The following is a 47,591-nucleotide window of genomic DNA, read 5'->3' as shown; positions in this document are numbered from 1 at the left end:
GAGAGTGTAAAATAAACTCTGTCTGAATTGAATTATTTATTAATTTCATTCATACAGAATTATGGCAACAAAAGAACAACAAGAATTCGAGAAAAAGGTGCTTGACCAGTTCATGTCAGGCAAAAGCCTTTTTGGTGCAGACGGTGCTTTTGCACCGATGCTCAAGAACGTTATTGAGAAGGCCCTTCAGGCAGAGATGGACTCTCATCTAAGTAGTGATGAACGCTCCAAAGGGAATAAACGCAATGGCAAGGGAAAGAAAAAGCTTAAAAGTGGCTTTGGCTCTTTTGACATTGAAACCCCTGAAGACCGTCAAAGTAGCTTCCAACCGGAACTGGTTAAAAAGCGACAGACGATTCTGGCTGATAATCTTTCAGAAAAAATTATCGGTCTTTATGGACTTGGAATGAGCTACCGTGACATCTCGGGTCATATCAAAGAAATGTACGATACCGATATTTCCCATACGGTTTTAAGCCAGATCACCGATCAGATCATTCCTGATATCAAAGCCTGGCAAAGTCGTCCTTTAGAACCCCTTTACTGTATTGTTTGGCTTGATGCCATGCATTATAAAGTTAAAGTGGATGGAAAGATTGCCCACAAAGCACTTTATAACATCCTGGGTATTACCAAAGAAGGGAAAAAGGAAATCCTGGGGATGTATATCTCTGAGAGCGAAGGTGCTAATTTCTGGCTACAGGTTTTAACCGACCTTCATAACCGTGGATTACAGGATATCTTAATAGCCTGTACAGATAATCTCAAAGGCTTTACACAAGCCATCTTAAGCGTTTATCCAAAGGCTCAGGTTCAGCTTTGTATTGTACACCAAATCCGTAATTCATTGAAGTATATTGCCTCTAAAGATCAAAAAGAGTTTATGAAAGACCTGAAAAAGGTCTATAGGGCTGTCACTAAAGATGTAGCCGAAGATGAGCTATTGAACCTGGAAGGGAAATGGGGTAATAAATATCCTGTAGTTATTGAAAGTTGGCAGCGTAACTGGGAACAGCTATCCCAGTATTTTGAGTATACAGAACCCATTAGGAAGATTATTTACACCACTAATGCCGTAGAGGGCTTCCATCGGCAAATCCGGAAAGTTACCAAAACCAAGGGTGCTTTCACCACTGATATGTCGCTGCTAAAGCTAGTCTACCTGGCCACACGAAACATTGAGAAGAAATGGACCGCTCCTTTGCATAATTGGAGCCTTACGATTCAGCAATTTTATATTAAATTTGGAGACCGGATACCGCTGGACATAAACGCCAATTCCTCTGGGGCTAGCCCCAGAGGAATTGAAACATCAGACAGAGTTTAATTTACAGACCCTTATTTGGCTAGGATCAGTAGCTTTTTTGTTTCTATAGTTGGTATTCTGAAGCTTTTCCACTAGTTAAATTGCTAGTAGATGTGGCAATGCAGGTAGATGTACTATTGCGATAAAACCTAAAATCCTTCTTGTTGTATGAGGGGCTTTTATATGGAGAAACCGTAAAAAAGTCTCTTTTAGATCTACAAATACTCTTCTTTCTTATTAAAACAACAAAAGGAGCCTCTGAAGAAAGCTCCTTTTGTTGTTATAAATTAAATGCGAAAAGAAAAAGTGATTATTTCTCGTCGTCATCATCATCGCTTTTTTCCGGAATTTCCACAATTGGTTCATTGTAATCTGAATCGTCATAATCGTCTTCATCAAACTTGGCCATCGTATTTTCCAGGCGTGTACTTACTTTCACCAGGTAAATAGAGTCTTCGGTTTTCACTTCAACCGCTTCAATAGTTTCATTTTTTGCATTTTTAAATGAAATTATATGGTCGTCGTCATAACCATCGGGGTACTTTTCCACCAGGAGTCCAAGTATTTCTGGAGTTAGTTTTTTGTAATCAACAATAATTCGTTTCATAAATAAGTGTTTATGAGGATGTAGTTAGTATATTAAAAATAACATTTTTAAGTAATAAATCAAGCTTTTTGGTAATATTCAAAAGCATTCCAAATTAACTCGTTGGGCACTTTACAGTCTATCACTGTGTTTCCAATATCTTTTAGAAGGACAAAATTTATATTTCCATGAGAATTCTTCTTGTCATATTTCATTAAATCTATGATCTTTTGAATGTCTTCTTTAGAAAATTCAACTCTATCATAAATGTCTAGAATCTTAAGGCTAATTTCTTTTAATTTATCTTCCGGGAACTCCTGAAGTTCTTTAGATAGGTAGGTGGCCAAAATCATTCCAATGGCAATGGCTTCACCATGAAGCAATGTTGTTTTTTCAGGATGGGTTAAAAAGTAAGACTCTATAGCGTGCCCCAGGGTATGCCCGTAATTTAATGTTTTACGCAGGCCATTCTCTTCGGGGTCTTCAGTAACTACTTTTGCTTTAATTTCTACCGATTCTTTAATTATGCCATCGAGATCCTCTAGCGTAAGCCCACTTAGATTAGTCACTTTATTCCAATAATCTTCGCTACTAATTAAAGCGTGTTTTAAAATTTCTGCCAGTCCGCTTCGCATTTCCGTTTGTGGTAGGGTACCTAGAAATGTAGGATCAATTAGTACCATTTCAGCATGATTAATTACGCCAATTTGATTTTTAAGATTACCCAAATCAACCCCGGTTTTACCCCCTACAGAAGCGTCTACCATAGCCAGTAGGCTGGTGGGAACATTTATATAGCTTATGCCTCTTTTAAAGGTAGAAGCCACAAAACCACCTAAATCGGTTACCACGCCACCGCCAAGGTTAATCATAAGGCTTTTACGATCGGCATCTAAATCAGACAATGCATTCCATAGTCCCGTACAGGTTTCCAGATTTTTATTTATTTCTCCCGCTTCAATTTCTAAAATTTCAATAGCTTCCTGAAATTCTATTTTTTCTGAAAAAACGGCCAGGCAATCCCGGTGTGTATTATTATCTACCAAAAGAAAAATTTTTGAAAGGTTTTCTTCTTTTAAAAAAGTATTTAATTTAATAAAACCATCTTCCTGGAAGTATACCGGACCTTTATTTGCTGCACTATGGGACATAGTTTTTAACGTTTTTAGTATTTAAAATATGGCTTCGAAAATAAGCAGAAATATTCATAATAAAATCAAACTTCAATAATTATATTTGCTACCATTAAGATACGCCCATGATCAAGAGAAAAATCTTTAACGATACAAAAACAGCTTTTAAGTTGAAATCTGATTTAGAGCTGGACCGTGCTATATTTTTGTTTAGCATGATGAATAGGAAAACGTTGGTAGATGCGGGTTCCTGGTTAACTAAGTTTTCATTGAAACTACATTTACCGGTAGAAGGTATAATTAAAAAAACCATTTTTGAACAGTTTTGTGGGGGAATTACCGAAGAAGATTGTAAGCCACTTACCAAAGAGATGTATTCTAAAAAGTTGCATAGCATTCTGGATTATTCGGTAGAGGGAAAAGAAACCGATGAACAGTTTGATGCCGCGTTAAACAAAAAGATGAAACTAATAAAGTTTGCGGCTAAAAGTGAAGAATTGCCTTTTTCTTTATTTAAACCAACCGGGATTGGAAGGTTTGCTATCTGGGAGAAAATTACCGAGCGCGTTAATTTAAGCGAAGATGAAAAGCAAGAATGGGAACGGGTGAAGGAAAGAGTGGATACATTATGCAAATGTGCTTACGAAAACAATGTACGATTATACGCTGATGCCGAGGAAAGTTGGATGCAACTTGCTGCCGACGAACTGATGGAAGACATGATGAGGAAATATAATAAGGATAAGATTCTTATTTATAACACCTTCCAGTGTTACCGTTGGGACAGATTAGAGTATGTGAAAAACCTACATGAAAAGGCCAAAAAAGAGGGCTTTAAAATTGGGGCAAAAATTGTGCGGGGAGCTTATATGGAAAAAGAGAATGCACGCGCGAAGAAATATGGATATACTTCGCCAATTTGCGAAAATAAAGAGGCTACCGATGTTAACTTTAACAGTGTCATGTCTTATTGTTTAGCTAATCTTGATGATATCCACCTGTTTATTGGAACCCATAACGAGGTTAGTAACTATTTGGCTTTGCAGAGTATGGAAGATAAAGGCCTGCCCTTTAACGATAAGCGTATTTGGTTTAGTCAGTTGTATGGTATGAGTGATCATATTAGTTATAACCTGGCTAAAAAGGGCTATAATTCTGCAAAACTATTACCTTTTGGTCCTGTAAGGGATGTAGTGCCTTATTTATTAAGAAGAGCGCAGGAAAACACTTCGGTTAAAGGCCAAACGGGTCGTGAGCTTTCACTTTTACAAGAAGAAAAGAAACGGAGAAAAGGCGAACCTACCAAACACGATAGGGGAGAGCATTAAAATAAAAAGCTGTTTAGAAGTTTTAATTATTATACTCGTCACCCTGAACTTGTTTCAGGGTTTAACATATTTTAATTATCCACATATTAGATTCTGAAATAAATTCAGAATGATGGTTTTAGAAATTTATTGGCACCGCCAAAGGGTGTAATACCCCGAGGCTTGCCTCGAAATTAAAAAAATGTTTCCAACGAATGCCTCGTGGGCTTGCCCCGAGGTAGTTTACTTCCAAACAGCTTTTTTATATCTATTGGTTGAAGCGATTAAGCTTCGGTTTCTTCCATGGTGTGATATACGTTTTGTACATCATCATCTTCTTCCAGTTTTTCCAATAGTTTCTCTACATCGGCAGCTTCTTCCGGGGAAAGCGGTTTTGTAACCTGTGGAATTCTTTCAAATCCTGAAGAAAGAATTTCTATATCCCGGTTTTCCAATTCTTTCTGAATGGCCCCAAAATATTCGAAAGGGGCATAAATATGTATGCCGTCTTCATCTTTAAAAACTTCTTCGGCCCCAAAATCTATAAATTCCAGCTCCAGTTCTTCCACATCCAAACCTTCTGGGTTTAATCTGAAATTGCAGGTGTGATCAAACATAAATTCAACCGATCCTGAAGTTCCCAGGTTTCCGTCACATTTATTAAAATGCGATCTAACATTGGCTACGGTACGATTGTTATTATCTGTGGCAGTTTCCACCAATACAGCGATTCCGTGCGGTGCATAACCTTCAAAAAGTACTATTTTATAATCCCCCTGGTTTTTATCACTTGCCCTTTTAATGGCACGTTCAATATTATCCTTGGGCATATTTACACTTTTCGCGTTTTGGATAACTGCCCTTAGTTTAGCATTGGTATCAGGATCAGGGCCGCCTTCTTTAACGGCCATCACAATATCTTTTCCAATGCGGGTAAAGGCTTTGGCCATTGCAGACCAACGTTTCATTTTACGTGCCTTTCTAAATTCAAATGCTCTTCCCATTTATTCTGAATAAAAAATTGAGACAAAAATAAAAAAAAAGCTTCCAATTCAATTTAAAAATTGAAAGCTTTAAATTTTAATGTACTTTTTTTGTGTTTAGGCTGATGCTTCTACGATTTCTTCAATAGCTTTTGCCAGTTTAAAATCTTTCTCGGTAACACCGTTGGCATCATGGGATGTGAGTGAAATTTCTAATTCGTTATACACATTGCCCCAATTAGGGTGGTGTTGTTGTGCTTCAGCTTCAAAGGCTATTCGCGTCATTACCGTAAATGCCTCTTTAAAATTTGCAAACTGAAAAGAGGTATGAATTGCGTTATTATTGTAAACCCAACCCTCAAGATTTTTCAGTTTTTTGTTGATTTCTTCTTCACTTAGTTTAGTCATGAGAGTTATTTTTATGATTCATCTTTAAATTTAAGCAACTAAAGCCTGAATTTTTAATCTAAATTATTTTTAGTACAAGATTAACACACCTATTGCTTTACAGAAGCTTTAGCAACTTGATGTACCGAAACCTGTAAATTTTCAGGAAGTAAATTCTCTTTAGGTAAAACGGCTAAAAACCTATCGAAATTAGAGTTGTAAATGTTTTTGAAAACTAAATTTTTATACCCCAATACTTCGCAAACCTCTTCAATAAAATCTTTTTGATGTACTAAATCTGAACTGCCCAAATGAAAAACACCCTGTCTTTTTCTATTGATGATATAGTGTATTTGCTGGGTTAGTTTTTCAATTTCGGTAACATTAATAACAACATTGGGAAAAACCTCCAGGGCCTGCCCAAATTCAATTTGCGACTTAATTAATTTTAAACGTGGGGAATTATGCCCAAACACCATAGGGAGGCGTAAAATATTGTATTTATGGTTAGGCAATCTTAATAAGGCATTTTCAATCTTAATTTTAAACCTACCATAGATACTTTGAGAAAGGGTTTTATCATATTCGTAAGATGGGAAGTTGGTAAATGCATCAAATACGTTTGCCGACGAGATAAATAAGAGTTTACAATGATGGGTTAAGATGTAATTTATAATCTCGAAATGTGTATTAATTTGAGCATCGAAACTCCCCCGAACGGCAGAAATTATCACCGTAGGTTTTAAGTTTTGCAAAAGGATTTCAATGTTTTCAGTTTCCATATCGTATTGATGAAACTGATGGTTTTCTTCAAATCCTGCGTTGGGTGTATGGTAGGTGCCGTGTGTATCAAAAAAGGAGCATAGCTCTTTATATAAGGCATTGCCTATAAAGCCGCTTGCTCCTAAAATTAATATTCGTTCCAAAAAAATTAGCCTTTATAAAAGGGTAATTTCACCTGTACGGCAGGAATGGATTTTTTTCTGACTTTTATAAAAATCTTGTTGCCAAATTTAGCAAGTTCGGTAGTTACATAACCTAAACCAATTCCTTTTTCCAGTGAAGGTGACATTGTCCCAGATGTTACTTTGCCAATAACCTTGCCATTTTCATCTTCAATTTCGTAACCCTGGCGTGGTATTCCGCGTTCTTCCAATTCAAAAGCTATTAGCTTGCGTTTTGGCCCTTCTTCCTTTTCTTTTTTTAAGATTTCAGCACTAATAAAGTCTTTGGTAAATTTAGTGACCCATCCTAATTTTGCCTCAATAGGGGAGGTAGTTTCATCTATATCGTTTCCATAAAGACAAAAGCCCATCTCTAACCTTAAAGTATCACGCGCGGCAAGTCCAATTGGTTTTATTCCAAAATCTTTTCCGGCTTCCATTACGCGATCCCAAATTTGCTCGGCATCTTCGTTTTTAAAATAAATTTCAAATCCGCCGCTACCGGTATAGCCCGTAGCCGAAATAATTACCTTGTCAATTCCGGCAAACTCGGCAACTTCAAAAGTGTAGAACTTCATATTGCTAAGATCTACATCAGTGAGTTTTTGCATGGCTTCGGCGGCTTTTGGGCCCTGGATAGCCAGTAGGGAAAACTCGTCTGAAATATCACGCATAGTAGCATCCATCGTGTTATGTTGCGCAATCCAGTTCCAGTCTTTATCTATATTTGAAGCGTTTACTACCAGTAAATACTTTTCGGCATTAATTCTATAAATAATTAAATCGTCTACAATACCGCCTTTTTCGTTGGGCATTACAGTGTATTGTGCTTTCCCATCTACCAATTTTGATGCATCATTAGTAGTTACTTTTTGAATAAGCTCTAAAGCGTGCTCCCCGGTAATGAGAAATTCTCCCATGTGTGACACATCAAAAACACCTAAATTTTCTCGAACATTTTGATGTTCAATATTCACACCTTCATAAGAAACCGGCATATTGTAACCGGCAAAAGGTATCATCTTGGCATTAAGTTCTTTATGCCTTGCGGCTAGGGCAATCTCTTTCATTTTCTTTAAAATTTGCGCTAATTTATTGATTTCGGTTTGAATATAATATTAAAATGGGGTTTTTGTGAAGAATCATTAAATACACTTTAACTAACGCTTGTGTTATAAATTAGTAGCTTTTATAAGCATCTATTGCAACTAAAAATAAATGCTGATATACTTACAATGAATGGTAAAAAATTAGTTTCTAATTGCTTAAAATTAAATGTGTTAGTTTATAGTGGCTGAAGTTTGGTCTTTTAAAAAGTAGCTTTCTGTGTTTAATTTGTAATTTTATAATAGTAAGTAAGCTCGTGGCAAGCCCAAAAAATCATTAAGTCGAAAGATTCTTTATCCCCAGGCAGTCCTGATAACTAACTGTTGAAATAAATCTAAAGTAAAATTCAAGTAATATAATTATGAAAATATTATCTGCCGCACAATTAAATGAAGCCGATAAGATTACTATGGAAACCGAAGGGATTTCCAGTACGCGTTTAATGGAGCGAGCGGCAAGTATGGTTTTTGGTGAAATTCATGAGAGGCTGGAGGGTGCGGATATTGCTATTAAAATTTTCTGCGGAATAGGAAACAATGGTGGCGACGGACTTGTAGTTGCGCGTTTGCTGCATAAATATGGCTATAAAGTGAGCGTGTATGTGGTGAATTATAGCGATAAGCGTTCTGATGATTTTCTGGTGAATTATGATAGATATAAAAAAGAAAGCAATACCTGGCCGGATCTTATAAAAAGAGCCGAAGATTTCCCTGAAGTTGCCCCGGGCGATTTTGTAGTGGATGCCATTTTTGGAATTGGCTTAAACCGCCCTGCCGAAGGTTGGCTTGCAGAATTACTGAGACATATTAATCAGTCTGGTGCTTTTTGTTTGGCGATTGATATGCCTTCGGGCTTGTTTCCGGATAAAGCTCCCGCTAAAGATGCTGCAGTTATTAAAGCGAATTATACGCTTACTTTTCAAACTCCGAAGCTTGTTTTTTATTTACCGCAAACAATGCATTTTGCAGACGAAGTGCAGGTTTTGGATATTGGATTGGACCGCACTTTTTTAAAAGCTGTTAAACCTCTTGCCCAGTTAATAGGTAAACGTGAAGCAAGACAACTTTATAAAGCACGCCCTAAAAATACCCATAAAGGAGACTATGGGCATTGTCTTGTGGTAGGTGGAAGTTATGGTAAAATAGGTAGCATTTCACTTTCGGCCAGAGCAAGCTTAAGAGCCGGAGCAGGCTTGTGCAGTATTTTTTCACCTAAATGCGGCTATACCATTTTGCAAACCACGCTGCCGGAAGCGATGGTAATTACCGATAAAAGTGAGCACGAACTCACCAATATTGAAACAGATTTTGAGCCAGATGTTATTTGTTTTGGAATGGGGGCAGGAAAATCGGCCAATACGGTGAAAGCTTTTAAAACTTTGTTGGGGCAAACCAAAAGCGCTATGCTAATTGACGCTGACGGTTTAAATATGCTTTCTGAAAATAAAGAATTACTAGCATTGCTTCCTAAAAACTCGGTTTTAACGCCGCATCCAAAAGAATTGAAGCACTTAATAGGTGAGTGGGAAGACGATTTTGATAAGATGAAAAAGATCGAAACTTTTACAAAAAAGTATAAATTGATCCTGGTTTTAAAAGGCGCCCATAGCTTTGTTTTTAGCGGAAAGCATATTTATATCAATAACTCAGGAAACCCTGGTATGGCTACCGCCGGAAGTGGCGATGTACTGTCGGGAATTATTGCGGGTTTAATGTCACAAAAATATGAGCCACTTGTGGCGGCTATTTTAGGCGTTTATTTACACGGGCTTTCAGGGGATATTTGTGCTGAAAAACTTGGCTACGAAGCTATGCTTTCCGGTGATATTAGTAACAATTTGGGAAAGGCTTTTTTGGCTTTAATGAAAGATGAAAAAAGAGGCTAGTTATACTTATAAATGTTTAGGTCTTTTATTTTTAAAAATTCTTAAATATTCTGCTTTAAATTTGGATTACATTAGTAGAAATAAGAATTTTGGCAGAGATTTTAGAGAATTGTAAGAAGTTAAAAACTTTTATACACTTTCTATTTTTATAATTAAATAAGCAATCCTTATAAAACCGGGTTTAGCCAGCTATTATTGCTACTGTAATGGCCTCAGGTTAAGTCATGGTGTTTAAAACCATAATTTATGCAATCTCATCATTATATCAGTTCGGCCATTTTAGACTTAGAAATAATTGAAGATATTTTGGTGAATAGAAAAAAATTGGCACTTAGTGAAGAAGCCGAATCTAATATTAAGAAGTCTCGAACGTACTTAAACAAAAAAATTACCGAGAGCGACACTCCTGTGTATGGAATAAATACCGGTTTTGGTGCTTTGTGTAACGTAAAAATAAGTTCGGGTAAATTAACCGAGCTCCAGGAAAATTTGGTTAAATCTCACGCTTGCGGTACAGGTGATAAAGTGAATAAAGATATTGTGAGATTAATGCTTTTGCTTAAAATTCAATCTTTAAGTTATGGGAATTCGGGTGTTGCATTAGAAACCGTTTTAAGGCTAATAAATTTTTACAATCTTGATATTTTACCGGTGGTTTACGAACAGGGTTCGTTGGGAGCTTCCGGAGATCTTGCTCCGCTGGCGCATTTGGCCTTGCCTTTAATTGGAGAAGGAGAAGTTTATTTTGAAGATAAAATAATAAGCGGGTCTGAATTATTGAAAATTCAAAATTGGGAAGCTTTAAAGTTACAATCTAAGGAGGGCTTAGCTTTGCTTAACGGTACACAGTTTATGAGTGCCCATGGGGTATATGCACTGCTTAAATCTTTTAAGCTATCTTATCTGGCCGATCTAATTGGTTCTATATCTATAGATGCTTTTGATTGTAATTTATCACCATTTGATGAATTGGTGCATCTGGCCAGACCGCATAGAGGACAAATTAAAACGGCTGAACGGATTCGAAAATTTTTAGACGATAGCCAAATTGCCAAAAGCGAAAAAGATAATGTACAGGATCCTTACAGTTTTAGATGTATACCACAAGTTCACGGGGCAAGTAAGGATACCTTAAGTTTTGTAAGGAAAACTATCAAAACCGAAATTAATTCGGTTACCGATAACCCCAATATATTTATTGAAGAAGATAAGATTATATCAGGGGGGAATTTTCACGGTCAGCCATTGGCACTTACGCTAGATTACCTGGCAATTGCGATGGCAGAATTGGCTAATATTTCAGAAAGAAGAACTTACCAATTAGTTTCGGGACTTCGGGGCTTACCGGCATTTTTAGTAGAAAATCCGGGTTTGAATAGCGGATTTATGATTCCGCAGTATACCGCTGCGAGTATAGTAAGCCAAAATAAGCAACTTGCAGTTCCTGCCAGTGTAGATTCTATTGTTTCATCAAATGGGCAGGAAGATCACGTGAGTATGGGCGCTAATAGCGCCACGAAACTTCTAAAGGTAGTGGAGAATCTAAATAGTGTTTTAGCTATAGAACTTTTTAATGCTTCGCAAGCGATGCACTTTAGAGAACCGGCAAAAACCTCAGTAATTTTGAGTGAAGTTTTGGCCGGATTTAGAAAGGTGGTGCCCGTATTACATACAGATGTAACTATGGCACCCCATATACAAGCTTCCAGGCGATATCTTAACAATTTTAATTTTACCGAAAATATTTTTGATTAGATTCTAAACTGTATCCAGTTAATGGCCTGGTCTAAACTATCGAATACCGCAAAAGAATCAGGATCGTTGTAGAATTGGCGTTCTACATTGTTAGCATTCAGTTTGATAAGCTCATTTTTACTCACCACTGCAATAGCTTTTAAATTTTTGTCAAGGGCAGAGTGCCTATAGACGAGTGGGTCTACTGCATAGGAGTTCTTTCTTAATGAGATATAACCATAAGGTTTGTTTTTAAAAACTTCTTTGCCAATTTCTAATAATTTGGCGTTGTTTTCGGCATTAAAAAGAACGCCTTCTTTCAATTCAGCGATTAGAATATTTGACAGGATATGAACCTGCCCAAACTCTAATTCCAGAGTTTCTGTAATCATTAATGTAGGGATTAATAGAGTGCGAATTTAATATTTTTCAATGAATTTGATAAAAAAAGGTTATCTGAAAACAAATATTCAGATAACCTCTGTAAAAAGTATTAATCTTCAAAAAAACCTATGACTCCGGCTCTTCAATTTTTTTGTCAATTTTTATGGTCAATTCATTTTTATCTTCATCGAGATCCATAAAAATACTGTCTCCTTCTTTCAATTTAGAAGTAATTATTTCTTCGGCCAGTGCATCTTCAATATATTTTTGAATAGCTCTGTTTAATGGTCTTGCGCCGTACTGTTTGTCAAATCCTTTTTCAGCGATAAAATCTTTGGCTTTATCACTTAAGCTGAGGTTGTATCCAAGACTTCCTATCCTGCTAAATAATTTAACTAATTCAATATCAATAATTTTATGGATATCTTCTCGTTCAAGACTGTTAAAGATTACTACATCATCAATTCGGTTCAAAAATTCTGGAGCAAAAGCTTTCTTTAGCGCGTTTTCAATTACGCCTTTGGCATTTTCATCAGCTTGCGAACGCTGGGAAGCAGTACCAAATCCTACTCCCTGTCCAAAATCTTTTAATTTTCTTGCCCCAATATTAGAGGTCATGATAATAATAGTGTTTCGGAAATCTATTTTTCTTCCAAGGCTATCGGTTAAATACCCATCATCTAATACCTGAAGGAGCATGTTAAATACATCTGGGTGTGCTTTTTCAACTTCATCTAGCAAAATTACTGCGTAAGGCTTTCTGCGCACCTTTTCTGTTAGTTGCCCACCTTCTTCATAGCCAACATATCCGGGAGGTGCACCAATTAACCTGGAGATAGCAAATTTCTCCATATACTCACTCATATCTATTCGTATAAGAGAATCGTCATTATCAAATAATTCCCGTGCTAAAACCTTTGCTAATTGCGTTTTACCTACCCCTGTTTGGCCTAAAAATATGAATGAACCAATGGGTTTATTAGGATCTTTGAGTCCGGCGCGGTTTCTCTGAATAGCTTTTACAACTTTACCAACTGCATCATCCTGCCCAATAACCTTACCTTTAATTTTATGGGGAAGTTCCACCAATTTATTGCTTTCAGTTTGGGCAATACGGTTTACAGGCACTCCGGTCATCATAGAAACCACATCGGCAACGCTGTCTTCATCTACCGTTTCTTTATGCTTTTTAGATTCCTCTTCCCATTTCTCCTGTGCTACCTGAAGTTCTTTTTCGATATTTTTCTCATCGTCCCTAAGCTTGGCAGCTTCTTCATATTTCTGCTTTTTAACAACTGAGTTTTTATTAGCGCGAACCTCTTCAAGTTTCCGCTCCAGGTCTAAAATTTGCTTGGGAACATCTATATTTGTGATATGCACGCGAGATCCGGCTTCATCTAAAGCATCTATAGCTTTATCTGGTAAGAATCTATCGGTCAAATACCTGTTAGTTAGTTTAACACAGGCTTCAATAGCCTCGTCGGTATACGAAACGTTATGGTGCTCTTCGTATTTGTCTTTAATATTATTTAAAATTTCGATGGTTTCTTCTACCGAAGTAGGTTCTACAATCACCTTTTGGAATCTTCTTTCAAGCGCACCATCTTTTTCTATATACTGGCGATACTCATCTAAAGTAGTGGCACCAATGCATTGTATTTCGCCCCTGGCCAGTGCAGGTTTAAACATATTGCTCGCATCTAAGCTGCCTGTGGCACCACCGGCACCTACAATGGTATGAATTTCATCTACAAAAAGAATAATGTCATCATTTTTCTCAAGCTCGTTCATCACGGCTTTCATGCGTTCTTCAAACTGGCCACGGTACTTTGTTCCTGCTACTAAACTGGCAAGATCTAAAGTTACCACACGTTTATCGAAAAGTATTCTGGAAACTTTTCGCTGTACAATTCTAAGGGCCAGACCTTCGGCAATGGCCGATTTACCTACCCCGGGTTCACCGATTAATAACGGGTTATTTTTCTTTCTTCTGCTTAAAATTTGCGAAACCCTTTCAATCTCTTTTTCCCTTCCAACAACAGGGTCGAGCTTATCATTTTCGGCCATGGCGGTTAAATCCCTTCCGAAGTTATCTAAAACAGGAGTTTTTGATTTTTTAGAAGTTTTTCCCGGGCCACTGCCACCACCGCTAAACGGATTGTCTTTTGTTGCATCACCTGTATTGCTGTCATCATCTGAAAACGATTCGGCTGTTGGGCTGTCTTGAAAATCATTTTCATCGCTTGCGGTCATATATTTAAACTGATCTTTAACGCCATCATAATCTACTTTTAGTTTATTTAGTAGTTTAGTGGTAGGGTCGTTTTCGTTTCTTAATATGCAAAGCAATAAATGCGCTGTATTGATATTTGAGCTTTGAAAAAGCTTAGCTTCTAAAAATGTTGTTTTTAAGGCTCTCTCTGCCTGGCGGGTAAGGTGTAAATTCCTTTTCTCGTTAGAAATCACGGTAGATTCAGGATTAGCCGGGCTAAGAATTTCTACTTTACGCCTTAAATGACTTAAGTCTATGTCTAAGGCATTTAAAATATCTATTGCCTTGCCATCTCCGTCTCTAAGCAAGCCAAGCATAAGATGTTCAGTGCCAATAAAATCGTGGCCTAAACGCAATGCTTCTTCCTTGCTGTACGCGATTACATCTTTTACTCTTGGTGAAAAATTATCATCCATCTTTATCTTCCTTTCTCTCTATGATTTATTCAGTACAAATATTTCAAAAATTGTACCTAATCCAATGATATTAGCTAATTGACAAAATTACTTTCAATAATCAAAGGTTAAAATAAGGAACTTATTAACGATAGCGCACTAAATTTTTGTTAATAAAATCTGGTTAAACAATACGTCAAGCAGGGGTTTAGCTGCTATAAAATATGTAAATTGGCACGTTAGATTTGTGAACTAAATTAAATTTTACAATATGGCTGAAGGAGAAAAGCTTATTCCTATAAATATTGAAGATGAAATGAAATCGGCCTACATTGATTATTCAATGTCGGTCATTGTGTCACGTGCTTTACCAGATGTTCGTGACGGCTTAAAACCGGTGCATCGCCGGGTTTTATATGGGATGTATGAACTGGGGGTACTTTCTAATCGTTCCTATAAAAAATCTGCCAGGATAGTTGGGGAAGTTTTAGGTAAGTTTCACCCTCATGGTGATTCTTCGGTTTACGATACCATGGTACGTATGGCGCAACACTGGAGTATGCGGTATATGCTGGTAGATGGGCAGGGTAACTTTGGATCTGTAGATGGTGACAGCCCTGCAGCAATGCGTTATACCGAGGCCAGGATGCGTAAGATTAGCGAGGATATGCTGGCCGATATAGATAAAGAAACGGTAGATACGCAACTGAACTTTGATGATTCTATAAACGAACCGGTTGTACTACCAACTCGTATTCCCAATTTGCTTGTAAATGGTGCCAGTGGTATTGCCGTTGGGATGGCAACCAATATGGCTCCCCATAATATTTCGGAAGTAATAGACGGTACAGTTGCTTATATAGATAATCACGATATAGAGGTAGAGGGGCTTATGGAGCATATTAAAGCTCCCGATTTTCCTACCGGAGGAATAATTTATGGTTACGATGGGGTTCGGGAAGCTTTTAAAACAGGAAGAGGCCGTATTGTAATGCGAGCCAAGTCTAGCCTGGAGGAGATTAATGGTAAAGAATTTATTGTTGTTACCGAAATTCCTTATCAGGTAAACAAGGCAGATATGATTAAAAAGACTGCCGACCTTGTTAATGAAAAGAAAATTGAAGGAATTAGTCTTATCAGGGACGAGTCTGATAGGAATGGAATGCGAATCGTATATCAATTAAAAAGAGACGCCATTCCTAATATTGTTTTAAATACTCTTTATAAACATACTGCTTTACAAACTTCTTTTAGTGTAAATAATATTGCGCTTGTAAACGGTAGACCAGAGATGCTTAATCTTAAAGATATTATTTATCATTTTGTAGAGCATAGGCATGAAGTGGTTGTAAGAAGAACCGAGTTTGAACTTAAAAAAGCCGAAGATCGTGCCCATATCCTGGAGGGGTTAATTATTGCTTCAGATAATATAGATGAAGTTATTGCTCTAATACGTTCTTCTAACAATGCAGAAGAAGCAAGAAATAAATTAATAGAACGTTTTGAGCTTACTGAGGTACAGGCAAAAGCAATTGTTGAAATGCGTTTGCGCCAGCTTACCGGCCTGGAGCAGGATAAACTGCGTGCCGAGTATGATGAAATTATGAAAACCATTGAAGACCTTAAAGACATTCTGGCGCGAAAGGAACGCAGAATGCAAGTAATTAAGGACGAACTTCTGGAAATTAAGGAAAAATATGGGGACGAAAGACGCTCTACTATAGAATACTCAGGTGGCGATTTGAGTATTGAAGATATGATTCCAGATGAGCGTGTTGTAATTACTATTTCCCACGCCGGATATATTAAAAGGACTTCATTAAACGAATACAAAACCCAAAATAGGGGTGGAGTTGGTCAAAAAGGCTCTAATACAAGAAATGAAGACTTTCTAGAATACCTTTTCTCTGGAACAAATCATCAGTATATGCTTTTCTTTACCCAAAAAGGAAAATGTTTCTGGATGAGGGTTTATGAAATTCCTGAAGGAAGTAAAGCATCTAAGGGTAGAGCTATTCAAAATCTTATTAATATAGACCCCGATGATCGTGTAAAAGCATTTATATGTACACAAGATCTTAAAGATGAAGACTACATCAATAAGCATTATGTAATTATGGCCACTAAGAAAGGCCAGGTAAAGAAAACCTCTTTAGAACAATATTCAAGGCCTAGAACCAATGGTATTAATGCAATTACCATTAAGGAAGATGATGAATTGCTAGAAGCAAAATTAACCAATGGTGATAGCCAGGTAATGCTTGCCGTAAGGAGTGGTAAGGCTATTAGGTTTGAAGAAGGAAAAACCAGACCAATGGGAAGAAACGCTTCAGGAGTAAGAGGTATTACTCTTGCCGATGATAAGGATGAAGTGGTAGGAATGGTTTCTGTTGAAGATTTCGATTCTGATATTCTTGTAGTTTCTGAAAATGGATACGGAAAAAGATCCAGTCTGGAAGATTATAGAATAACCAACCGTGGCGGAAAAGGTGTGAAAACAATATCTATTACCGAAAAAACCGGAAACCTGGTTGCTATTAAAAATGTTTCGGATAAAGAGGATATTATGATTATCAACAAATCTGGCATTGTAATAAGAATGGAAGTTGCTAATCTTAGAGTTATGGGGCGTGCAACCCAGGGTGTTAGATTAATTAACCTTAAAGGAAATGACGCCATAGCTGCTGTTGCAAAAGTAATGCATGATGAAGATGATGTAGACTTAATGGATGATGCAGAAAAGACTGTAGATACTGAAGAAAATTCGAATGGCACAACTATTGTAAACGATAGTGAAGAATAACTAAAATAAAAACCAAAACAAGATGAAAAGTAATATTTTTACTATAGCCTTGTCACTTTTATCAGTGGCTGCGGTTGCTCAAAAAAGTGAAATTAAAGATGCTGGTGATGCCATAGATGATGGTAAATATGCCGAAGCTAAAACTCAATTAAAAACCGCTGAATCATTGCTTTCTGAAGCTAATGAGAAGTGGACAGAAAGGTTCTATCTCTATAAAGGTCAGGCTTATTTAGGAAGCGGGGAAAACGCTTCCCTTGAAGATTTGGAAATCGCCGCCGAAGCCTTTAAACAGGCTCAGGATTTAGGAAATAGTGATGAAGCTGTTCAGGGATTTGATCAGGTAAGAAATGCTTTGGTGCAAAGTGCTATTAACGATCAAAATACAGAGAACTATAAGAATGCAGCAGACAAGCTACATTATAGTTACCAGTTAAATAAGCAGGATACTCTTTATTTATATTACGCAGCAGCCAATTCTTTAAATGCGCAAGATTATACTACGGCATTAGAGTATTATGAAACATTAAAAGAGTTAGGTTTTGATGGTTCTGGTGTAGAATATCTTGCCACTAATGTAGAAACTGGTGAGGAAGAGGTAATGAATAAAGAACAGAGAGAGTTAATGCTTAAGACAGGTGAATATAAAGATCCTAGAGATCAAAAAATTCCATCTAAAAAGGGAGAGATAGCCAAGAACATTGCTCTAATTTACATTCAGGAAGGTGAAGACGAAAAAGCAATTGCTGCCATTAAGGATGCTAAAGAAGAAAATCCTGACAATGTTGCACTATTGCAAGCTGAAGCCGACGTTTATTACCGAATGGGGGATAAAGAAAAGTATAATGAGCTGATGCAGGAAATGGTTAAGAAAAACCCTAATGATCCAAATATATACTACAACCTTGGTGTAACTGCTGCTGAATTGGGAGATAACGAAAAAGCCATTGAGTATTATAAAAAAGCACTTGAGATAGATCCTGATATGACCAATGCCAGGATGAATATTGTAGTTGCTATCCTTGCTAAGGAGCGTAGTATTATTGATGAAATGAACGGTCTGGGAATGAGTAAGGAAGATAATAAACGTTATGAGGAGCTTGAAGAAGAACGAAATAAAATATATAAACAAGCCGTTCCTTACCTTGAAAAGGTGATTGAAGCCGACCCGGAAAACACTAATGTTATAAGAACAGCCATAAACATCTACAACCAATTAGGAGAAGATGAGAAGGCTAAAGCACTTAAAGCTAGATTACAATAATTAAACTTTAAATAAGCTATAAAAACCACCGGATATCCGGTGGTTTTTTTTTGTTCATTATTAAAGTCTAATGTTTAGAAACTCATCTCAAATCTCTTAAAAACTCATCAATATTTTTGGATCTTGTTTTTTATAGTCAATTATTCTTCATCTTTATTGCTTAAAAAAATTGTCTCATTACTATTTTTAGAAAAACCTTCGTTTCTTTAGGTTATTTGTTCTTTAATTTATTTTCTAAAATAAATTTGCATTATGCTGTGTTTCAGTTTGTTGTTATTTGCCCTTTATATGGTGCTTTAACTGTTGGTAAATTGTAGTTGTTTAGTTGTAGAACTTACTTTATATTCAAGCGCTAATACCCCAAACCCTACATGTTTTATGAGTACAGATATTTTGTTTAATCACGATCCCCAACGTGTTAAAGAAGTAAACCGGTATGATTTATCTACCAATATTGATGAAGAGGACTTAAAGTTTCTAAGTAACATGGCAGCTGAAATATGCAAAACCCAAAGTGCCCTTGTTTCACTAATAGCAGAAGATACACAATGGATTAAAGTTACGCATGGGATGGACTTAGATGTAAGGCAATTTCCACGAGAGTTTACTTTCTGCAATTATACCATAGCGAATTTAGAGGAAGTTACCATTGTAGAAGATGCCAGAAAAGATGAACGATTTAAAGATAATGTTTTTGTAACTGGAGAGAATCCGGTAATTTTTTACTCTGGAGTTCCGCTTATCAATGAGCGGGGTTTTGCTGTTGGGACTTTATGTGCTATAGATAGTAAACCCGGAAAACTAAGTGCTTTACAACAAGAGCGGCTTAAAAAGCTCTCTAACCAGGTGATGAAATCTTTAGAACTAAAGCGAAAAACATTAGAATTAGAACGCTTAAATGATAGCCTAATACAAGAGAGAAAGAAGTATCAGTACGTTACTAAAGGTACAGAGACAGCTACTTTTGAATGGAGCATTAAAAAAGATAAACTTGAGTTCAACAATGTTTGGCAAAAACTATCAGGCTATCAGCAAGATTATTTTAAAGGTAAGGGAATAAAATTTTGGAAGAGCCTGGTGCATCCCGACGATGTAGAAACGGTACAACAACGGCTTAACGACCATTTTAATGGAGATGAAAAGATATTTAGTTGTGAATTTCGTTTTAAGCATCAAACAGGTAAATGGATATGGATTTCCAGTCAGGGAAAGGTTTTTACCTGGGGAGCAAGAAACAGGCCTATTAAAATGTATGGCTTACATCAGGATGTTACCGCAAAAAAGGATAAAGAATTTGAGACTCTTTATCGCCAAAATTTATTAGATGCACTATACCAGCTTTCTCCTCTAGGAATTGCGCTGAACGATTATGAAACTGGAAATTTCCTGGAGGTTAATTCAAAATTAGTGGCACCTACGGGCTATACTAAAAAAGAATTTATAAATTTAAGCTATTGGGATCTCACTCCCGAGGAATATGCAAATTCTGAAAAAGAACAAATACAACAACTAGATAAAGTTGGGTTTTATGGTCCCTATGAGAAGGAATATATTAAAAAAGACGGAACCAGGTATCCTGTATTGTTAAAGGGAGTGCTTACGTATGATGCAACCGGAAAAAAGAGAATATGGAGCTTTGTAGAAGATATTTCAGAAAGAAAGCATGATGAAAAAATAAAGGAAGAGAGACTTGCTCGTATTGAAAATCTTTTTAATATTACAGAAAGTCAAAATGAAAGGCTCAAGAATTTTGCCCATATTGTTTCACACAACTTAAGATCACATTCCAGTGGTATTACTTTGTTGTTAGAATTTCTGCTTGATTCACATAAGTTTCTTGATGAAGATGAATCGTTTACCCATTTAAAAAATGCTTCTCGAAATTTAGATACTACAATACAGGATTTAAATGAGATAGTTGAGGTTAATATATCCGGACAGCAAAACTTTCAGTTTGTAAACTTAAAAACCACAGTTTCGAGAATGATTGAGAGTGTTTATGCACAATTAGAGTCAGAAAATGTAAGTATTCAGGCAAATATCCCCGAAGATATTGAGATTTATGGTTTAAGATCTTATCTTGAGAGTATTGTTATTAATTTTATAACCAACGGAATAAAATATAAATCATCTAATAGAGAAAGCTTTATTTATATAGACGCCAAGAAAGATCATATTGCGCAAACCATTAATATCACTTTTGAGGATAATGGTTTGGGTATAGATTTGAATTTACACGGGGAACGACTCTTTAAAATGTACAAAACTTTTCACGATCATAAAGACGCACGCGGAATTGGCTTATTCCTCACCAAAACTCAAGTCGAAACTATGAACGGGAAAATTGAGGTTGAAAGTAAAGTTGACGTAGGAACAAAATTTATAGTAAAACTACCTTATGAAAAAAATTAACTTAGCTTGCTTAATTGAAGACGATCCAATTCATATTTTCCTTTCTAAGAAATACCTGGAAATGACCGGAAGAATTGAAAATATAATGATTTGCCAAAACGGGAAAGAAGCTTATGATAAGCTTCAAGCTATCTTTACTTCGGGAGAGATACTTCCCGAGTTGATTCTTCTGGATTTAAATATGCCCATTTGGGATGGTTGGCAGTTTCTAGAAAAATTTAAAGACATTCCTATTCAATCTAAAATAACTATTTATATACTCACCAGCAGCATTAATGAAGCCGATAGAGAGAAAGCAAGGCATTTTAATAATGTGAACAATTATGTGGTAAAACCTATAAAACTGGAAACATTAATAGACTTGCTGGATGAAATGGATAAAGAGATAGTTAATAATCAAGACTAGTTTTAGCTTATCTATGTATAGAGTTTTAGAGACAAGGATGCTAATTTGTTAAAAATTTCTTATAAATCGCTTTTATAAGGCTTTAATAAGTAGGAGGAAAGCTTGGTAGTAGGTTTTATAATTTCTTTTTCGTATGTTACCCAATTATAAAATTATGAGATTATTTTTTTATTCTAAAAATTGATAAAAGCTTTAATAAGGAGATTTTGCCTTTCACTATAGGTTGGTTAACCTAATAAAAATTAAGAAAAATGATCTCCTGATTTATCTTATTGTTTTAGATAAAAAAGCAGTTTTAAGATTAAATACTATAGTATATTTAAACGTTAATTATGGGAAGACCTTCTACGAAACCTAAAGATTTAAGAGATGGATATTATATTGAAGTCCGCAATAAAAACCAACGAACCGGAATAAAAATTCGAAGGGACACCAGGGAACAATTGTTATTAGCAATTGAAGAGTACAAAGAAAGTAAAGAGGTTGTTGTATTGGGAAAATCTGAAAATGGGAAGATGAAAGATATCCCGGGCCTTTAACAGAAATATTTAATTAGCTTGGATTCTACGGAACCATCCAAGTTTTATCCCGATAGTATAGGATCTTCCGGGGCTTGCCTCGAAATACAAAAAAAATCCATTTAATGCCTCGTTGGTTTGCAACGAGGTATTTTAGTTTATTGTGTTTCGGATGTAATTGTTGTTTTGGATTCAATAAGGCATTGTACTAAAAAATAAACTAAGTAAAGCAACTCCAAAAAAAGAAAGCATTATTCTTTTAATTTGGCTAATGGGCTATAATTAATTTTTGGCACAAAAATCAGGTTATAGAAATGGCCAAGGTATAAAGAAGGTTTCCTCAATGATTTCACTTTAGGATTGCTGAATACTTCTTTAATAATTTTCTATTTTAGCACTTCATTAACATTCTATCTAATCTAAATTATGGCAGACGCAGTTAATTCTCCTAAAAAGGGCATGTTAAATAAGGCTCTTGACTTAGTTGAAAAGATGGGTAATAAATTACCAGATCCCGCAATTTTATTTTTTTATTTACTCATTTTTATATGGGTTTTATCGGCTTTTCTATCTCCTTTTGATTTTGGGGAAACTCATCCAATGACCGGTGATAGCCTTAATGTTCAAAATTTACTTACCGGAAATCAATTAGCCGAATTTCTTGCCAATATGGTAGATACTTTTGTGCTTTTTGCTCCTCTGGGAATAGTCTTGGTAGCTATGCTGGGTGTAGGGGTGGCAGAACATTCGGGCTGGATTGATGCTGGCCTTAAAAAGCTACTAAATTTTACACCCAAGAAATTACTAACTCCAATGCTTATTTTAATAGCCATTGTGAGTCATACCGCTGCAGATGCCGGTTATGTGTTGGTAATTCCATTGGGAGGTGTTATTTTTTACGCAGCCGGGCGCCATCCTTTAGCTGGTATTGCCGCTGCCTTTGCAGGGGTGTCTGGAGGTTTTTCTGCAAATTTTATCCCTTCGGCTATAGACCCGCTTCTTATGAGCTTTACTTTGGAAGCCGCCAGAATTATGGATCCTAATATTAATTTAAATCCATTAAATAATTGGTATTTTACCTCTGCTTCAACTTTATTAATAGTACTTGTGGGATGGTGGATAACCGATAAAATAGTAGAACCAAGGCTTGCCAAAGTGAAAATAGATGGAGATGAAGATCAAATGCCAAAAATGGAAAAGGTCTCGGCTAAAGAAAGTAAAGCTTTTTGGTTGGGATTCCTGACAATGGTTCTCGGGTTGGTTGGTTTGTTTCTATGGGCATATCCTGAAGATTCAGCTTTAAGAGGTCCCGGTATGGTTGATCCCGAGACTAAATCTCTTACTTCATTCCATGCACCTTTAATGAAAGCAATAGTTCCCTTAATATTTGTGTTACTATTAATTCCCGGATTGGTTTTTGGCTTCGTATCTGGAAAGTATAAATCTTCAGGAGATTTAATAAAGAGTATGACAAAATCTATGGAAAGCATGGGCTATTATATTGTTATGGCCTTTTTTGTGGCACTTTTTATAGATGCTTTTTCTCGTTCTAATATTGGGCTTTTAATAGCTATAAAAGGAGCTAATTTTCTTCAGGCATTAGATTTGCCGGGGCAGGTAACTATAGTTGGTATTGTAATTTTAAGTGCGTTTGTAAATTTAATGGTGGGTTCTGCATCGGCCAAATGGGCACTTATAGCACCTATTTTTGTACCTATGCTCATGCAATTGGGGATTTCGCCCGACCTTACTCAGGCGGCTTATAGAGTAGGGGATTCGGTGTCTAATATTATTACTCCTCTTTTACCTTATTTTCCATTAGTGGTTGTCTTTGGCCAGCGCTATGTCAAAGGTATGGGAATAGGAACCCTTATATCTATGATGCTACCTTTTTCGGCTATCTTTTTAGTGGCCTGGACTATTTTTCTTTTAGTTTATTGGTGGCTGGGAATTCCATTGAGTTTTGAAGCGAATTATCTTTATCCGGCATCATAAAACTGGATGAATTCTTATATACAAAAAAAGATGCTCAGCATAAGAGCATCTTTTTTCAAGTAATTAGTTAATACATGCCAAATAGAAACAGAATTCTTTGCTGATGTTTTACAGCAATTGAGAATCAAAAAGAGCTGTTGATTTTCAGAAGTTTTATAGTTCTAATTATCTTGATTTATACCTATTCTATAATATTTACCGCTATTGGCCGCTTCAAAAGCTTCATCAAGTTTTTTTAGAGGAAATTCTTTTCCAACTAATTTTTTAAAAGGGTATTTATGGTGGCAGGAAGCAAGGAAATTTATAGCTGTACCTAAGTCAGTAGGCGTATAGTTGTGTAGACCTTTAATTGATATGATTTTACGAACCACAGTCTCAGCATTAATTTGGGTCTTGGGTGCATTATAAACTGCGCCAACCCATATGGCGATACCTCCTAAACTTAGTAAATTAATCCCAGATTCCATAGCTTTTGGATTGCCCGTGGTATCAATTACTACATCAATTTTTTCATTGTTTAACTTGTTTTCAATGTCCAGATCACTTAAGGATGCTGAAAAGGTCTCTGTAGCACCAAAAGAGGTAGCATTTTTTAGTCGGTCGTTATTTATATCAATAGTGTATACATTTTTAGCACCTATTTCCCTGCTCATGGAACAGGCTGAAAGGCCAAGCATTCCAGCCCCAAAAACTAAAACGTTTTTACCATTAATATCACCAGCTAGGCGCAATGCCCCTGCTATGGTTGCGTGTGTGCAATTAAGTGGGGCAGCCTCACCAGGCACCAACTTATTAGATATTTTAAATACCGAAGATCCACCTCTTAAAAGGCAATGAGTTGCAAATCCACCACTTAGAGGAGAACCGTTTAGTATACTTTGATGCCCGTATTTAAATAAGTCAGGAGATTTTTGAGGAATTCCTATTTTGGCCATTGGGTTTTCAGGGCTAAATGCATATACAGACCAGGTGATTAAATCGCCTTCTCCAATGGGCTGGCCATTATAATCAGAGGTAATTGAATCTCCAAGTTTTGCGATCTTTCCAATAATTTCGTGTCCTAATATACTGGGGCTTGGAGAGTTTCTTCTGCCGTAATAGGTGTGTAAATCACTTGTACAAATAGTAGTATAGGTGATTTTTACAACAATTTCATCTGCTGCAGGATTGGGAATATTAGTTTCAAAATCTTCGAATGCCTGATTTGGCTTGTGGAATATTTTAGCCGTAGCTTTGGTGTTATTCATGGTGTTAAATAGTTATAAGGTAAACAACAAGCAATACAGATTCTGTGTTCAAATTATTGAGGGGAACATGGGGTTGCCTGCCATCAAAATAAAGCGAATCTCCTTCTTGGAGGTTAAAGGTTTTGTCCCCAAGCTTATAAGAGATATCACCTTTAATTAGATATATGTATTCATAACCTTCTGTGGTTACGCACTCTCGACTGGCATTTTTATCTAAGGTAAGTATCGATACTTCAAGTGAGACATTGTTAATAGAATGTGTAAGTACCGTTTCATATTTAAAACCTATAGAGTCTTCCTTAGAGGTTTCAGTACAATCTTCTCTCTTTATCATGATATATCCCGGGAATTTTTGGCCCTGGTCAACATCTTCAAAAAATTCATTAAGGTCAACTTCCAGTGTTTTGAGGATTTGTAAAAGCGTTGGAAAAGTTGGAAAAACACGGCCATTTTCAATTTTCGATAACATAGGAATACTAACCTCAGAGTAATTAGCAAGGTCACCGAGTTTCCAGTTTCTTGAAACCCGTAACTCCCTAATTTTTTTTCCAATCCATATGGTTATATGCTTATTTTCATTCATGCTGATAAATTTAAAAAAACAAATATAGTTTCTTAATAAGAAAATTTATTTACTTACATGAAAATTAACCTTTTGTTTATATTCACTTAATTTGATGTGAAGCCTTCAAGTTTACATTTGCCGTAAACAGAGAAAAATGGCTGAATTGAAAGAATTTAAGGATAAAATTATCAAATCAAGTTGGTTGAGTTCAGCTTGGATAATGATTGCTGCGTTTTTATGTTATACAGGGATGTACGCTGTTCGTAAATCATTTTTGGCAGGTCAATACGTTGATTTAGGGCTTAGTTTCGATGTAGATACAAAGGTAGTGCTAGTAATTAGTCAGGTGCTTGGATATATGTTGTCAAAATTTGCAGGCATTAAAATAATTTCAGAGATGGCTCCCGATAAAAGGGTGAAGTGGTTGGTAGGCCTTGTAGTTTTTGGGTTGTTTATGCTAGGCGCTTTTGCTGTGGTACCCCCACATTTAAAAGTGTTGGCTATTTTTCTAAACGGACTTCCCCTGGGAATGGTTTTTGGCGTAGTGTTATCCTACATAGAAGGTAGAAGGAACACAGAATTACTGGCAGCAGCATTAAGTACTACATTCATTTTTTCTACAGGTTTGGTGAAAACGGTGGGGGTTGTGTTAATTCAAGATTATGGAGTAAGTGAGTATACGATGCCTTTCGTAACAGGTTTGCTCTTTCTACCGCTGTTTTTAATAGCTGTGTGGATGCTTAAAAACTCTAAAAAAGTAGATGCGCTCGACATAAAGGAACGATCTGAACGTATACCAATGAATCGTGCCAGGAGAAGGGAATTTGTAAAAAAGCATGGAATTGGATTCGCCGGGCTGGTTATAGTATATGTACTATTGACTATTGTTAGGGATTTTAGAGATAATTTTGTGGTAGAGTTTTGGGCCGAACTGGGGTACTCCCAAAAGCCAGCGCTTATAACATTAACTGAAATTCCTGTAGCTGTTATTGTGTTGGTACTGACCGCTATGGGAATTCTTATCAGAAAAAATAAATTGGCATTTAATATAGGCATGGGGCTCACCATATTAGGAGCTTTAATTGTATTGTTGGCAACTCTTTTATTTGAAAATTCTTTGATTTCACCGGTTGCCTGGATGATTAGTACCGGTGTTGGAGTTTACTTGCCATACATCCTTTTTCATTGTCTAATTTTTGAACGCTTAATTGCATTTCTGCAATATAAAGGCAATATTGGCTTTTTATTTTATACTGCAGATGCTTTTGGTTATTTAGGGAGTGTCCTGGTATTGCTATTAAAAGAAGTGTTTAAATATAACCAAACTTGGGTGGAATTTTTTATAAACCTTAATATTAAATCTGCCATAGGAATGTTGGTGTTGATATCGCTAACCATGCTATATTTTAATATTACTAAAAGCTCCAAAAAAGTGCTTAGTGAGTTGGCTTAAAAGAATATTAATAACCATAATTAATTGTTGTAATAATGAAAATAAAAAATATATCTTATGTTTTACTGCTAATACTTTTGGTAACAGTTAGCTGTAATAGTGTAAAGTCTGTGGCGAATAGTAAGGTGCCCACTGCAAAAAGAGTAATGGTTTTAGGTTTAGATGGAATTAGTGTGGCAGGCTATAAAACAGCAAAGCACCCTAATTTGGACGAATTGTTCGGGAAAGGAATGATTTCGTTTAATACCCGAACTGTAATGCCTTCGGTTACCTTGCCCAACTGGACTAGCCACCTAACTTCTGGAGGCCCTGAGCAACATGGTGTAGATGGTAATGACTGGACCCTTGAAAAAAACAATATTCCTCCTGTTGAACAAGATGAAAACGGTTACTATCCTTCTATTTTTAAAGTGCTAAAAGAACAAATGCCTGTGGTTAAAACGGCATATTATTATAATTGGGCAAGCTTAATCAATCCCATTAACAAACGATATTTAGATGAAGTGAGGTTCCTTGAAAACGATGAATATCACCAAAATTATAAAAGTGCTGTGCAATTTGCAGAAACCTATAAAAACGATCCAAGCCTCATTTTTTTATATTCTGTACATACCGACCATGCCGGGCATAAGCATAAATGGATGTCTCAGGAATATATAAAGGCTATTGAAGAGGCCGATGAAGCTATCGGAAAATTAATAGAAGATATGAAGGCAAAGGGAATTTTTGAAGATACACATTTCATTTTATTAACCGATCATGGAGGTAGGGGACATGGGCATGGTGGAGTGAGTGAAACTGAAATGACAGTACCCTGGGCTATAGTGGGGCCACAAATTAAAAACGCTGCTTCTTTTCAGTCTCCCAATAGCAATACCAATACAGCCGCGGTTATTGCAAGACTTTTTGGCATAGATGATTTACCAGAGTCTTGGGTTGGTAAAATCCCATCTGGAATTTTTAAAAATTAAGTACCTGTTTTAGAAACTGTAGGTGTAGGAAAAAGATTGGTAGATAAATCGTCTAATAGCGTTCCCCACTCATGTAAACGAAATGTTGAATGGCACCTGTGAATAGTTTGAAATTAAAAGCTTAGGTAATGTCTACTCTTTTCTTTGTAAAGATAGTTGGCCCGTCGCGCTGAGCTATTTTTAGCAAAAGTAAATTTCAATGATAAGGGATAATGATGGTCATAACCCCTGGAAGATCGTATTAACTAACCTTATCTTGACTCAGGTTCCGTAAATTTAAATGCCTGAAGAGGTGTGATGTGTTGCAAATATTTGAATTTGCTAAAATTTTTATCTGAATTTTGAATATCTTGTCTGCAAATTAGACAGATGAAGGAATATATAATTGGTATAGGTAAGCGCATAAAGGAAATTAGAAAATCTAATAAAAAAACTATCAATGAGATAGCTTCTAAGGCAGATGTAAGTAATGGGCTCATTTCTAGAATTGAAAATGGAAGAACCATCCCCTCACTACCGGTATTATTTAATATTATTAAAGCCCTGGAAGTTGAAGTAACTTATTTTTTCTTAGGAATTCCTAATTCTAATGGATCTTCTTATATATTAACCAGGTCTTCTGAATTTTCAGTTATTGAAAAGGAAGATGATGCGCAAGGATTTCTATATAAATTTATTTTTAATAAACAGCTTTCTTCAATTGGTTTCGAAGCTGTGTTACTTGAGATTTCTCCTAATTCAAAACGCGATAAAGTTATTACTGAAGCTTTTGAATTTAAGTATATGGTAAGTGGAAGCTGTAATTATATAATTGGAGAAGACGAGGTTACTGTAAACGAAGGCGATGCCCTATTTTTTGATGGAAGAATACCGCATGTTCCGGTAAATAAATCAGATCAGAAAGCAAAAATGCTTGTAATGTATTTTTACTTATAGAAAAAGGCTTTAATCGATTTTAAGGCCTTTTTCTATAAGTACATCAAAAAAATATAAGTCTTATATTATAAGATAGCTTTTAATTCTGGAAGGGAATCTATTATATAATCTGGACTTGCCTTTTGAAGTTGGTCTCTGGTATGGGCGCCAGTAGTTACCCCAATAGAATAGATACAATTTGCATTTTTACCTTCTTCAATATCTATGATAGAATCACCCACTTTAACCACACTTTGAGAATTCGAGACTTTAAGTTTATCCATAATTAACGTAATCATATCGGCATTTGGCCTTCCGTTTTCTACATCAGATGCAGTAACCAATAAATCGATATCCTTTCCAGGCTCCCAACCCAATTTATCTATCAATAGATTAGCTGTTTTGGAATCATATCCCGTATTCAGTGCCACTTTAATCCCCTTGTTCTTTAGATAGATAAAAAGTTCTTTTGTGCCTTTATAGGTCGATAAATTTAAATCTTCATAGGCACTTTTTAGAAGCTCCTTAAAATCTTCAAAGGCCTTTTCTGCTAAATTTGTATCATAAACTTCTGCTTTGGCAAGAATATCAATAATGGCTTGTTTTTTTTCCTTTCCGGCCCCATGTTCAAGAACAAATTCAAGAGAGAAATCATAACCTGTGTTATGGATGGCTTTTCTTAAAGTTTTGTATACTACATTATTTTCATCTACGGTTGTTCCTGCCATGTCAAAAACAACAAGTTCAATTTTTTGATCGCTCATTTTTACTTATAAATTGATTTAATATTTTCTTCTGAAAAACCAGCACTGCCAGTCATCCCTTTGCCACCTATTCCAGTTATAATATGAATATTGTCATCTACATCATAGGTGAATATATCTGTATTTTTACATTGTGAGTAGTTGCCATACCATCGTTTTGCAATTTCAAAATTTGGAAGCGCTATTATTTTTTTTGCTTCGTTAAGCATAAACTCATCTAATTCCATATTTAAATCAAAGCCAAGTGCATCGGCGTTTTTTGCATCGGCATATTCATGAGAGTCTCCAATAATAACAGAACCATCGGTAGCTTGCTTAAACAGGATATGTACGCCCCATTTCTTTTGAAAAGATGTTTCAGGCTCTTTAGCTTTAATCCCTTTAAAAGATGGGCATTCAGAAAAACTTTCATATCTTCTAACGGTCCAACCTGTAAGAATAGAGCCTGGTAGCTGGTAGTTCTTTAGAGGTTTGGTTTGCATCATCTGTAGTTTGCAAACTTCAAGATTACTGGTTTCAAAAACTTCAGGGTACAGGGTTTTAAAGTCATTTCCGTTACAGATAATTACCTTAGAAGCTTTTAAAGTTTTATTCATAGAGGTGGTTATCTCAACCCGACCCTGTAACGGTTCGCAATGTAATACATTAAGATTGTTCATTACTTCAAGACCCAATTTATCAATTAGGTATTTATGTAGCCTTGTAATCATAAGCCTCGGCTCTACAGTAATTTCGTCTGGAAAAAATAATCCGGCAATTACATAATTACTTCGCAATCCTGGATATTTTCTTAAACATTCTTCCTTAGTGAGAAGTAAAGATTTATAGTTATTTCTTTTGTTAATACTGTAGAGTTCTTCTAATAGTTGGAGTTCCTCCTCATTTGAGGCTATATATACAGTACCGTTTTGTCTGGCTGAAATATCGTATTCAGATTGAATACTTTTATATATTTCAAGACTGCGTCTTCCGTATGCTTGCCATTTGCTGTCCATACCCGATGGTACTACCTGACCAAAGTTTCTGACCGTAGCACCCATTGGCTGAATATTTTTTTCAATCAAGGCAACTTTTAAACCTTTCTTGAGAGCATGATAGGCGTGAAATGTTCCTAACACTCCACCACCTATTATTATTAAATCATATTGTTTCTGCATTGGTTTTAAATAAACACCCTAAATTTATTAATTGTAAAAATAATTTACAAATATTAAAAATTTGAATTGTTTAGCAATGTTAAATCTTAACTATGTGCTTGTTTTTTTTAGGGATGAATTAGTATTAGTTTTGTTTATTTTTAAAGTAATAGATATTACCGGCGAAATCGCATATAAAGAAACCATCTTTGGTTATTGCCGCAGATGTTAAAACAGGGGAACCTAAATAAGTTTTCCAGGTTGTAGCCCCTGTTGTTGCATTTAATTTATAGAGCCATCCATCCATAGCACCAAAAATTAATTCATTACCAACTAAAATAGGGGTTGATTCAATACTACGTTGTTGGTCAGAAAAGTATTGGGGGGTATAGAATATGGCAGGTAGTACTTCGTGTTCCCATATTTTTCTTCCTGTTTTTCGTTCTATAGCTGCAATTCCCGGGTCTGATCCTGCGATATAAATATTCTTATTTGTAACAATAGGGGTCGTTGTACTTTTATTGTTCATAAGGGTATTGATGGTCTTAATAGTTTTTCCGGTATCGGGATTTAGTAAATGAATAGTTCCGTTGTCGCCATCGTTTTCTGCAACCCATAAAGTATTCTCTTTGTAAAGAACATTTCCATTTCTAAAACGTAAGCCTTTATCGCTTCTCTTCCATAAGAGTTTCCCTGTTTTTAAATCATGCCCGTAAAGGCCATTCCAGTTTGATGATGTAACAAGAATATTATCCGCAATCGTCATAGTAGGTGTAGAGCCCTGACCTCCATTCCATTCCTGATTGGTCCATATTGTTTTTCCGGTTCTGGTATCAAGAGCAGAAAGGGTATTGCCAAATCCTGTATAGACAATATTGTTTTTTGTTACAGTTCCGGAAATAAGCGCCGGTAACCTATTATAGTTGAGGTCTTTTTCCCATTTTACTTTTCCTGTTTCTATGTCGATAGCGTATACAAAACCTTGTAAATCGGTAGCGATAACTATACCTTCGGAAATAATCATTTGGTTTTTAATCCCATTTTTTGTTTGATACTTCCACCGTTTTTTACCGGTTGAAGCATTATAACATACAATATAATTATCAGTAGCGTTGTTGTCATCAAAACTGGCGGTAAGAACATTGTTTTTATATAATACAGGAGAACTCATGTAAATATTTCCATTAACGTTTTTAACCCAGGCTAAGTCGTAGTTTTTTGAATGTTGAATATTGCTTACAGCGTCGTGTTGAGGGTTTCCTCCCAGATTATACCATAATCCATTAGTTGTCTGGTTAGGTGATGTTTCTTTTATAGAAAATGTTTTTTTTCTGTATAATACTTCTCCGTTATTCAAATATGCTTCAATGGCTACCGTAAAAGATGGAGATTGTTGTTTGGGAGAATAATGAGTTGACCAGTTCCAGTCTGAATTTTTGACCATCTGGTTTAGCTTTTTGTTTCTGGCTGAACTCCAGTTTAATCCATTATCATCATAAATATTGTAAGTAACACTATCTACATCAGCCTTTGAGGAATATATATTGACCGATATATCAATGTGCCCGTCGGGATTTTTAAAAGCTTTGTCTTTATGTGGGGAAACAATCTGTATAATATTGTCTACAAATGTCCATTTTAAATTCGAGGAACTATTCCCCTGTTCATCTACATTTACGACACGAAAAGATGAGGGAGAATGATCTATACCTCCTTTAGCAGCCGTTGTAGTAGCGTAAGATTTAATTTTAGATGTGCCATGGGTTTTGGTCATGTTTATATGCCAATGGCCAAAAAGCCATGCTTTGAGATTATAGTCGTTTAAATGAATAGAACTTTTTTCATCGATCTTAAAATCAAAATTCTCACCGTTTGTAAGAAGGTCGTGGTTAAAAAAGTATTTAGGCTGTTTTTCAGGATAGGTGTTCAGTAAATTTTGTAGCCATACTCCAATTTCTTTACGGGTATAGCTTGGGGCGTAGTCCCCACTCATCATAGGAGTAATTACATACAGGGAATTTCCTTCTTCAAATGCATACCATGCAGGGCCAAAATGCTTTTCAAAAAACTCCTCTCCGTAAGCTCCCTTAACAAGATCGTGGTTTCCCAGGCTGTAGTAAACGGGCGTTCCAATGGTTTGTGTAGTAACTTCTTTTGCATGCCATTCTATTCCCGACTCATAACAGATATCTCCTGAATGAATTATAAAATCGGGTCTTGTATTGTCTGAATATCTTTTAAGATCATTTAACCATTCTTTATACTCATAGGTTTCGGTATCTGATATTTGAATAAAACTAACTTTTTTTCTCTTTTCCTTTTCTTCTATTGCAAAATCATAACTTTTAATATCATCTTCTATATGAATGTAACGTTTTTTTACTGCGTGATTAGCATTAGGATATAGGGTTACAAAGCGTGCCTTTTCCCATTTAGGTAAAAAGAATTCCCCTTCTTTATTTGTTTTTACAACATGAAGGCCGTTAGATAAAATGGCCCCTTCAATGCCTCTTTCTTTTTCGTCTTTTTTTCCATTTCCATTATCATCTTTATAAACAACTCCCTGAACCTGGGCACTTGCCGTAAGAAAAAAAATGTTTGCAAGTATAAGACTGATATAATAGGGTAATTTTTTCATAATAATTTTAAATAAAGCAAAGCCTATATAACAGGCTTTGCAATTATAATTTCAATTAATTTTTACCAGCCTGTGGGCTGCTCTAAATTAGGGTTTAAAACCAATTCATTTAAAGGTATGGGATAATAATAATATTGTGGCTCTATAAACGACTTAGGAACATTATTGTCTTGGTTAAAACCAATAAAGCCTTGATTTCCATTACTTAGATATAGGTCTGTAGGCGCACCTTCTTCATTCAAATAATAGATGGCGAGCGTACTTTTCACTGAATCTGGAACATCATTGATTGGTGAAGTTTCATCAGGTGAGTTTAGTACAGCAATATCTGGTATTCCATCGCCTGTTACGTCGTGTTCGCCAAGTTCGGAGATATAAATTCCAAATTGTGGCTTTGCCATGGTGGTACCTGCTTTCCATCGATACATATCTTGCTCCCTAAATCCTTCGCAAGCCAACTCTACGCGTCTTTCCCTTCTAAGTTCGAGTATAAGGCCCTGGTTTTCTCCTTCAATATTAGGATATTGCTTAACAAGGGCTGGGTCTAAGGATGAATTTGCTGAAGCTATGTCTAAATGAGGCATTCCAACTCTGTCTCTTAGCTTATTAATACTTTTATCAATATCTGCCTGAGCGATTATTCCAAGTTCTGCCTTTGCTTCGGCATAGTTTAGTAGCACTTCGCTATAACGGTAAATCATTAAGTCATTATAAGAACGCTGCCAGCCTAATTTATTTTCTTCTTTTGGCCAAAACTTGATCTGATTGTAACCACCGTATGATAGCCTGGTCACAAACGCAGAAGGAGATCCGGGGCGAGTATAACCTGGTGCCATTATTGTTTGAGCCATTCTTGGGTCTCTGTTTTTAAAAATTTCAGTGATGCTTTTTTGCTCGTTATTTACTGATGCAGTAAAAGATGTTCCATCAGCCATAAGATATGAATCAGCCAAAGATTTGCTCAATCCCCAATAATAATCAAACACAACCCCATTTTGGTTGGTGCGTTCACTTGAGTTATAATCTAAGTACATAATTGCTTCAGGATTGCTACTTTGGTTTTCCATGGCAAATAGGTTTCTATAATCTTCTGAAGCATTTCCGGTGCTATAAAGACTAAAATTACCACTACTAATTATCTCATTGGCCGCTGAAGCTGCTCGGTTTAGAAAGCGTTCAGAATCATCAATACTGATTTCGTCATGATATTTTCGGAAAGTCCCCTCGTATAAACAAAACCTGGATAATTCAGCCATAACAGCCCACTTGCTTAATCTTGTTTTATCTGAGCTTTCATTTATATGTTTAACTGCAAATTCAAGATCTGACATAATCGAGTCAACCACAAGTTCTCTCGAATCATTAGGTTTATATAAGAGGTTCTCATCTCCGGTTTCAATTGGTTTAGAATACCAGGGCACGCTTCCAAAACGCTTAATTTTAGCAATATAAAATCGGGCTCTGAAATATTTTGCAATCCCCACATAATGATTAATTTCGCTTTTATCGCCTTCTGCTTCCCTGTAATTTGTTAAAAGATAATTGATGTTTCTTAGTTGGGCCCAATTCCAGCCTCCATTAACTGTCTCAGGAGAAATAGTTCCTCGTAGCTTATCTTCAAGTTCACTTCCCTGAGAATACTGAGCCATATTATCTGTAGAATAATCACTGGTACTAACTCCTAAATAGTCATAGAATTCATTTGTATAAGTTTCGAGATCTTTAGGATTGTTAAAAAAGTTTTCTCCTGTAATATCAGTTTCGGGAATTCGATCCAGGAAATCATCTTCGCATCCCTGTAATAATAGTGCAAGGGCTGATATATATAATAGTATTTTTTTCATGATTTTAATATTAAAAGTTTATTGAAGCACCTACCGAGTATGTTTTCTGGAACGGATAGGCTGTTGTGGAACCTAATATTTCGGGATCTAGGTATTCGTATAGGTTTGTGATTTCGAATAAATTTTCCCCACTAAGATATATACGGACATTGCTGATAGATGTATTTTTAAATGCACCTTTAGGAACTGTATAGCCCAGGGTGATATTTTTCATTCTTATATAAGCAGCATCTTGTAGATATTTTGTTTGTGAGATCCCTAATTCTTTATTTGTTTCAGCAACATATGATTTAGGCCTTGGGAAATATGCGTTTGGATTTTCAGGGGTCCAATGGTCAAGGTTTTTTTGAGTTACACTAGCCCACGGTTGGGCATATATACCCCAGAAATAGTGATTTCCTGCTCCAGGATACCAATCTCTTTTTCCAACTCCCTGGAAAAACATTCTTAAATCAAAGTTATTCCAATTCGCATTTAAATCAAGTCCAAAAGTATAGCGAGGGGTAGAGTTTCCAATAAGCTTGTAATCCCCATGATTTTCTAAAGTCCATTCGCCTCCGTTTATTTCTCCATCACCATTTAAATCTGCAAATTTTATGTCTCCGGCTTCAATAGGACGTTGACTGGGGTAGGATGCTACAGCAGTTTGATTTGGAGAATTACTTACCTCTTCGTTGCTTTGAAAATATCCTAATGTTGTTAATCCCCATATTTCACCAATCTCTTTTCCAACATAGTATTTGTTCAAGGATCCCGCAGGATTGTCAAATTTCTCAATAAATGTTCTGTTGTCGGCAAGATTGAAACGAACATTATACCTAAAATCATCACCTCCTAATTTAAACTGATCTTTCCAACTAATTTCAGTTTCCCAGCCTTTAGTAACTAGGTCAGCAGCATTTTCTAAAGGTTCATTAGTGCCTAAAACAGAAGGAAGATCTTTACCTTGTGTAAGCATATCTTTGGTATATCTTCGGTACCAGTCGAAACCTACATTAAGCTTATTTGAAAAAAGCCCCATGTCTATACCAGCGTTTAAAGTTGTTACAGTTTCCCAGGTTAAGGTAGAAGAGACCAACCCCGGACTAATTACTGAAGTAGGACGTTCGCCGTTTAGAATAGCAGAAGTTTGCTGGGTTGATAATGAGGGAATATAGGGATATACATCGTTAATATTTTGATTGCCCAGTGAACCGTATGATCCCCTAACTTTTAGTAGATTAAAAAATGTTTCGTCATTAAAGAAGTTCTCTTTAGAAATAATCCAGCCGGCAGATACAGATGGATTAAATGCCCATCGATCTTTTTTAGGAAATCTTGAACTTCCATCATAACGACCGTTTGTTTCTACGATATACTTGTCTTTAAAAATATAATTAAGTCTATAGAAGAGTCCCTGAGTGGCCCAGGAATATAAATCCTGGCTAGCGTTTGAGGTTCCTGTGGCCAGGTTCACAGTTGGTAATTCCTCTGAAATAAGATCGTTTTTATAGGCATCTTTATAGTTATTAAAAAACTCTTCCTGGTTGTATCCCACTATAGCATTTAAATAATGCGCTTTATTAAAAGTATTGGTGTAGGTGGCATAAATATTATAATTGTTCTGCTCCAGATCTAAAGAATAAAAGGAGGCATAACTATTATTTCTTGTTCTACTAACATTGTTAGGTCCAGATTTATATTCTAGGGGAACCTGGTAAGTCTCATTTGTTTTGTTTTTTCTTCTGAAACTGGCATCGGCATTAACAAAGAACTTATCTTTAATTAAATCTAATTGAGCGTTGAATTTCGTGAAGAAAGTTCTCTCTTTGGTTATTTTATTTCCAGTCTCCAACGCTCCAATGGTATTTGCATAGCCTGAAGTGGGACTTCCATCAGGATTAAATAAAGGGGTTAAAGAAGGTTGCCTATTTACATTATGGAAAAATAGCCAGGCATTTGCTGTAGGTTCGTCGTATTGGTTTGCGTTGAACCAGGTATTATTTCCTATTGTTAACCAATCGGTTACATTAAAGTTAAGTTTAGATCTTAGGTTATATCTGTTATAAATGTCATTATTGTATTTTAACATACCTTCTTGCTTAAAGGCTTCTGCACCAAGCAAGAAACTACTTTTGTCCTTTTTTTGGGATAAAGTAACGTTGTGGTTTTGTGTACTTGAATAACTATTGTAAACTTCATCAAACCAGTCAGTCTGTGCAAAATATTGCCAGTTGTTTGAATTTCGGTCATCCAGCCTCACATTAGGGGTGTCAGGATCATTAGAAACCTGTTGCGCATATTCAAGAGCATTATCTGAATATAAATCGTAAAATGGTGATGCCATTACATCACGATAACTTGCTACCTGATATGGATCGGTTACAATTTCAGGTAGGTTAGTCACCGATCTGAAACTGAAATTAGAATTCACCTGTAGCTTTAATTTGTTTGAAGAGGCTTCTTTTGTTGTAATTAAAATTACTCCAAATGAGGCACGAGAGCCATAAATAGCAGCCGATGCGGCATCTTTTAGTACAGATACAGAGGCGATATCGTTAGGATTGATCAAATTGAAATCCTGAGTAGATGTGGGAACCCCGTCAATAACTATTAAAGGACTACCACCAGAAATAGATTCGTAACCTCTTATATTAAAATCAGGGCTTGCTCCGGGTTGACCACTTGAGTTATTTACGTTTAAATTTCCTATTGCACCTTGTAGTGCTGATCCTGCATTAGTAATAGGTCTACTTTTAAAATATTCATCTTCAACCTGGGCAACAGCTCCTGATAAATTAACTTTCTTTTTCTTTCCATAGCCCACAACAACTATTTGTTCCAATGATTGAGTGTCCATTTCCAGGGTAATATCTATAAAGCTGTTATTGGTAACTTTATGTTCTTTGGTTTTATATCCTACAAAAGATATTACCAAAACAGGATTTGAACTGTTTGTTGTTAACTCAAAATTGCCGTCAAAATCTGTTGAAACAGCATTCGAGGTTCCTTTTTCCATTACAGTGGCACCCGGTAGAGGAGAAGAGGTGTCTGAAACCCTGCCCTCGAGCTTTACTTGTTGCGCTAAAGACATACAAGTTGTCATCAAAAGGCAAAGAAACATTAAAATGTTTAGTCTTTTCATTACTTGTTTTATTACTATTAGTTAATTTTAAGCAATATTAGCTTTAAAAATTTACTATAAGTAAACAACAGGGTTAACAAATAATAAACAAAATAATTTATTTAAGTAAAATAAATGTTAAGAGAAAGATGTCTTAAATGTATAATTCGGGAAATTTTATCCTTTGAATTTATATTTGGTAGAATTAATAGTAAACTACCTCAGTACAAGCCCATGAGGCATTCGTTGTAAACAAATTTTTAATTGCGGGGCAAGCCTCGGGGTATTACATCCTTTGTCAGTGCCAATAAAGATGTCTTAAGGCTTTGACGGTTATCCATACGTAGGTAGAAAAGATAGTCTTAGTACCTAGCAATAATTTGAAAATTAGAGGAGCATTGAACCGGAGTCTGTCACATGGTCTGAAAATTTTTATAAAACTACAATTCAGTCTTATTTATATATACGCTTGGTTATTGAACTGAGTTCAATAACGCAAAAAGTATGTTACGTAAGAAAATTTTGGGCAAAAACGATTTATGGGACTAGAGGGGGAAGAAAACCGGTAGTTCTCAAACTAATGTATTAATTACAACTTTTATTCATACCTAAGTGACTCTATAGGATCTTGTTTTGCAGCTTTAGCTGCCGGGTAACTTCCGGCGAGAATAGCCACCAAAATAGTAATAGCGGTGGCCCAAAGAATAGCTACCCATGGAGTGGTGAAATCAAAATCGGCTGCTGCCGAAACCCCCATTCCAATTAATATACCCAAAATAATTCCAAGGATACCGCCTAATTGTCCAATAATAAGGGTTTCCATAAAAAATTGGGTTGCAATTGTTCGTCTTTTTGCTCCCAGGGCTTTTCGAACCCCAATTTCACGTGTTCTTTCGGTAACACTCACCAACATAATATTCATTAAGGCAATAGAAGAACCAAATATGGTGATGATAGAAATAATCCATGCAGCGTAATTTAGATAGCTGGTAATGGAAAAAATTCGATTAATGAGATCGTCACTTCGTTCCAGGCCAAAATTATTTTCTTCTATAGGGTTGAGTTTCCTGATATTTCTAAAGGTTAAAATCGCCTCATCTTGCGCACCTTCTAATAACTCTTTATCATCAACTTTTACGCTTACCGCATAGTTAATTTGAGGTTGGGTAAACATAGAGCGTGCTACCTGTATAGGCATTAAAACCCGTAGATCTTGATTATTCCCGAAAGTAGAACCTTTAGATTCAAGTATTCCAATAACCCTAAATTTCGCCCCTCTAATGCTAATTACTTTGTCTATAGGATCTTCTCCTTTAAAAAGGCCTTCGGGTTTAGCAAAATCAGAGCCCAGAATTACTACATTATTATTGTTTTGAATATCAAAAATATTAAATTCACGTCCGGTTTCCAGGTTTAGCCCAGAGTTCTCAAGAAAGTTCTCATTTACGCCAAGCACTCTTACCTCGGGATCGGTTTTTTCGTTAAGATATTTTACTTCGGCAACTGTAGTTCCGGTAAATGATACTGCAGTTTGTGCTTTTGGATATTGATAATTCTCTTCAAACTTTCTAACTTCCCGATAGCTTATTATTGGGTTTACTTTTTCTATCTCACCACCGCCACGACGTTGGGAATTAAATTCATAACGTTGTATATTGAAGGTGTTGGCTCCCATAGAAGCAAAATCACTACTAATGGTATTTTCTAAAGCAGTTACCGCACTTAAAATCCCTACCAAAGCTGTGATGCCAATAGCGATAATTAATACGGTAAGTATGGTTCGTAATAGTTGACTTTTAATTGAATTAAAAGCGATACTTACATTTTCCTTAAATAACCCAAACATAGAAATTGTTTTCAGTGCTATTTAGTTAGACTTCATAAGTGGAAGAATGTTACTTAAAATCTGAAATTTGTTTGGGTTCATTTAAAATTTAAGATATTTGCAGCGCTGTTTAAAGCGCATTGTAGCGTTCAAATTAAACTAAAAAAGTACTTATACCTTACATATTTTATGGCACAAAAACCTTCTATCCCAAAGGGAACTCGAGATTTTAACCCGGCCGAAGTTGCTAAAAGAAATTTTATTTTCGATAAAATTAAAACCGAATTTAAAAAATTTGGTTTTCAACCAATAGAAACCCCAAGTTTTGAGAACTCTGATACCCTTATGGGAAAATATGGGGAAGAAGGAGATCGATTAATTTTTAAAATTTTGAATTCGGGCGATTTTCTAAAGAAGGCTAATGCTGAAGCTTATCAGGCTAAAGACAGTTTAAAGATTACTTCTTCCATTAGTGAAAAAGCCTTACGATATGATCTTACCGTACCTTTTGCCCGCTATGTGGTACAACATCAAAATGAAATAGATTTTCCTTTTAAACGCTACCAAATTCAACCGGTATGGCGTGCCGATAGGCCACAAAAAGGACGTTTTAGAGAGTTTTTTCAGTGTGATGCAGATGTAGTTGGCAGTAAAAGCCTTTGGCAGGAAGTGGAGTTCGTACAATTATACGATGCCGTTTTTTCAGCTTTAAAATTAAAAGGGGTTACTATTAAAATTAATAATAGAAAGGTACTTTCTGGCTTTGCTGAAGTTATTGGCGAAAAGGATAAACTTATCGATTTTACAGTAGCACTGGATAAACTGGATAAAATAGGCGAAGAAGGTGTAAAGAAAGAAATGTTGCAAAAAGGAATTTCTGAAAACGCCATTGAAAAAATTCAGCCAATCTTTAGTCTAAAAGGTTCTTTTACTGAAAAAATTGTTGGAATTAAAGAAATATTGGCTGATTCTGAAACTGGAAAAGAAGGTATTAAGGAATTGGAATTTATTGAAAAAGCAATTGCTGAAATGCCATTAAAGACAGCGAAACTTGATTTAGATGTGACCCTGGCCCGCGGACTTAACTATTATACCGGGGCTATTTTTGAAGTTTCTGCACCAGAAAATGTAAAAATGGGTTCTATTGGTGGTGGCGGTAGATACGATGACTTAACCGGAATTTTTGGTCTAAAAGATATGAGTGGTGTTGGAATTTCATTTGGCCTGGACCGTATTTACCTTGTTCTGGAGGAGCTTGATCTTTTTCCCAAAGCAGTAACCCAAAACACCAGGGCTCTTTTTATCAACTTTGGTGATAACGAAGCGCTATATGCATTAAAGGCTGTAAATAAACTAAGAAGTGAAAATATTACTGCCGAGTTGTTTCCGGATGCTGCGAAGATGAAAAAGCAAATGAATTACGCCAATAAGCGCGAATTACCTTTTGTGATTCTGGCAGGGGCAGAAGAAATGGAATCAAAGAAGTTTACCCTTAAAAATATGAAAACAGGCGAGCAACAAAAAGTAGATTTTGCCGAACTGGTTTCGGCTTTAGCCTAAGCGTTTATTGGTACCGCCAAAGGGTGTAATACCTCGAGGTAGTTATTTATAGTTTAAGAAACTGCTTTTACAGAATCAATAGCTAAGGTTAGAAGTTTTTCTTAATCTAAATACTTTCAGGCGGTTTCATTACAACTGAATTTAATTTTCAATAAAAACAGTCCCGGGGAACTATTTCTTCGGGACTATTTTTTTATTTCAATTTATAGGTGGATATTAATCCTGGGTTTCACTCGCTTTATTTAAAACCTCCATATCTTCTTGAGATAGGTTTACTTCAATAGCCTCAATAAAGGACTTAAGGTGAGAAGATTTGGTAGCACTGGCAATTGGTGCGCTCACCCCGGGTCTTTTCATTAACCAGGCAAGCGCAATACCGGCTTGAGAAACCTGATGTTTTTCAGAAATTTGGTCCAGGCTTTTTAGGATTTTTTCTCCGCGTGGGTTTAAAAACTTTTCTGTAAATATTTTCCTGTCTTTTCCTTCAAAATCTTCTTTTTTACGATATTTTCCCGTAAGAAATCCGCTGGCGAGAGAAAAATAAGGAACTACCCCTAATTGGTTTTTAGAACAAATTTCTTCTATTTCTCCTTCAAACTTGTCGCGTACCATTAAATTATATTCCGGTTGAAAAACCTCATAAGGGGGCAGGTCTTTTTCTGCAGCGATGCTAAGGGATTTTTGTAATCTTTCCGCAGAAAAATTTGAAGCCCCAATATGCTTTATTTCGCCACTTGATATAAAACTCTGGTAAGCTTCCAGTGCCTCTTCCACAGGGGTTTCTTTATCATCATAATGAGTAAAATAAAGATCAATATAATCGGTTTGAAGTCTTAAAAGGGAATCTTTTGCCGCACCGGTAAGATAATCTCTGGAATTATTTTTTGGTCCGCCGGGTTGCAAACAAGAGCCACCTTTGGTAATAAGCGTGACTTTATCCCTTATTTTACGGGTTTTTATCCATTTACCAATAATTCTCTCTGAAGTCCCGTGAGGTACGCCATCTGCCCAACGAGAATAAACATCGGCAGTATCAATGGTGGTAAAACCCAGTTCAAAAAGTTCATCGAGCATTTTAAATGACTCTTTTTCATCTAATGTCCAACCAAACACATTTCCACCAAAAATAATTGGTGCAGATTTTATTCCGGAATTTCCTAAATTAACTTTCTCCATCTTTTCTTTTTTCCTAAAAATAAACATCCCAAAGAAGAAAGAAGAATTATCCTATTATTTTTAAATGGATTTAACGTTACAGGAAGTATTTGATACGTACTTGAGTTTTGCTAGATAAATACGGGAAAACTATAGTTCAGGATCTCCTAATCTCTCTAGAGTTTTAACCTCTATAAGTTTTGTAAAATTTTATCAATCCCGTTAAGTCTTAGATCCGGTTTATCCGCTAATTGATAAAAAATTTCTCCCGGTCTTTCTATAAAACAAGTTTTAAGGCCAGCCCGTTTTGCTCCGAGAATATCCCAGGGATGAGCAGCGACCATTAATGCTTTTTGGGCTGGAACGCGATACTTATTTAAAATATATTGATAGCTGCGAGGGTGTGGCTTATATTTTTTTACTTCTTCAACACTATGAATTCCATCAAAAATAGAATTCAGTTCAGCAAATTTCAGTTGAGATTGTAAAACATCGGGTTTACCATTACTGAAAGCGATAAGCCTGTAACCTGAGTTTTTTAATTTCTCAAGTCCCGGTTTTACATCTGGGAAGGGAGGGAGTTTAGTGATTTCTGAAATTATATTCGCTACTTCCGAATTGGTAAAGGATTTATCAAATTTATCTGAAATCATTCTAAATGTCTCCAGAGCTATTTCGGTAAAATTCCTGTAATTTTTGGTAGTAGTTTCTACCAAAGAATAATGCAATAACTTAGGAAACCAAATCTCAAAACCCATTTCATTTTTCAGGGCAGCATTTACCTCTTCTTTTAAAGTAAACATATTTAAAAGGGTATGATTTACGTCAAAAATTATGATTTTAGGCTTCATATAAAACAGGTTTAAACAAAGAAAGATAGGTTTTATTTAAATATGCTTACTAAAGAATCCATATGAAATAATAGAATTTCTATGCTGTAGAGTTTTAAAACTACTTTTAAACTATAATTGTATACCGAGTAATTAACCGGATATATTTACTCAAAAATAAGGGTGTGTTGCCGAAGGCTTGCCATAAGATGGTTTACTAAAAGTAGAAATTGTTACCGGTTTTAAGGTGATTTCGCAATAGTTATATTCAGATTTTGAATAAATTGATTTGGCCAATTCTAAAAATCAGACTAGGTGTTACAACAAAATTTTACTTGACCCTTTTGGGAGAAGCTCAATAATTTTTTTAAATAATAATTTTTCACTAAATTTAGTATAGAATTTTCTCCCCAGATTATCCCCAAAATACAATATTACAGTTCTTAAATTTTGTATGCTTTTTATTGAGTGGTAGAATGTTTTATTTGCTATCCCCAAATAATTTTTGTCTTGAAGTTTACAGTTATACAACTTCTTGTAATTCGTAAGACTTAATATCATGTAACCCATATAGATCTGCCCCTTAGTAATGACCATTTAGCACCTATCGTGATTTATTGGAATCAATTTTTTGACTAAATATATAAAGGGATGAAAAATAATAACTTTCTAAGGGGATGTACCTTTATTTTATTCGCAATATCCTGGGCAGGTTTTTTTAACCTTAGTCTATATGCGCAAAGCTTTTCCCAAAGCAACCTAGACTTTAATGGAAATGGCTCTATATCTAATGGAACTTCATTGATGTTTGGACCAGATGGGCGACTATATGTGGCTGAATATACAGGTGCTATCAAAATTTTAACTATTGAGCGCATATCGGTAACAGATTATAAAGTACTTGATATGGAGACCCTTTTGGGGATCTCAACTATTCAGGATCATAATGACGACGGTAGTCTTTACAGCTCAAGTTTTAGGGAAACAACCGGGCTTACAGTAGGAGGTACCGCAGCAAATCCTAAAATTTATGTAGCCTCTAGCGATTTTAGAATTGGTGGAGGTGGTGGAGGCGGAAGTGGAGATACAAATCTAGATACCAATTCAGGCATTATTACCCAGTTTAGCTGGAACGGAAATTCCTGGGACGTAGTTGATCTTGTTCGTGGTCTTCCGCGTTCAGAAGAAAATCATGCTACCAATGGGATGGAAATGGCAAATATAAACGGTGTAAATTATCTTATTGTAGCGCAGGGTGGCCATACAAATGCGGGTGCACCTTCAGTCAATTTCGCATACACTACAGAATATGCTCTATCTGCGGCTATCCTGGCGGTTAATTTAGATATGATAAACGGTATGCCGGTAAAAACTGATAATGGTAGAAAATATATATACGATCTTCCTACCGTAGATGACCCAACAAGGCCAAATATAAATGGTATCTCTAATCCCGATGCAGCCGGTTATGATGGGGTAGATGTTAATGATCCGTTTGGAGGAAATGATGGTTTGAATCAGGCTAAAATAGTGCCCGGCGGACCGGTACAAATTTTTTCTCCCGGCTATAGAAATTCTTATGACCTTGTCTTAACTGAAACCGGAGCTTTATATGTTACAGAAAATGGCTCGAACGGAGGTTGGGGAGGTTTTCCGTTTAATGAAGGAGGAGGAGCAGTAACCAATGATTATGATCCGAATGAGCCTGGAAGCACGGTTTCCTCTGGAGGAGAAAAGATAAATAATGAAGATCATTTGCACTTAGTGACCACAGATATTCAAAATTATAATTTCGGAAGCTTTTATGGAGGGCATCCCACGCCAATTAGGGCTAACCCGCTAGGAGCAGGATTATATACAAATCCTTCTAAAAATGGTACTACCGGTGCTGTTTTTAGAACTAAAAAGTACCATCCATTGAAGAATTCCGGCGACTTTACAAATAATCCTGATGTTGCGCTTCCGGCCGACTGGCCCCCGGTTACGGTTGCCAATCCTATTGAAGGTGATTGGAGAGGACCCGGCCTGGCAAACCCCGACGGGCCCGTAGATGATCTAGTAACTATTTGGGGAACCAATACAAACGGCATAGATGAATACACCGCCAGCAATTTTAACGGTGCGATGAAGGGGAATCTTATAGCTGGTGTAAATACTGGCGAATTAAGAAGAGTAGAACTTAATCCCGATGGAAGTCTTAACAAACTTACTCCATCTTTTTTATCAGGATTAGGTGGGGACGCTTTGGGTGTTACCTGTAATAGCGATAATGAAATATTTCCGGGCACAATATGGGTAGTTACCTTGAATGGTAAACTTATTGTTTTGGAACCTCAGGATTTTGGAGAGTGTAAATTACCCGGAGATCTCGGTTATGATGCGAATGCCGACTATGATTTTGACGGTTATACGAACCAGGACGAAGAAGATAACGATACCGACCCCTGTAATGGTGGCTCACAGCCAAACGATTTTGATAAGTCTGATACCGGAGATAATGTATCAGATTTAAATGATTTAGATGATGACGCAGACGGTATACCCGATGAAAGCGATGTATTTCAATTAGGAAACCCCAAGCAATCGGGAAGCGATGCTTTTTTGCTTCCGGTATTTAATGAACTTTTTACCAGTAACACCCAATTGGGAGGGTACAAGGGACTTGGTTTAACCGGTTTGATGAATAATGGAGACCCTAACCCTAACTGGTTAAATTGGTTGGATAGACGTGATGACCCCAACGACCCTAATGAGAATGATATTCTTGGAGGTGCAATTGGAGCAATGACTATGCAAATGACTTCCGGTACAGCATTGGGTTCAAGTAATAATCAGGAAAAGGCATTTCAATATGGCATTCAGGTTCATGCTAAAGCTGGTAATTTTACGGTAGAAGGCGGTATTGCCAATTTTAATGGACCTGTGCAGCTTTATGGAACTAATTCTCCCACAAATGGAGAACTCGGATTTTTTATAGGAGATGGTACCCAAAGCAATTATATAAAATTTGTTATTAGCCCTACAGGGTTTATAGCGCTTCAGGAAATTAACGATATTCCCCAATCCCCATTAAATATCAATATTCCTGAGATTGAAAGGCCAAGCAGTAGTGTGTCATTCTATTTTGTTGTAAATCCTGTAAATGGAGAGGTAAATTTAAAATATTCGTTAGATGCAGGTGCCCAGGTTAGCATAGGTAGTATTATTGCCGAAGGATCAATTTTACAGGCTATCCAAAATACTGAAATTGATTTGGCCGTGGGCATGATAGGTACTTCCAATGCCCCTGGTGTAGAGTTAGAAGGCACCTGGGATTTTCTAAATGTAACTTCTGAAGGACCTACCATCGCCTCAGAGCTCCTTGATATTGAACGTAATGTAGGAGCGGTTACAGAAACTATTAGTCTGTTGCCATATTTTGACGATGATGCCGGTGTAGGGAACCTGACTTATAGTGTTTCGGGTAATACCAATTCAGCTGTCGGTGCTGTCATATCGGGCAGTAGCCTTAACCTAAGCTATCCCGATTCCCCGGCAGTTTCAGTGGTTACAATTCGTGCTACCGATGCCGATTCGAATTATATAGAGCAGAGTTTTTCTGTAAATGTTATAGAAGAACAGGCCATCGCTGAGGTCTTATACCGGGTAAATGCTGGGGGGGCTGCCATTACAGCGATTGATGGGAAATTGGATTGGGAAGAAGATACTGCTAACAACAATTCTGCTTATTTAAGCTACCCCGGACTTAACAGTACCTTTTCCGGAGG

The 47,591-nt window shown here is 36.2% G+C and carries 32 protein-coding genes and 1 pseudogene; 15 read left to right on the top strand and 18 right to left on the bottom strand.

All coding sequences use genetic code 11. From position 1 onward, the window contains the following. The first annotated feature begins 61 nt into the window (after positions 1-61). Entirely contained in the window at positions 62-1,327 is a 1,266-nt protein-coding gene (locus I6U49_RS14990; protein WP_262894938.1) for an IS256 family transposase, read from the top strand. A 289-nt stretch (positions 1,328-1,616) separates the two neighbouring features. Here the strand turns inward: I6U49_RS14990 and I6U49_RS14985 are convergent, their stop codons facing one another. Both I6U49_RS14985 and aroB read right to left on the bottom strand, forming a co-directional pair. Next, positions 1,617-1,913, bottom strand: a complete 297-nt coding sequence (locus I6U49_RS14985) for a hypothetical protein (RefSeq protein WP_198629442.1) — start codon at positions 1,911-1,913, stop codon at positions 1,617-1,619. 59 nt (positions 1,914-1,972) lie between these two features. Beyond that, positions 1,973-3,043: a 3-dehydroquinate synthase gene (gene aroB, locus I6U49_RS14980; protein ID WP_198629441.1), complete on the bottom strand. Its 1,071-nt coding sequence runs from the start codon at positions 3,041-3,043 to the stop codon at positions 1,973-1,975. Between the two features lie 107 nt (positions 3,044-3,150). Between aroB and I6U49_RS14975 the strand changes: the two genes are divergently transcribed. Continuing rightward, positions 3,151-4,353, top strand: coding sequence for a proline dehydrogenase family protein (locus I6U49_RS14975; RefSeq protein WP_198629440.1), 1,203 nt, complete (start codon positions 3,151-3,153; stop codon positions 4,351-4,353). A 263-nt stretch (positions 4,354-4,616) separates the two neighbouring features. Here I6U49_RS14975 and I6U49_RS14970 read toward each other — a convergent pair whose 3' ends face one another. The 4 genes from I6U49_RS14970 to gcvT all read right to left on the bottom strand — a co-directional run bounded on the left by I6U49_RS14970 (position 4,617) and on the right by gcvT (position 7,716). Next, positions 4,617-5,336, bottom strand: coding sequence for a YebC/PmpR family DNA-binding transcriptional regulator (locus I6U49_RS14970; protein WP_193709812.1), 720 nt, complete (start codon positions 5,334-5,336; stop codon positions 4,617-4,619). 96 nt (positions 5,337-5,432) lie between these two features. Next, positions 5,433-5,723 carry a 4a-hydroxytetrahydrobiopterin dehydratase gene (locus I6U49_RS14965; protein WP_193709811.1) on the bottom strand — a complete coding sequence of 97 codons (291 nt, stop codon included), beginning with the start codon at positions 5,721-5,723 and terminating at the stop codon, positions 5,433-5,435. A gap of 89 nt (positions 5,724-5,812) precedes the next feature. Next, the gene (locus tag I6U49_RS14960; RefSeq protein ID WP_198629439.1) at positions 5,813-6,628 is read right to left on the bottom strand and encodes a sugar nucleotide-binding protein; all 816 of its coding nucleotides are present in this window, start codon (positions 6,626-6,628) and stop codon (positions 5,813-5,815) included. Between the two features lie 5 nt (positions 6,629-6,633). Continuing rightward, the gene (gcvT, locus tag I6U49_RS14955) at positions 6,634-7,716 is read right to left on the bottom strand and encodes a glycine cleavage system aminomethyltransferase GcvT (protein WP_193709809.1); all 1,083 of its coding nucleotides are present in this window, start codon (positions 7,714-7,716) and stop codon (positions 6,634-6,636) included. A 398-nt stretch (positions 7,717-8,114) separates the two neighbouring features. Here gcvT and I6U49_RS14950 point away from each other — a divergent pair, with 398 nt between their 5' ends. Further along, positions 8,115-9,638: an NAD(P)H-hydrate dehydratase gene (locus I6U49_RS14950; protein WP_198629438.1), complete on the top strand. Its 1,524-nt coding sequence runs from the start codon at positions 8,115-8,117 to the stop codon at positions 9,636-9,638. Positions 9,639-9,884: 246 nt separating this feature from the next. Next, positions 9,885-11,393, top strand: coding sequence for a histidine ammonia-lyase (gene hutH / locus I6U49_RS14945; RefSeq protein ID WP_198629437.1), 1,509 nt, complete (start codon positions 9,885-9,887; stop codon positions 11,391-11,393). Here the strand turns inward: hutH and I6U49_RS14940 are convergent. Both I6U49_RS14940 and I6U49_RS14935 read right to left on the bottom strand, forming a co-directional pair. Continuing rightward, complete coding sequence (locus I6U49_RS14940; protein ID WP_198629436.1) at positions 11,390-11,764, bottom strand: hypothetical protein; 375 nt, start codon at positions 11,762-11,764, stop codon at positions 11,390-11,392. The genes hutH and I6U49_RS14940 overlap by 4 nt on opposite strands. Before the next feature lie 118 nt (positions 11,765-11,882). Further along, a complete protein-coding gene (locus tag I6U49_RS14935) occupies positions 11,883-14,444 on the bottom strand; it encodes an ATP-dependent Clp protease ATP-binding subunit (protein ID WP_198629435.1) in 2,562 nt (853 codons plus the stop codon). Between the two features lie 250 nt (positions 14,445-14,694). On the opposite strand from I6U49_RS14935, the gene gyrA reads away from it, so the two are divergent. From gyrA to I6U49_RS14905, 6 genes are all read left to right on the top strand, one after another. Further along, the gene (gyrA, locus tag I6U49_RS14930; RefSeq protein WP_198629434.1) at positions 14,695-17,226 is read left to right on the top strand and encodes a DNA gyrase subunit A; all 2,532 of its coding nucleotides are present in this window, start codon (positions 14,695-14,697) and stop codon (positions 17,224-17,226) included. Between the two features lie 22 nt (positions 17,227-17,248). Beyond that, entirely contained in the window at positions 17,249-18,487 is a 1,239-nt protein-coding gene (locus tag I6U49_RS14925) for a tetratricopeptide repeat protein (protein WP_198629433.1), read from the top strand. A gap of 378 nt (positions 18,488-18,865) precedes the next feature. Beyond that, on the top strand, positions 18,866-20,899 hold the full coding sequence (locus I6U49_RS14920) for a PAS domain S-box protein (RefSeq protein WP_198629432.1): 2,034 nt from the start codon (positions 18,866-18,868) through the stop codon (positions 20,897-20,899). Then, entirely contained in the window at positions 20,886-21,305 is a 420-nt protein-coding gene (locus I6U49_RS14915; protein ID WP_193709801.1) for a response regulator, read from the top strand. The genes I6U49_RS14920 and I6U49_RS14915 overlap by 14 nt, the downstream gene beginning before the upstream one ends. Positions 21,306-21,637: 332 nt before the next feature. Next, entirely contained in the window at positions 21,638-21,844 is a 207-nt protein-coding gene (locus tag I6U49_RS14910; RefSeq protein WP_193709800.1) for a hypothetical protein, read from the top strand. A 405-nt stretch (positions 21,845-22,249) separates the two neighbouring features. Beyond that, positions 22,250-23,818 (top strand): AbgT family transporter, encoded by a 1,569-nt coding sequence (locus I6U49_RS14905; protein ID WP_198629431.1) that lies wholly within the window; start codon positions 22,250-22,252, stop codon positions 23,816-23,818. Between the two features lie 161 nt (positions 23,819-23,979). Here the strand turns inward: I6U49_RS14905 and I6U49_RS14900 are convergent, their stop codons facing one another. Both I6U49_RS14900 and I6U49_RS14895 read right to left on the bottom strand, forming a co-directional pair. After that, positions 23,980-25,065, bottom strand: a complete 1,086-nt coding sequence (locus tag I6U49_RS14900; protein WP_198629430.1) for a zinc-binding dehydrogenase — start codon at positions 25,063-25,065, stop codon at positions 23,980-23,982. 4 nt (positions 25,066-25,069) lie between these two features. Continuing rightward, positions 25,070-25,648: a helix-turn-helix domain-containing protein gene (locus I6U49_RS14895; RefSeq protein WP_198629429.1), complete on the bottom strand. Its 579-nt coding sequence runs from the start codon at positions 25,646-25,648 to the stop codon at positions 25,070-25,072. A gap of 136 nt (positions 25,649-25,784) precedes the next feature. On the opposite strand from I6U49_RS14895, the gene I6U49_RS14890 reads away from it, so the two are divergent. The 3 genes from I6U49_RS14890 to I6U49_RS14880 all read left to right on the top strand — a co-directional run bounded on the left by I6U49_RS14890 (position 25,785) and on the right by I6U49_RS14880 (position 28,990). Continuing rightward, complete coding sequence (locus I6U49_RS14890; protein WP_232804739.1) at positions 25,785-27,083, top strand: DUF5690 family protein; 1,299 nt, start codon at positions 25,785-25,787, stop codon at positions 27,081-27,083. A gap of 35 nt (positions 27,084-27,118) precedes the next feature. Further along, on the top strand, positions 27,119-28,054 hold the full coding sequence (locus I6U49_RS14885) for an alkaline phosphatase family protein (RefSeq protein ID WP_198629428.1): 936 nt from the start codon (positions 27,119-27,121) through the stop codon (positions 28,052-28,054). Positions 28,055-28,423: 369 nt separating this feature from the next. Further along, positions 28,424-28,990 carry a helix-turn-helix domain-containing protein gene (locus I6U49_RS14880; RefSeq protein WP_198629427.1) on the top strand — a complete coding sequence of 189 codons (567 nt, stop codon included), beginning with the start codon at positions 28,424-28,426 and terminating at the stop codon, positions 28,988-28,990. Positions 28,991-29,055: 65 nt separating this feature from the next. Here I6U49_RS14880 and I6U49_RS14875 read toward each other — a convergent pair whose 3' ends face one another. The 6 genes from I6U49_RS14875 to I6U49_RS14850 form a co-directional block, all read right to left on the bottom strand. Next, a complete protein-coding gene (locus I6U49_RS14875) occupies positions 29,056-29,733 on the bottom strand; it encodes a phosphonatase-like hydrolase (RefSeq protein WP_198629426.1) in 678 nt (225 codons plus the stop codon). Positions 29,734-29,735: 2 nt separating this feature from the next. Continuing rightward, on the bottom strand, positions 29,736-30,890 hold the full coding sequence (locus I6U49_RS14870; protein ID WP_198629425.1) for a TIGR03364 family FAD-dependent oxidoreductase: 1,155 nt from the start codon (positions 30,888-30,890) through the stop codon (positions 29,736-29,738). Between the two features lie 124 nt (positions 30,891-31,014). Continuing rightward, positions 31,015-33,507, bottom strand: a complete 2,493-nt coding sequence (locus tag I6U49_RS14865) for an outer membrane protein assembly factor BamB family protein (protein ID WP_198629424.1) — start codon at positions 33,505-33,507, stop codon at positions 31,015-31,017. A 62-nt stretch (positions 33,508-33,569) separates the two neighbouring features. Next, a complete protein-coding gene (locus I6U49_RS14860) occupies positions 33,570-35,351 on the bottom strand; it encodes a RagB/SusD family nutrient uptake outer membrane protein (RefSeq protein ID WP_198629423.1) in 1,782 nt (593 codons plus the stop codon). Positions 35,352-35,361: 10 nt separating this feature from the next. Further along, positions 35,362-38,475 carry a SusC/RagA family TonB-linked outer membrane protein gene (locus tag I6U49_RS14855; protein WP_198629422.1) on the bottom strand — a complete coding sequence of 1,038 codons (3,114 nt, stop codon included), beginning with the start codon at positions 38,473-38,475 and terminating at the stop codon, positions 35,362-35,364. Between the two features lie 577 nt (positions 38,476-39,052). Further along, complete coding sequence (locus I6U49_RS14850) at positions 39,053-40,300, bottom strand: ABC transporter permease (protein ID WP_193709798.1); 1,248 nt, start codon at positions 40,298-40,300, stop codon at positions 39,053-39,055. Between the two features lie 168 nt (positions 40,301-40,468). Between I6U49_RS14850 and hisS the strand changes: the two genes are divergently transcribed. Continuing rightward, positions 40,469-41,839, top strand: a complete 1,371-nt coding sequence (hisS, locus tag I6U49_RS14845) for a histidine--tRNA ligase (protein WP_198629421.1) — start codon at positions 40,469-40,471, stop codon at positions 41,837-41,839. 216 nt (positions 41,840-42,055) lie between these two features. Here hisS and I6U49_RS14840 read toward each other — a convergent pair whose 3' ends face one another. Then, positions 42,056-43,015 (bottom strand): aldo/keto reductase, encoded by a 960-nt coding sequence (locus I6U49_RS14840; RefSeq protein WP_198629420.1) that lies wholly within the window; start codon positions 43,013-43,015, stop codon positions 42,056-42,058. 170 nt (positions 43,016-43,185) lie between these two features. Next, positions 43,186-43,845, bottom strand: coding sequence for a haloacid dehalogenase type II (locus tag I6U49_RS14835; protein ID WP_198629419.1), 660 nt, complete (start codon positions 43,843-43,845; stop codon positions 43,186-43,188). Between the two features lie 630 nt (positions 43,846-44,475). On the opposite strand from I6U49_RS14835, the pseudogene I6U49_RS14830 reads away from it, so the two are divergent. Beyond that, positions 44,476-47,591, top strand: a pseudogene (locus I6U49_RS14830) (PKD domain-containing protein); the annotation flags it as partial.

It is taken from the genome of Salegentibacter maritimus (genome assembly GCF_016236915.1).
In the GTDB taxonomy this organism is placed as follows: domain Bacteria; phylum Bacteroidota; class Bacteroidia; order Flavobacteriales; family Flavobacteriaceae; genus Salegentibacter; species Salegentibacter maritimus.
The sequence above is the reverse complement of the archived record's forward strand: the minus strand, read 5'-3'. Positions and strand labels throughout refer to the sequence as shown.

Bases quoted from the DNA above. Each gene is read 5' to 3' on its own strand.
- I6U49_RS14990 (WP_262894938.1), top strand. From the start codon at position 62: ATGGCAACAAAAGAACAACAAGAATTCGAGAAAAAGGTGCTTGACCAG.
- I6U49_RS14985 (WP_198629442.1), bottom strand. From the start codon at position 1,913: ATGAAACGAATTATTGTTGATTACAAAAAACTAACTCCAGAAATACTT.
- aroB (WP_198629441.1), bottom strand. From the start codon at position 3,043: ATGTCCCATAGTGCAGCAAATAAAGGTCCGGTATACTTCCAGGAAGAT.
- I6U49_RS14975 (WP_198629440.1), top strand. From the start codon at position 3,151: ATGATCAAGAGAAAAATCTTTAACGATACAAAAACAGCTTTTAAGTTG.
- I6U49_RS14970 (WP_193709812.1), bottom strand. From the start codon at position 5,336: ATGGGAAGAGCATTTGAATTTAGAAAGGCACGTAAAATGAAACGTTGG.
- I6U49_RS14965 (WP_193709811.1), bottom strand. From the start codon at position 5,723: ATGACTAAACTAAGTGAAGAAGAAATCAACAAAAAACTGAAAAATCTT.
- gcvT (WP_193709809.1), bottom strand. From the start codon at position 7,716: ATGAAAGAGATTGCCCTAGCCGCAAGGCATAAAGAACTTAATGCCAAG.
- I6U49_RS14950 (WP_198629438.1), top strand. From the start codon at position 8,115: ATGAAAATATTATCTGCCGCACAATTAAATGAAGCCGATAAGATTACT.
- hutH (WP_198629437.1), top strand. From the start codon at position 9,885: ATGCAATCTCATCATTATATCAGTTCGGCCATTTTAGACTTAGAAATA.
- I6U49_RS14940 (WP_198629436.1), bottom strand. From the start codon at position 11,764: ATGATTACAGAAACTCTGGAATTAGAGTTTGGGCAGGTTCATATCCTG.
- I6U49_RS14935 (WP_198629435.1), bottom strand. From the start codon at position 14,444: ATGGATGATAATTTTTCACCAAGAGTAAAAGATGTAATCGCGTACAGC.
- gyrA (WP_198629434.1), top strand. From the start codon at position 14,695: ATGGCTGAAGGAGAAAAGCTTATTCCTATAAATATTGAAGATGAAATG.
- I6U49_RS14925 (WP_198629433.1), top strand. From the start codon at position 17,249: ATGAAAAGTAATATTTTTACTATAGCCTTGTCACTTTTATCAGTGGCT.
- I6U49_RS14920 (WP_198629432.1), top strand. From the start codon at position 18,866: ATGAGTACAGATATTTTGTTTAATCACGATCCCCAACGTGTTAAAGAA.
- I6U49_RS14915 (WP_193709801.1), top strand. From the start codon at position 20,886: ATGAAAAAAATTAACTTAGCTTGCTTAATTGAAGACGATCCAATTCAT.
- I6U49_RS14910 (WP_193709800.1), top strand. From the start codon at position 21,638: ATGGGAAGACCTTCTACGAAACCTAAAGATTTAAGAGATGGATATTAT.
- I6U49_RS14905 (WP_198629431.1), top strand. From the start codon at position 22,250: ATGGCAGACGCAGTTAATTCTCCTAAAAAGGGCATGTTAAATAAGGCT.
- I6U49_RS14900 (WP_198629430.1), bottom strand. From the start codon at position 25,065: ATGAATAACACCAAAGCTACGGCTAAAATATTCCACAAGCCAAATCAG.
- I6U49_RS14895 (WP_198629429.1), bottom strand. From the start codon at position 25,648: ATGAATGAAAATAAGCATATAACCATATGGATTGGAAAAAAAATTAGG.
- I6U49_RS14890 (WP_232804739.1), top strand. From the start codon at position 25,785: ATGGCTGAATTGAAAGAATTTAAGGATAAAATTATCAAATCAAGTTGG.
- I6U49_RS14885 (WP_198629428.1), top strand. From the start codon at position 27,119: ATGAAAATAAAAAATATATCTTATGTTTTACTGCTAATACTTTTGGTA.
- I6U49_RS14880 (WP_198629427.1), top strand. From the start codon at position 28,424: ATGAAGGAATATATAATTGGTATAGGTAAGCGCATAAAGGAAATTAGA.
- I6U49_RS14875 (WP_198629426.1), bottom strand. From the start codon at position 29,733: ATGAGCGATCAAAAAATTGAACTTGTTGTTTTTGACATGGCAGGAACA.
- I6U49_RS14870 (WP_198629425.1), bottom strand. From the start codon at position 30,890: ATGCAGAAACAATATGATTTAATAATAATAGGTGGTGGAGTGTTAGGA.
- I6U49_RS14865 (WP_198629424.1), bottom strand. From the start codon at position 33,507: ATGAAAAAATTACCCTATTATATCAGTCTTATACTTGCAAACATTTTT.
- I6U49_RS14860 (WP_198629423.1), bottom strand. From the start codon at position 35,351: ATGAAAAAAATACTATTATATATATCAGCCCTTGCACTATTATTACAG.
- I6U49_RS14855 (WP_198629422.1), bottom strand. From the start codon at position 38,475: ATGAAAAGACTAAACATTTTAATGTTTCTTTGCCTTTTGATGACAACT.
- I6U49_RS14850 (WP_193709798.1), bottom strand. From the start codon at position 40,300: ATGTTTGGGTTATTTAAGGAAAATGTAAGTATCGCTTTTAATTCAATT.
- hisS (WP_198629421.1), top strand. From the start codon at position 40,469: ATGGCACAAAAACCTTCTATCCCAAAGGGAACTCGAGATTTTAACCCG.
- I6U49_RS14840 (WP_198629420.1), bottom strand. From the start codon at position 43,015: ATGGAGAAAGTTAATTTAGGAAATTCCGGAATAAAATCTGCACCAATT.
- I6U49_RS14835 (WP_198629419.1), bottom strand. From the start codon at position 43,845: ATGAAGCCTAAAATCATAATTTTTGACGTAAATCATACCCTTTTAAAT.